The organism is Proteus sp. fly-1013, from assembly GCF_040140245.1.
Lineage (GTDB): Bacteria > Pseudomonadota > Gammaproteobacteria > Enterobacterales > Enterobacteriaceae > Proteus > Proteus mirabilis_B.
In genome coordinates, this window is record NZ_JBEEWD010000008.1 from 143941 (window position 1) to 198960 (window position 55020).

At 36.3% G+C, this 55020-nt stretch carries 50 protein-coding genes, 1 tRNA gene and 1 other RNA gene; 20 read left to right on the forward strand and 32 right to left on the reverse strand.

All coding sequences use genetic code 11. From position 1 onward, the window contains the following. The first annotated feature begins 230 nt into the window (after positions 1-230). The gene (gene ghrB, locus ABN236_RS15675; RefSeq protein WP_349474374.1) at positions 231-1190 is read left to right on the forward strand and encodes a glyoxylate/hydroxypyruvate reductase GhrB; all 960 of its coding nucleotides are present in this window, start codon (positions 231-233) and stop codon (positions 1188-1190) included. A gap of 82 nt (positions 1191-1272) precedes the next feature. On the opposite strand, the gene ABN236_RS15680 is transcribed toward ghrB, so the two are convergent. Continuing rightward, complete coding sequence (locus ABN236_RS15680; RefSeq protein ID WP_349474375.1) at positions 1273-2187, reverse strand: cation diffusion facilitator family transporter; 915 nt, start codon at positions 2185-2187, stop codon at positions 1273-1275. Positions 2188-2723: 536 nt separating this feature from the next. Here ABN236_RS15680 and ABN236_RS15685 point away from each other — a divergent pair. Then, positions 2724-3161 carry a universal stress protein gene (locus tag ABN236_RS15685; protein ID WP_023581562.1) on the forward strand — a complete coding sequence of 146 codons (438 nt, stop codon included), beginning with the start codon at positions 2724-2726 and terminating at the stop codon, positions 3159-3161. Positions 3162-3249: 88 nt separating this feature from the next. On the opposite strand, the gene eco is transcribed toward ABN236_RS15685, so the two are convergent. Then, positions 3250-3729, reverse strand: coding sequence for a serine protease inhibitor ecotin (gene eco / locus ABN236_RS15690; protein ID WP_193775149.1), 480 nt, complete (start codon positions 3727-3729; stop codon positions 3250-3252). Positions 3730-3993: 264 nt separating this feature from the next. On the opposite strand from eco, the gene ABN236_RS15695 reads away from it, so the two are divergent. Continuing rightward, complete coding sequence (locus ABN236_RS15695; protein ID WP_349474376.1) at positions 3994-4209, forward strand: DUF465 domain-containing protein; 216 nt, start codon at positions 3994-3996, stop codon at positions 4207-4209. Between the two features lie 111 nt (positions 4210-4320). Continuing rightward, positions 4321-4560 (forward strand): YecH family metal-binding protein, encoded by a 240-nt coding sequence (locus ABN236_RS15700; protein ID WP_349474377.1) that lies wholly within the window; start codon positions 4321-4323, stop codon positions 4558-4560. Between the two features lie 132 nt (positions 4561-4692). On the opposite strand, the gene ABN236_RS15705 is transcribed toward ABN236_RS15700, so the two are convergent. Beyond that, positions 4693-4938 carry a DinI-like family protein gene (locus ABN236_RS15705; protein ID WP_036934877.1) on the reverse strand — a complete coding sequence of 82 codons (246 nt, stop codon included), beginning with the start codon at positions 4936-4938 and terminating at the stop codon, positions 4693-4695. Between the two features lie 179 nt (positions 4939-5117). Here ABN236_RS15705 and ABN236_RS15710 point away from each other — a divergent pair, with 179 nt between their 5' ends. Further along, positions 5118-5468 (forward strand): nitrous oxide-stimulated promoter family protein, encoded by a 351-nt coding sequence (locus tag ABN236_RS15710; protein WP_194950913.1) that lies wholly within the window; start codon positions 5118-5120, stop codon positions 5466-5468. Here the strand turns inward: ABN236_RS15710 and ABN236_RS15715 are convergent. Beyond that, positions 5446-6003, reverse strand: coding sequence for a GNAT family N-acetyltransferase (locus ABN236_RS15715; protein ID WP_088494976.1), 558 nt, complete (start codon positions 6001-6003; stop codon positions 5446-5448). The two genes, ABN236_RS15710 and ABN236_RS15715, sit on opposite strands and share 23 nt — an antisense overlap. A gap of 81 nt (positions 6004-6084) precedes the next feature. Next, complete coding sequence (locus tag ABN236_RS15720; RefSeq protein WP_226892275.1) at positions 6085-6600, reverse strand: bactofilin family protein; 516 nt, start codon at positions 6598-6600, stop codon at positions 6085-6087. Positions 6601-7800: 1200 nt separating this feature from the next. Between ABN236_RS15720 and ABN236_RS15725 the strand changes: the two genes are divergently transcribed. Both ABN236_RS15725 and ABN236_RS15730 read left to right on the forward strand, forming a co-directional pair. After that, positions 7801-8637 carry a helix-turn-helix transcriptional regulator gene (locus ABN236_RS15725; protein WP_311755614.1) on the forward strand — a complete coding sequence of 279 codons (837 nt, stop codon included), beginning with the start codon at positions 7801-7803 and terminating at the stop codon, positions 8635-8637. Between the two features lie 84 nt (positions 8638-8721). Further along, entirely contained in the window at positions 8722-9597 is an 876-nt protein-coding gene (locus tag ABN236_RS15730) for a T3SS regulon anti-activator ExsD domain-containing protein (protein WP_349474378.1), read from the forward strand. Between the two features lie 59 nt (positions 9598-9656). Here ABN236_RS15730 and ABN236_RS15735 read toward each other — a convergent pair whose 3' ends face one another. Next, positions 9657-12356 carry a sugar transporter gene (locus ABN236_RS15735; protein WP_349474379.1) on the reverse strand — a complete coding sequence of 900 codons (2700 nt, stop codon included), beginning with the start codon at positions 12354-12356 and terminating at the stop codon, positions 9657-9659. A gap of 5 nt (positions 12357-12361) precedes the next feature. After that, complete coding sequence (locus ABN236_RS15740) at positions 12362-12859, reverse strand: YuaE family lipoprotein (RefSeq protein ID WP_349474380.1); 498 nt, start codon at positions 12857-12859, stop codon at positions 12362-12364. Between the two features lie 438 nt (positions 12860-13297). Here ABN236_RS15740 and ABN236_RS15745 point away from each other — a divergent pair, with 438 nt between their 5' ends. The 3 genes from ABN236_RS15745 (at position 13298) to ABN236_RS15755 (ending at position 15077) form a co-directional block, all read left to right on the forward strand. Further along, a complete protein-coding gene (locus ABN236_RS15745) occupies positions 13298-13846 on the forward strand; it encodes an NADPH-dependent FMN reductase (RefSeq protein WP_311755617.1) in 549 nt (182 codons plus the stop codon). 507 nt (positions 13847-14353) lie between these two features. After that, positions 14354-14563, forward strand: a complete 210-nt coding sequence (locus ABN236_RS15750; protein WP_098942235.1) for a sigma-S stabilization anti-adapter protein IraP — start codon at positions 14354-14356, stop codon at positions 14561-14563. 310 nt (positions 14564-14873) lie between these two features. After that, a complete protein-coding gene (locus ABN236_RS15755; protein ID WP_194950919.1) occupies positions 14874-15077 on the forward strand; it encodes a hypothetical protein in 204 nt (67 codons plus the stop codon). A 404-nt stretch (positions 15078-15481) separates the two neighbouring features. Here the strand turns inward: ABN236_RS15755 and ABN236_RS15760 are convergent, their stop codons facing one another. The 8 genes from ABN236_RS15760 to xerD form a co-directional block, all read right to left on the reverse strand. Beyond that, positions 15482-17032, reverse strand: coding sequence for a methyl-accepting chemotaxis protein (locus tag ABN236_RS15760; RefSeq protein WP_349474381.1), 1551 nt, complete (start codon positions 17030-17032; stop codon positions 15482-15484). A gap of 516 nt (positions 17033-17548) precedes the next feature. After that, positions 17549-18031: a GNAT family N-acetyltransferase gene (locus ABN236_RS15765; RefSeq protein ID WP_349474382.1), complete on the reverse strand. Its 483-nt coding sequence runs from the start codon at positions 18029-18031 to the stop codon at positions 17549-17551. A gap of 280 nt (positions 18032-18311) precedes the next feature. Continuing rightward, positions 18312-18385 (reverse strand) — tRNA-Gly (locus tag ABN236_RS15770). 193 nt (positions 18386-18578) lie between these two features. Beyond that, positions 18579-20093 (reverse strand): lysine--tRNA ligase, encoded by a 1515-nt coding sequence (lysS, locus tag ABN236_RS15775; protein WP_088494967.1) that lies wholly within the window; start codon positions 20091-20093, stop codon positions 18579-18581. A gap of 8 nt (positions 20094-20101) precedes the next feature. Beyond that, positions 20102-21200 (reverse strand): peptide chain release factor 2 gene (gene prfB / locus ABN236_RS15780; protein WP_099074846.1). Its coding sequence is split into 2 segments (ribosomal slippage): positions 20102-21124 and positions 21126-21200, totalling 1098 coding nucleotides; the frame shifts between segments, so codons are not numbered across the junction. Positions 21201-21370: 170 nt separating this feature from the next. Beyond that, positions 21371-23104: a single-stranded-DNA-specific exonuclease RecJ gene (gene recJ / locus ABN236_RS15785; RefSeq protein ID WP_088494966.1), complete on the reverse strand. Its 1734-nt coding sequence runs from the start codon at positions 23102-23104 to the stop codon at positions 21371-21373. A 9-nt stretch (positions 23105-23113) separates the two neighbouring features. Continuing rightward, complete coding sequence (gene dsbC, locus ABN236_RS15790) at positions 23114-23821, reverse strand: bifunctional protein-disulfide isomerase/oxidoreductase DsbC (protein WP_349474383.1); 708 nt, start codon at positions 23819-23821, stop codon at positions 23114-23116. A 33-nt stretch (positions 23822-23854) separates the two neighbouring features. Further along, complete coding sequence (xerD, locus tag ABN236_RS15795) at positions 23855-24793, reverse strand: site-specific tyrosine recombinase XerD (RefSeq protein WP_349474384.1); 939 nt, start codon at positions 24791-24793, stop codon at positions 23855-23857. Positions 24794-24901: 108 nt separating this feature from the next. On the opposite strand from xerD, the gene fldB reads away from it, so the two are divergent. After that, the gene (fldB, locus tag ABN236_RS15800) at positions 24902-25420 is read left to right on the forward strand and encodes a flavodoxin FldB (RefSeq protein ID WP_088495999.1); all 519 of its coding nucleotides are present in this window, start codon (positions 24902-24904) and stop codon (positions 25418-25420) included. Between the two features lie 16 nt (positions 25421-25436). Here the strand turns inward: fldB and ABN236_RS15805 are convergent, their stop codons facing one another. Together ABN236_RS15805 and sdhE are read right to left on the reverse strand one after the other, a co-directional pair. Then, positions 25437-25844 (reverse strand): protein YgfX, encoded by a 408-nt coding sequence (locus ABN236_RS15805; protein WP_194950925.1) that lies wholly within the window; start codon positions 25842-25844, stop codon positions 25437-25439. Positions 25845-26315: 471 nt separating this feature from the next. Beyond that, a complete protein-coding gene (gene sdhE / locus ABN236_RS15810; protein WP_075670946.1) occupies positions 26316-26591 on the reverse strand; it encodes an FAD assembly factor SdhE in 276 nt (91 codons plus the stop codon). A 264-nt stretch (positions 26592-26855) separates the two neighbouring features. On the opposite strand from sdhE, the gene ygfZ reads away from it, so the two are divergent. Together ygfZ and ABN236_RS15820 are read left to right on the forward strand one after the other, a co-directional pair. Beyond that, a complete protein-coding gene (gene ygfZ, locus ABN236_RS15815; RefSeq protein ID WP_349474385.1) occupies positions 26856-27842 on the forward strand; it encodes a tRNA-modifying protein YgfZ in 987 nt (328 codons plus the stop codon). Positions 27843-27872: 30 nt separating this feature from the next. Further along, positions 27873-28475 (forward strand): HD domain-containing protein, encoded by a 603-nt coding sequence (locus ABN236_RS15820; protein WP_349474386.1) that lies wholly within the window; start codon positions 27873-27875, stop codon positions 28473-28475. Positions 28476-28564: 89 nt separating this feature from the next. Here ABN236_RS15820 and gcvP read toward each other — a convergent pair whose 3' ends face one another. The 7 genes from gcvP to ABN236_RS15855 all read right to left on the reverse strand — a co-directional run bounded on the left by gcvP (position 28565) and on the right by ABN236_RS15855 (position 37940). Next, on the reverse strand, positions 28565-31441 hold the full coding sequence (gene gcvP / locus ABN236_RS15825) for an aminomethyl-transferring glycine dehydrogenase (protein ID WP_349474387.1): 2877 nt from the start codon (positions 31439-31441) through the stop codon (positions 28565-28567). Between the two features lie 133 nt (positions 31442-31574). Then, positions 31575-31967, reverse strand: coding sequence for a glycine cleavage system protein GcvH (gene gcvH, locus ABN236_RS15830; RefSeq protein ID WP_100159082.1), 393 nt, complete (start codon positions 31965-31967; stop codon positions 31575-31577). A gap of 34 nt (positions 31968-32001) precedes the next feature. Next, positions 32002-33096: a glycine cleavage system aminomethyltransferase GcvT gene (gcvT, locus tag ABN236_RS15835; protein WP_349474388.1), complete on the reverse strand. Its 1095-nt coding sequence runs from the start codon at positions 33094-33096 to the stop codon at positions 32002-32004. A 413-nt stretch (positions 33097-33509) separates the two neighbouring features. Beyond that, positions 33510-34745, reverse strand: a complete 1236-nt coding sequence (gene ubiI / locus ABN236_RS15840; protein WP_318619338.1) for an FAD-dependent 2-octaprenylphenol hydroxylase — start codon at positions 34743-34745, stop codon at positions 33510-33512. A 56-nt stretch (positions 34746-34801) separates the two neighbouring features. After that, positions 34802-35974: a 2-octaprenyl-6-methoxyphenyl hydroxylase gene (gene ubiH / locus ABN236_RS15845; RefSeq protein ID WP_349474389.1), complete on the reverse strand. Its 1173-nt coding sequence runs from the start codon at positions 35972-35974 to the stop codon at positions 34802-34804. 13 nt (positions 35975-35987) lie between these two features. Then, positions 35988-37298: a Xaa-Pro aminopeptidase gene (gene pepP, locus ABN236_RS15850; protein ID WP_349474390.1), complete on the reverse strand. Its 1311-nt coding sequence runs from the start codon at positions 37296-37298 to the stop codon at positions 35988-35990. A 63-nt stretch (positions 37299-37361) separates the two neighbouring features. Further along, positions 37362-37940: a YecA/YgfB family protein gene (locus ABN236_RS15855; protein ID WP_194950930.1), complete on the reverse strand. Its 579-nt coding sequence runs from the start codon at positions 37938-37940 to the stop codon at positions 37362-37364. 176 nt (positions 37941-38116) lie between these two features. Here ABN236_RS15855 and zapA point away from each other — a divergent pair, with 176 nt between their 5' ends. The 6 genes from zapA (at position 38117) to ABN236_RS15885 (ending at position 45164) form a co-directional block, all read left to right on the forward strand. Further along, positions 38117-38446: a cell division protein ZapA gene (gene zapA / locus ABN236_RS15860; RefSeq protein WP_023581530.1), complete on the forward strand. Its 330-nt coding sequence runs from the start codon at positions 38117-38119 to the stop codon at positions 38444-38446. Between the two features lie 109 nt (positions 38447-38555). After that, positions 38556-38739, forward strand: a non-coding RNA gene (gene ssrS, locus ABN236_RS15865) — 6S RNA. A gap of 171 nt (positions 38740-38910) precedes the next feature. After that, positions 38911-39504, forward strand: coding sequence for a 5-formyltetrahydrofolate cyclo-ligase (locus ABN236_RS15870; protein WP_349474391.1), 594 nt, complete (start codon positions 38911-38913; stop codon positions 39502-39504). Positions 39505-39614: 110 nt separating this feature from the next. Beyond that, entirely contained in the window at positions 39615-41666 is a 2052-nt protein-coding gene (locus ABN236_RS15875; RefSeq protein ID WP_349474392.1) for a peptidase domain-containing ABC transporter, read from the forward strand. A gap of 2 nt (positions 41667-41668) precedes the next feature. Further along, the gene (locus ABN236_RS15880) at positions 41669-43027 is read left to right on the forward strand and encodes an HlyD family type I secretion periplasmic adaptor subunit (RefSeq protein WP_349474393.1); all 1359 of its coding nucleotides are present in this window, start codon (positions 41669-41671) and stop codon (positions 43025-43027) included. A 19-nt stretch (positions 43028-43046) separates the two neighbouring features. Then, positions 43047-45164 carry a type I secretion system permease/ATPase gene (locus ABN236_RS15885; protein ID WP_349474394.1) on the forward strand — a complete coding sequence of 706 codons (2118 nt, stop codon included), beginning with the start codon at positions 43047-43049 and terminating at the stop codon, positions 45162-45164. An 83-nt stretch (positions 45165-45247) separates the two neighbouring features. On the opposite strand, the gene serA is transcribed toward ABN236_RS15885, so the two are convergent. Further along, positions 45248-46498, reverse strand: coding sequence for a phosphoglycerate dehydrogenase (gene serA / locus ABN236_RS15890; RefSeq protein WP_088494954.1), 1251 nt, complete (start codon positions 46496-46498; stop codon positions 45248-45250). Positions 46499-46770: 272 nt separating this feature from the next. Further along, the gene (rpiA, locus tag ABN236_RS15895; protein WP_088494953.1) at positions 46771-47427 is read right to left on the reverse strand and encodes a ribose-5-phosphate isomerase RpiA; all 657 of its coding nucleotides are present in this window, start codon (positions 47425-47427) and stop codon (positions 46771-46773) included. 161 nt (positions 47428-47588) lie between these two features. Between rpiA and ABN236_RS15900 the strand changes: the two genes are divergently transcribed. Continuing rightward, the gene (locus ABN236_RS15900; RefSeq protein WP_088494952.1) at positions 47589-48488 is read left to right on the forward strand and encodes a LysR family transcriptional regulator ArgP; all 900 of its coding nucleotides are present in this window, start codon (positions 47589-47591) and stop codon (positions 48486-48488) included. 75 nt (positions 48489-48563) lie between these two features. On the opposite strand, the gene ABN236_RS15905 is transcribed toward ABN236_RS15900, so the two are convergent. From ABN236_RS15905 to acnB, 6 genes are all read right to left on the reverse strand, one after another. Beyond that, positions 48564-49298, reverse strand: a complete 735-nt coding sequence (locus ABN236_RS15905) for an oxidative stress defense protein (protein WP_088494951.1) — start codon at positions 49296-49298, stop codon at positions 48564-48566. Between the two features lie 85 nt (positions 49299-49383). Beyond that, positions 49384-50007 carry an arginine exporter ArgO gene (gene argO / locus ABN236_RS15910; protein WP_194950934.1) on the reverse strand — a complete coding sequence of 208 codons (624 nt, stop codon included), beginning with the start codon at positions 50005-50007 and terminating at the stop codon, positions 49384-49386. Between the two features lie 138 nt (positions 50008-50145). Beyond that, entirely contained in the window at positions 50146-50292 is a 147-nt protein-coding gene (locus ABN236_RS15915; RefSeq protein ID WP_349474395.1) for a hypothetical protein, read from the reverse strand. 189 nt (positions 50293-50481) lie between these two features. Continuing rightward, positions 50482-51342, reverse strand: a complete 861-nt coding sequence (gene mscS / locus ABN236_RS15920; protein ID WP_088494948.1) for a small-conductance mechanosensitive channel MscS — start codon at positions 51340-51342, stop codon at positions 50482-50484. A gap of 92 nt (positions 51343-51434) precedes the next feature. Further along, positions 51435-51806: a YacL family protein gene (locus tag ABN236_RS15925; RefSeq protein ID WP_088494947.1), complete on the reverse strand. Its 372-nt coding sequence runs from the start codon at positions 51804-51806 to the stop codon at positions 51435-51437. A 137-nt stretch (positions 51807-51943) separates the two neighbouring features. Beyond that, positions 51944-54541: a bifunctional aconitate hydratase 2/2-methylisocitrate dehydratase gene (acnB, locus tag ABN236_RS15930; RefSeq protein ID WP_088494946.1), complete on the reverse strand. Its 2598-nt coding sequence runs from the start codon at positions 54539-54541 to the stop codon at positions 51944-51946. Positions 54542-55020: the final 479 nt, after the last annotated feature.

Sequence of the window (55020 nt, forward strand, 5' to 3'; positions counted from 1 at the left end):
TAATAAGTGTTTTATTGTATAGATACTTACAACTTAATAAGTGTTTTATTGTATAGATACTTACAACTTAATAAGTGTTTTATTGTATAGATACTCTAAATAGTTCAAGTTACAGCTAGGCGGCAAGTGAATGAGTCGCTAGGAGCATACAATAGTATGTGACTAGTGCGAATGAACGTAGCCAACAACGCTGTGGCTTGAAGTATGACGAGTATCGAATGGAGAACATAATGAAACCGACTGTCTTGCTCTACCAAGATCTTCCTGAAAAACTGTACAAAAAACTATCTGATTTTGCTGATATCAAACAATTTAAAACGCTCTCTTTAGAATCTGATGATTTTCGTTCCGCGCTCGCCAATGCTTCTGGACTACTAGGTGCTGGTGGTAATATCGATGAAAACTTTATTAACCTAGCACCTCATTTAAAAGCCGTTTCAACGGTTTCTGTTGGCTATGACAATGTTGATGTTAATGCACTCACTAAACGTAATATCAGACTAATGCATACTCCAACCGTATTAACAGACACCGTTGCAGATACCATGATGGCATTAGTCCTTGCCGTTGCAAGACGTATTCCTGAACTTGCTGATAATGTTAAACAAGGTTTATGGGTTAAAGGTATCACACCTGATTGGTACGGTACTGATGTTCATCATAAAACCATGGGTATTATTGGTATGGGTCGAATAGGAAAGGCTTTGGCACAACGAGCACACTTTGGTTTTAATATGAATATTCTTTATCACTCACGGACAGAATATACAGAAGTGAACGATAAATTTTCTGCAAAGCATTGCTCTTTAGAAGCCTTATTACAGCAATCTGATTTCGTATGTATCACGTTACCATTAACACCAGAAACGCATCATCTAATGGGGCAAAAACAATTTTCGATGATGAAACCTGATGCTTATTTAATTAACGCAGGGCGTGGAGCTGTGGTGGACGAATTGGCGCTTATCAATGCATTAGAACAAAAAGAGATCGCGGGCGCTGGACTGGATGTTTTTGAAAAAGAGCCTCTATCTTCATCTTCACCTTTATTAACGATGAAAAACGTCGTCGCTGTTCCACATATTGGCTCTGCAACAAAAGAGACTCGCTATGCGATGGCTGAATGTGCAGTAGATAATCTAATTGCAGCACTGAGTAATAATGTAAAAGAAAACTGCGTCAATTTCTAAAGTGGTAAATGGCGCTTTTTGAGGTACAAAAAAAGGTAATGAAAATCCATCATTACCTTTTTTATTAAGTATTCAAATAAGTTTAAGCGGGATCAACGTGCGCCATCACACTCAAGATCTGTTTATTTTGCAAAACCTTATTACGTGCATTTACAACAATCTCGTGGCTTTCACTGACCGTGAGATCACCTTTGATTTCAAGGTGTACATCTACGAGTAAATAATCACCTGAACGACGTGTCTTTAAATCATGAACGCCTTGCACGCCCGGTGTTGAAACCAGCATTTGTTTAATCTCTTCTAGCGTTTCTTCATCTGCCCCTCTGTCCATTAAATCTTGCAGAGCTTGATAAGTAAAACGCCATCCCATACGACCGACAAATAGTCCGACAATTAATGCTGCTAATGGGTCAAAAAATTTAAATCCAGCCAAACTTCCGATAATACCAATTGCAACAACTAATGAAGAAGCTGCGTCAGAACGCGCATGCCAAGCATTCGCGACTAACATATTTGAGTCCACTTTTTTTGCAACCGCAAGCATATAGCGAAATAATCCTTCTTTAGCCGCTAATGCAAGTAAAGCCACATATAAAGCAACACTATGAACTTCAGGAATAGTAGATGGATCTAAAATTTTATGAATGGCAGAAAATACCATTCCCAAACCAACAATTAATAAAATAGTTCCAAGAATAAGTGATGCCGCATTTTCATAGCGAAAATGCCCATAAGGGTGATCCGCATCAGGTTGTTTCTGACTACCTTTATTGGCAATTAAAACAACAAAGTCAGCAATAAGATCAGAAAGCGAGTGAATACCATCAGCAATTAAACCTTGAGAGTGTGAGAAAAAGCCCACTGTAATTTGCCAAATGGATAAAACGATATTGACAAAAACACTCACTAACGTACTTTTTTTGGCTGCCTTAAATTTTTCAGACTGATTATTATCAGCCCGAACCAACTCAATATCATCAATGTGATTATGTGTCATAATAATAATCTTATTTGGTTTTAAATAGCCTACTCTATTGCCATAGATAAATAGAGTTCCATAGGTTATTTCAGGTTCCATAACTCATTGGTGAGGATAAAGGACGACTCTGAATAACAATCCAGTTTAGGGACTAAGATTGCTGTCCAGACATCATATTGAGATGTCATTGCCTATTAATATGCCATATTTAAATCTTTCTGTCTCTTATTTTTATCAATAAAATCTTATAGATACAGAACAATAATATAATTGATAATCATTCTTTTATGCATTTTCTATTTTTAATGAGAAAAAAAGAAATTTATTTTTAATACAACATTATTAATGTGCTTTTCTGTCAACAAGTTAAGGTATATAACTTATTTTTCATTATATTGTTAATATTATTTCAGACTGTTTTTAATTTTTAATGCTTAATAATGTAAAGCAGTAAATAATCATTCTCACTCTTATTTAAAACACAGATCACAGCTATTTTTTACTATTAGGCGATAATGGTAAATATTTTAAACTAACGCTAAGTGAGGTTTGTAATGTATAAGAAAATCCTAGTTCCCATTGATATTTTAGAAGATGAACTTTCTCAGGAACTGATCGCTCACATTGAACAAATAGCAAAGGTGGGTAAACCTGAGATCCACTTCCTCACCGTTATTCCTAATGCTGAACTTTTCTTTGGTATCGAATTCGCTGCTATTCCTGAAAAATTCAAAGATTCGTCAGAACGTACTCGTCTTGCTTTTGTTGCGCTACAAGAAATGATTAAAGATGCAAAAATTCCTGATGAGCAGATTATATGTAATGTTGGCGTTGGTAACGCAAAAGATGAAATTTTAGAATATGCTCGCCATATTGATGCTGATTTGATTGCGATTGCGTCACATAGACCTAATGTTTCCTCTTATTTATTAGGCTCAACAGCGTCATCAATTGTACGCCATGCCAAAATGTCAGTTCTAGTTATTCGCTAATATTTAGTTTTAATAACGACAAAGCCCTTTGTCTCAATAACAAAGGGCTTTTTAGTACACTATGGCCTGTCCTAAATAAGGCTAGTCGTTATTTTTTAACTGAATCTTGAGTCGTCTCAGCAGCAGACCAAATACGATATTTCACATCAACATCTTTTGGTGTGTAAACAACAATTGGTAATTTGCTGTTATAACGGATGAAGGCATCTGATCCCATATTTGCCTGTACAAAGGCATCTTTTTTCGTATTGTCAGCACATCCCATCATTGTTGACATTGGGCCATTCAAATCGCCAACAACATAATAGCTATAACCCCAACCTTCTAAATTCTTTTCATCTAGATCCGCACCAAACCACTGATGGTTACAATCTACTTTAAGTTCTTTACCAATAATTAATTCAACTTGGTAATTGCTTTCATTATCTTTTTTCTCTAACTCGATAACATGACGAACTTGATTTTCTTGAGCCTTAGGATAAGGTGCAACTTTATCTAAACTGTCGGTAGCTTGTGCACACGCAGATAAAGACATTGCCGCTACTAAAGATAATATTACTTTGTTCATCACTCTCTCCATATTTACAGCGAACACTTCGCCGTTAACAAAATTAGTCAGATGTTTTTATTGCTCATTATCTGAATACTAATATTTTTAGTGCTTGAATGCTAACATCTTAGTAAATAGTACTATGAGTGGATAATTCTGAATGTTTTAAAAAGAAAAATCACGTTTTTTCATGAAATGTAAATTTGTGATGCTCTACCATGCAGATAGCCAATCTATGATTATACTGAAATAGAGACCCGATTTCTTTTCATAGGAGGTTATATGTTCTCAGATCAACAAGCCCTTGTTTCTCAATTAAGAAATAGTGATCCCCGCTTTGAAGCTCTCTACGATAAACATCATCGACTCGATCAAGAAATTGCAAAACTAGAAGGTCCTAACGGGGCTGGTTATAACGACGAAGTTGCCAAACTAAAAAAAGAAAAACTTTATCTTAAAGATGAAATGCAAAAAATACTTCAACGAAGTGAAAAATAAGGCTCTTTTTAAGCGATGATATAATGTCATCGCTTTTTATGATTAAAAACAAAGATACCTTCTCATAAAGATGCATAATTAATGTATCTTTTATTTTTTAGGGTACTCAATATGTCATCAATACATGGTCATGAAGTTTTGCAAATGATCCTTTCTTCAGAGACTGCATTTACTAAAACATCGCTAATTGATGCTATCCATAAACAATTCGGTAATGACTCACGTTTTCATACGTGCTCAGCTGAAAATATGACAGCGACTGAATTAGTTGATTTCTTAGAAAGGAAAGGTAAATTTATTCCAGCAGAGGGTGGATTTACAACGAGTGAAAAAAAGATTTGTCATCATTGATAGATATACAGTTTTAAAACCCGATTGCCAGCGATTTCCTTTTCTATGTCATTGGCTTTTTATATAAACAAGTAAAAAGCCAATTCATTCTGACAATCGTAATTACTTTATTTGCTAAATTTTTACTGCACTTTATTCATCGTCTGTTTGCAACCAACCATCATCTTCCCAAACACTTTGAATAAGTTCCATTATGTGTTCATGCTTAGTTTCATCTTTTATGCCTGTGACTTGAATCGAGTTCATGCTACTAAAGGCGATACGAAACTGCATATCTGGATATTCTGGAATGATCTTTTTTCTCAGTTCGTGTTCTAAGAGCGGAAATAATGAGTCGGTTATCTTAGATTGTTTATTAAATAAAATTTCCACACGCATTGGTTTCACCATTTAAAGGCAAATAAACTGTATATAAATACAGTATTATATTCTAAGAAAAAAGAAAAGTCTTTTTGACAAAATTTTTTATCATTACGCATTAAATAATATTTTAGCGTCTGTATCGGCTTGATGATAAGATGCATAATAAATGCAACATATTACTAAGAGAGAAAGGTATGTCAGGAAAAAGAATAAATCGTGAGAAAAAAACCATTCAAAAAATGGTTCGCCTTTATGCTCATTCACATCCTGAAGCTGACTCAGATTATTATCAACAATTAATCAATTATTCCTATAACCGATTAGATAAATGTCGTTATGGTGAAGATAAACCGGCGTGTAAACAATGTCCAATTCACTGTTATCAACCCGCCAAACGAGAAACGATGAAACAGATCATGCGCTGGGCAGGGCCTCGAATGTTAATTTATCATCCGATCTTAGCAATACGTCATCTTATTGATGATAAAAAGCCCGTTCCTCCTCTTCCCGAGAAAAAGCGAGCTATTCGTTCGACGGAAAAATAAAATCAGATTTATTCAATCGATATAAAACATGCTCCGCTAAAGGATGTGCTTTATCTAATGCGGGATGAAAGAAATTATCAGACTGGCGCATACCCAATTTTTGCATCACACCTTGAGATGGAAGATTTGAAACTGCGGTAAAAGCAACAACCTCTTCTAATCCCAGCGTTTCAAACGCACATTTAAATACAGCTAAAGCTGCTTCATAGGTATAGCCTTTTCGCCAAAATTTTTGTGCAATCCGCCAACCAATTTCTACGCAGGGATTAAATGGCAAAGACGCGGCTGGAATATTTAATCCAACAAAACCAATAAACTCTTGAGTCTCTTTTAATTCAACTGCCCACATTCCCCATCCGTTTTGTTTAATAAATTTTTCACGGATAGTCTCAACCATATTATCACTTTCTAATTGGGATAAAGTGCAAGGAAAATAGCGCATCACTTCAGGTGAAGAGTTGATTTCAGAAAAAAATGGCGCTTTATCACTCTCACGCCATTCTCTTAGGTGTAGTCTGGGAGTATCTAAATTCATCGTTATTCTCTATTTATATAAAATTAAGACAATAGCGATAAAATAGGATAAGCAACGAACAATGAAAAGAAAAATGGTACTTTATTTTTTATTTTCTTTTAGTTGATTTTCTACTGGAGCAACAACTTTATCTTTATTTGCATTAGAGCTTTCTTTTATTGAAACAACACGTTGTTGAGCAACTGATTTTGCTTGATGTTCAACTTGCTCTGATTGCCCAGTAAAAATACCACCACGCTTAATAGACATACTGCCACAACGGCTAGTACCACGTAACTCACCGTGTTCTAAAATATCTAAATTATTTGCAGCACAGATGCCTTTTACAAAACCATCAATAATAATATCAGGTGCTGTTAATTCACCTTCAACTTGCCCCGCATGCATAACACGAATAACGCCATCTTTGACATTAATATTGCCGGCTACTTTACCCCAAATTTGGATATCGCCTTCAACATTAATATCGCCTTGGAATACCGTTCCTTTTGCAATAATCGTGTATAGTTTTTGCTCTGGCATCGGTTTTTTCTCTTCTGTTATTACTGGTGCAACAGGCTCTGCTGCTTTTGGTGTTTCAGTTTTACGACTAAACATAGCGGCTTTTTTTAACCTCAACGTCATAGAATAAATAATAATGCTAAAAATTAGGATTAAAATAATCAAAAACTCGCCTGCCATTTGATAACGCCAAAAGGCAATTAAGGCGAGAGTCCAAATTATCCATATCCCGCTGAATATCATATTTCGCAGTGTTCGCTTATTCTCCATAATTAGCTATATCCTTACCTCCCTGACAATAAATACACTTATGCATTCATCATTCTAATAAATAGATGGCAAGCATAATGCCAGTAATAAGCCTATTATTACCTTTTAGTTTTTTGATTTGTTCCTTGAGCGAAATACGATTTAATTAAATTAAGAGGTAGAATCACTATTTTAATAATTTACGCTTAATGTGAATAAATAGTGATGATTATCAGTCTTTTTAGATAAATATTTTTCATTGAAAATTAACATCTTATACCTAAATCCACATCTTTATAAAATTTCATTCAAAAAAATTCAGCATCTGGAATTTAATCCATCCGAGTTTTAATAAAAAAATACGAGGCCTTCATCACGGTAATAATAAAAATGAAAGGTAAAAAAATAAAACAAACAGATAGATGATATATCTTTTGTGTACTATTTTTTTGATTTTATGATTTATAACATTATTTCATAATATAGAAAAATAATGTTATCATAACTAAGGTTAATGTAACCCAAGTTACTAACTTTCTTTTTCAATTTTAATCTTCTTTATATTTATATTTTACACTTAATTCTTTTAATATTTACATAACAATTAATTTTCATATTTATCACGAATTGGTATTTATAATAAATTTTGCATTTTAAATACATTTATTGTTTTTTTACACTGTAAAGAAAGAAGTAAAAGCAACCAATTGTAATATATGGGTTTTACTCACCTCATCATAAAGCGTAAATTATTAATTACATTAATACTCATACTATTACTGAACATATCACAGAAAAAACTTATTCGTATTCAATTTCTTTTTGCAATTTATAAGGAATGTCTTTAAATTAACAAATAGACTTATCTTAAATTTGCAAAACAAAGTGTAATGCCTAATATCTAAAAAAAAACCACATCAAATTAAAGAAAATAGTCTCTTTTTTATTTTTAATAACACTCAATAATAAAGAAGTGTTTTTATAAATATTCTGATATTTACTTTTATAAAAATACAGTGATACTTATATAATAATTTTGGGCGAAACATGAATACAATACAGTGTGACAAAACCGAGCGATCTAATTGTGCAATTCAAAAAAGATCTTATTTTTATCCACAATATCAAATACTAGAAAATGAACAAAAAGCGATCTTTCTTATCCGAAAGAATGCACTTACATTACAAAATTGTACTGACACAGTGATAACTAATGAAAACCAAGTTCTTTTTCTACAACAAGGTAGCTATACCATAAAAACACAAGGTGCAGAGCCTACCGATGTTATTTATATTCCCCTTTCTGATGACTTCTTAAGAGATTTCATGTCTAAGTACAATGATATCTTGTGTCAAATAGAAAGGGATGAAGAATTTTCCAGTGCCTTTATTTGTTTTCAAAACTCGCCTCTTATTCAATTTTGTAGTAATGGCTTTGAGTATCTTACTGTTCAATCTTGCCCTGAAACCTTTACACAATTACGTATTGAAGAGCTTTTAATTCTATTACTTTCAACTGAACAAGGTTCTGACTTAATGGCGTTATTACGCCAACTTAGCCATCGTCAAGTTGATCGCTTAAAGATTTTTATGGAAAAAAATCATTTAAAAAATTGGAAGCTCAAACAATTTGCTCGTGAATTTGGAATGGGATTAACTACGTTTAAAGAGCTTTTCAATCATGTTTATGGCACTTCACCAAGAACATGGATCTGTGAAAGACGAATTATTTACGCGCATCAACTGCTACTCACTACTGAAATGAGTATCGTTGACATTTCAATGGAGTCTGGCTTTTCAAGTCAATCTTACTTTACACAAAGCTACCACCGTCGTTTTAATATGACACCAAGTAAAGCGAGAAATATCAGATCAAAATTATAAAAAATCCGACCGAATATCATAATATCTAAAAGCCATTCATAGTTAGAATACTTGAAATTTGTTCTTATGAGTGAGTTGTATATCGTGATAAAAGAAAATATATATAGCACCAAAGCCCATTATTATGACCATTTAACCTTACTAAAAAAAATAATGGCACCCAACAATGAAAAAACTGTAGATGACTTGTTTGATCTACAGTTTTCTTTCCGTTCTAATGAAAGTATTACTACTGCATGTGATGTTAATGAACAACAAATAAAAATACTGTCTCGGGTTTTATGCCGTGAAAGCTTAGACAGTTTATTACAATCCACCTGGTTTTTACGAAAAAAATACTGCTTTGTTGTGATATCTAAAGAAGAAATACGTGATGTTATTGGTTTCGCACATTCGTTTCATACAGAACAGTCACATTCCACAATAACACCCGCAGATTGGGATAAATCATTAAAAGCAACGGTCAATATCAATGAGCATATGCGCTTAATTCAAGCCGTAATAAAGCCACTTTTTATTTGGTGGGCTCAACATATTACTCCTCAGCTTTTCACGCTTTATGACACAAAAAGAGAGCTTGAGCTTCAAATTAAGCAGTGTGAAAATATTAAGTCATTTGAAGGAAAACAACTATCAAATAAAAGTGATTCTTTTTTATCTTTAGATGATATCAATATTAAACTTAATGCGGATAAAGTCAGACTAATTGTTATTGATGATTTATTACAGAAAGATATCCAATTACTTCTCGATAATTGGAAAAATGAACCTATCTTTAATGTTGAAATTAGTAATACTTTAGATTACATCCAAAAAATAACACCAAATTCTGAATTAATAAAACCATTATGGAAGATTTTAAATAGCATTCCAGAACATCCTGAAAACTGTCAAAAATTAAAAGATTGGCTGCTAGAAAGAGAGCTTTGCTTGAAGAACGATGAATTTTTATGGCGATAATAAAATTTCAGCTCTTCTCTAAATAAAAAGAGAAGAGCTGATGTTAACTTTTAATTATTCTATTTAATATCTAAGATCTCAATTGTCACAATAGACATAGATTCTGGTGGTACTTGTCCTGGCACACCATTTTTTCCATAACCGCCACCGGGTTTTATATAAATTTTGGCTTTACCATTGATACCAGCTTTTGCAATAAAGGTATTCAGTGGTAACGGCAATTGTCGGTAAGGTAAAATAAGTGGCTTAGCTTTATCATAATTAAGAGTTACAGTACCATCAGTCAACTCTTCATGCATTGTAAATACAACCGTTTTACCTGCAATTGAAGGCTCAGGTTTACCCTGCTTTAATATTTTAAAGTAGGTATTATCGTCATATTGTACGTAATTCTGTTTTTGGATCTCAGCTAAAATAGATTTATTGCGCTGGGCATTATCTTTTCCAATAATCGAATAAGCATAAGCAAGTTGCCCTGCGATCATTTGCCCTTCACCAGCCATTTTCTCCAGCTGCTCTTTTAGCGTTTTATTTTCTTTTAAGATATTACTAGTGTCTGTATTAACTTTCGCTAATTCAGCATCTTTTGCTTTAATTTGCTCATTTAATTTAGCAATAGATTCTGTTTGTTGTTGCTTTAACGTGCTAACTTGCTGTGCATTTTCTGTATTTTGTTTTTCTAATTGTACTTTTGCTTCAGCTAATTGAGCACTCAATTTATCCGTTGTATTTTGCTTTTCAGTGAGTTGTTTTTCTAACAATGCTAACGTTTTCTCACTTTCTTTTTTGCTCGTGGTGACTTGAGCTAATGCGATATTATTTTCTTTAAATTGTGTATCTAATGTTTGATATTTATTCGATAGCTCACTTTGCGCTTTCTCTAACTTAGCTATCAGATTATTTTTATCAGCAATTAAATTATCAACGGCTTTTTCACCAGCTGATAAACTCTTCTTCAAGTCAGCTAGTTCCGTGACCTTGTTATCTAACTGTGCTTTTAATTCTGGGATCGCTTTTAATTTTTCATCTACTTGCTCTTTTTGCTGTTGAACAGCTAAAAGCGATTTATTAAGTTGAGATTGTTCCTGATTACTTTTTTCAACTTGTGTTTTCAGTTGTGCTATTTCTTTGCGCTGATCCTCAACAAGTTTGCTATTAGCATCTTGCTGCTTTTCTGCTTCCGCAACTTTTAATGCAAGCTCTTTAGATAAATCTTCACGTTCTGATGTGATCTTCAATAATGTGCTTTGTAATTTATCTATCTCTTTTTTCGCAGAGTCATCTTTTAGCAATAGTTGAGCCTGTGCAAATTGAGCCTGCACATCTTCTTTATCTTTCTTTATTGCTGCTAATTGAGTTTGTACATCTGAAAGTTGTTTAGTTAATTTTTCTTGCTCAGTCGTTATTGTTGATAACGAATTTTCTAATGTTGCTATCTCTTTATTTTTAGCAGTTTCTAATTTAGCTAACTCTTGCTCTTTTTGCTTACTGTTACCACTTAGTAATTGCTGAGATTCGATATACTGAGCCTGTATAACTTCTTTTTCTTGTTCAATTTTCGCAAGTAGTGTCTGTTTTTCATTCAATTGACTAATTAACTTCTCTTGCTCTACTTTTATGCTCTCAAGTGAACTTTGTAATTTATCAATCTCTTTTTTAGCACTATCATCTTTTAATAGAGCCTGAGCCTGTTGATACTGAGACTGTAATTGCTCTTTTTCTTGCTCAAGCTGAGTATATTTCGCCTCTAAGGTTTTAAGTATTCCCGCTTGTTTCTCAAAATCTTGTTGCTGTTTTGCTAACTCTGTATTTTTTACTGTTGTTGCCTGTAATACATTCTCTTTTTCGGCTAGTTGCTTAACTAACAAGTCACGTTCTTTTTTTATTGTTTCTAAATCATTTTGTAGCTTAGCAACAGCCTGTTTTAACGTGTCATCAGTAAGTAAGGTATTCGCCGTAGCTAATTTTTCTTCTGTTTCAGCCAGCGTTAATTCGAGTTGTTTAATTTGGCTATTTGCATTTTGAAGTTTTTCTAAATGCTCTTTTGTTATAGCTGCCTGCTCTGTGTATTTTTGATACAGAGTTTGGTATTTACTTCTCGTATCTGCTAAACGATTTAATAGCTCTTTATTAAAAAGAGGTTGTTTATGATCAAGTACAGAGCGATTGAACTGATATGCAAAGTGGAAAGGGATCGCCGTAACAGAATAAAACGTTCCTGGGATAATATCTAACAAGAAATTGTCATTACGTTGAGGCTTTGCATAACTCTCTTTTGAATACAGAGCTAATGGGTTATAAACCGTTGCATTATTTCTGTAGCTATAACGATTAAGATCCTCTGGTGTAAATTGCGGTTTAATCGGAATAAATGAAAGCAATGGGGTTAAATAGCGGGTGTAGTCGCTCTTTAATTTCGAATAATCAGCAGGTAACACAGGGCAATTTTCTGCCAGCGTGATATCAGGAGTCTTAACAGGTTCGACTGCCTGATTATCTGTTTTAGCTGGCGTAGAAGGTTTAACCCGTTGCTCTGGTTTTGTTTGTTGAGTCGCTGTGGTGCGGTTTACTCCACGAGTAGCCTGACCGGTTCTCGTTGACGATGAAATTGTAGCAGATGTTTTAGGCTCAATTTTAATTGGCTCTTGCGTTTCAAAATAACGGTCAAAATCTTCAATAACAGAATTAAACTCATTATTGGCAAACGATAGTGTTGGAAACAGCATAAAAGCGAGACAAACACTCTGCTTTAATTTCATAGTAATTATTCACCTAATTTTTTTAATGTCGAATTAACTGACATAATCGACAAATAGCGAACTTTTGCACATAAAACTTCTGTTTTTGATTCAATACTCATTTTTAATAAATCTAAACTATCTTTACTTGCTGTACCTTGAACACTACGGTACATCGCATTGATTTCGCTAATTTCTTTAAATGAGCTCATCATAGATTGATAATCAGATGGAGAAAAAGTTTTCAAAGAATCAAGTTGTTTGATACAAGCACTTTGCGGTGCTAGTCCCAATTTTCTTGCATCTACACCACTATCAGCAGGCTCTGCAGCTGGTGTCATAGAAAGCGGTTGTGCAACAGCTACTGGTTGAGTAGTTGCTACAGGCTGTGTGATTTGTGCTGGCGCTGGCGCTGGCGTTTCAATTGGACGAGTGTGATCAGTCCACGCACACCCTGATAGGGCGAGGACGCTGGTTGCCATAAATACAGCAAGGACATTCTTTTTATTTTGTAATAAGGACATCATTTTTCCTTAATTCCGATCAGACTTAAATAAGAGCATATGAGTTGTCGCATTTTAAGCCATTTTATTATAATTTTCTATTACCTACTGCATACTAAATAAATAGGCTAACACCCTTGGTTGCAATGAGTGTTCCTATCATTTCATTTATTTTTTCTTAAAATACTACTTACATCACACTAAATACATCAAATCTTGAATATCGGATTTATTTAGTAAAAATGTTGTCATATAAACTGATCGTTTTTTATATTGATGAAATAATACCAGATAATAATAAAAATAATAATACTAATTTTATCATTTATTTACGTAATTTACGTGTAAAAAATACTCTTATATTTTGTTGCTGTTTTTTAATACCGAGATAAAATCAAAAAATGAATATCTAATATAGGCTTTGATATTCATTTTATCCTTCAAAATAGGAGAACTAAGATGAGTCATTTTAAAATTGGTATCGTTGTCGGTAGTTTAAGAAAAGATTCGTTTAATAAACAAACAGCACATGCCTTAATTAAGCTATTTCCTCAAGAATTTACCTGTCAGTTTATCGATATTAGTACTCTTCCTCTCTATAACCAAGACGATGACAGTCATACCCCCTCTTCTGTTGTAGATTTCAAACAACAAATAAAAGCGTGTCAAGGCATCATCTTTATCACCCCAGAATATAATCGTTCAATACCTGGGGCACTTAAAAATGCTATTGACCAAGCTTCTCGCCCTTATGGAACGAATGCTTGGGATAAAATTCCAGCAGGTATTATTGGGGTTTCAACGGGTAATATTAGTACAGCAATAGCTCAACAACATTTACGTAATTCGTTAGCCTTCTTGAATATGCCGACCCTAAATCAACCAGAATGTTATCTAAAATGGTATGACGGAATGGTTGAGAATGGACAGTTTTCAGAGAAAACAGCAACTTTTATGCAAAACTGGGTTGATGCCTACGTTGCTTTTGTTAAGCAAAATAACCAATAATCAAACAAACTAAAAAGAGCTTCATGTAAAAAACATAAGCTCTTTTTCTTTTTTATCATCAAGGTTAATGTAATTTATTTGGTTATAATATCTCTACTAAAAAATAAAAGTTTTGGTATTTCATAGGTAAAAAGTAACACTATTCTTGTTCACTTCCTATTAAACAACAAAAGACAAAAATAGATTATCTTTAAAAGATATGTTTTTTATTATCACTATTAAGAATTGTTTATTATATAATCAAAAATAAAGGAATTTAAATAGAACTAGACCCGAGATCAATTTTAATCATTTATCTTATTCGCCCTAAAGTCAGAGAATATCAATAAGGCTTCAACTTACTGCCACATATAAAATTTATAATTTGATAATTATTTTTAATAATTTATATTAGGCTAGAACATTAGCCATAATGTGCGATACATCTCTAAATAATATGCTTCTATAATTGTGATAAACAAAAAAATTACCTATATTACTCATCCATTAAATACTGGCAGGTAAATCATGGATAAAAATTTAAAAGAAATTGAATGCGAAATTGCTGCTCTAAAAATTGTTATCAAATCTTTACTTTCCACGCTAAGTGATAAACAACGAAGGGATATGTTAGGCAATATATCTATAGTGCTTGAGGATACATCAAACAAATACCCTCAGCTCAATGAAGTTATTAACTTAACTGAGCAATATGTAAAGAAACTTACTCAAGCCTAATGAAAACGATATTTGCTATTGCTATTAAATTTATACCCTAATTTTATAGGGTGCTAATAGCATCCTATTGATTATTTTATATAGGATATACCGTGATTACCCCTTCATTAATACAACACTAAGTTAAATTTACTGAGTGTCTATTTCACACATCTAAAATATCCTCATATTTACTGTTCTAATGAAAAAATACGATAAAATCGTATATTTTTTTATCAATTTAATTTTTTCTTGGATTTATTTAAACAATTAATTAATATGAAAAATAATTTATCACACAGCAATAAATTGTCGTTTCTTTGAGGATCTTATGGAAAAAAAAGTTGTCAATATAGAGTATGAAATTGCAGCAGTAAAAGTAGTTTTGAAAGCCTTATTATTGACTTTGACAGATAAACAAAAAGAAATAGTGATCCAAGATATAAATAAGACCGTCAATGATGCTTATATCGATCATCCTCAATACCAAGATGTTATAAGCAAGACAGAACAATATATAAAAAAAATAATCTAAGCATAAGGCAATATTCTTCATCACCCTCTCTTTATTATTATTTATATTAGAGAGGATTTATATCTACATCTTTAAAAAATCAAATCGCCTCAAGCTTTAACATAATCACTGATTGATTGATTATGAAACTTAAAATAGAACGTATTTTTTGATTGATTGAGTATAAACCAAATAATATTATTATTTATAGATCGTTTAATTTGGATAATAATTTTCTGTTTCACATGATAAAAATAATAAAACATGGCGACTTAAATACTCAATCAATGAGCAAGTTAAGCCCATTGATACTGTTAAATAAAAGCAAGAATAATAAGAATGTAACCTTTATATTTATAATATTTTTGCGCCTAACGAGTAAAAACTTACCACATTAGACACATATTTTATAAATTTTTTCTATATCAACGATGAGCTAGATTGAATTTTTGTACCGATTGCTGTAATTCTTCGGTTTGTCTTTCTAATGAAATGGCTGCTGCTGAAACTTGTTCAACTAAAGAGGCATTCTGTTGTGTTACGCCATCCATTTGAGTAATAGCCACACTCACTTGACCAATACCTTTACTTTGCTCTTCAGATGCAATAGTGATTTCTTTCATTATTGACGTTACCTGTTTAACTCCCGTCAAAATGTCTTCCATTGTTTTTTCCATATCGCTGACTAAGCTAGCCCCTTTTCTTACTCGCGTAGTGGAGTCAGCAATAAGTACTTCAATCTCTTTAGCCGCTTTGGCACTATCTCCTGCTAAATTACGCACTTCATTGGCGACGACCATAAATCCTCGTCCATGAGATCCAGCTCTTGCTGCTTCTACTGATGCATTTAAAGCAAGTATATTCGTTTGAAACGCAATGTTATTAATAACATTGATGATATCTGCAATTTTACTTGAGCTATCAGAGATCCCATCCATTGTTGTTACAACAGATTCAGCTAATTCATTGCCTTTTTCAACGGTCACTGATGCAACTTCAGCCAATTCTCTCGCCTGATAAGCGTGCTCCATGTTTTGATTAACGGCAGCTGTTATCTCTTCCATACTTGCGGCAGTTTGCTCTAATGCCGTTGCTTGCTCTTCTGTACGAGAAGCCAAATCGTTATTCCCTTTGGCAATTTCAGATGCACCACGATAAATACTTTCACTTCCCATTCGGATTGTACTTACCGCTTCATGTAAACTATTTTGCATATCATTTAATAACGGTATTAATCGCCCAGCACAGTTATTACCAAAAGGCTCAAGGGACTGACTCAGATCGCCTTCTGTAATTTTCACAAAATGTTGGCGAATACTTTCAAGTGGTTTTTGTAACATTGTCACTAAATAACGGTCAGTGAGGATCAGAATAACTCCCCCTAAAATGGCACTAATAATAATAACAATTTGTGTCACTTCAATAAGCTCATCCACTTCTTCAATAGTGCTATCAATTTTTATATTTGCAGCATTATTAAAGTTTTCACTCACATTACCTAATTCACGACTCAATGCAGGTGTCACATTTTTTGCATGATGTTCATATTGCTCAATGGTGCCATTGAGCGCTAATTCCATTTGTTTTTTTACTCCTTGCTCAAAAAGCGCTTGCCATACATCCATTAGCTCTTTTGATACTTTTGCATCCATCGCCCCTGGAGAAACAGATTTCATATACGTAATCTGCTTTTCCATATTTTCCATCGCCAGTCGTGCTTGTGTAAAATCGACTTCTTTGCCTTTTGCTTTCTCCTCAACGAGACGATTTAATCGAGAAGTGAATCGAAAGTACTGATCATTTCCCTGACTGAGTGCAGCCATTTGTTTTATTATTTGATTATCAGATTGATTGCCTTCAGATATTTGTGATAGTGACCATGCGCTATAAAGACTGACACCGCCAAATAACACACATAATGTCCCCAGAATGATTATCATCATCAGACGAATAGTAATGTTACGAAGTTTCTGCATCGAATTTCTCAACTAACAAGATAAAGTAAGCCCAATAGGGCGTAATGTACTCTTATCGACACTTTTTCAATTTATTTTAATTTTTTACTAAAGTTTTTTATAAATTGGTTTTTAATTTTCTATACATAAAAAGAGTTAGGTGAAAGAAGCAAAAATGTTACTTATGTATCATTTTTTACAATCTTAAATAAAAAATAAAAAAATCATTTAAAATCATAATGTTGATATAATGATTGCGATAAAAATAAATAAGGATAGTTAAAGAAAGAATATTTGAAGAGAAAATAAATTTTAAGGTGTTCTTAATCTTTTAAACCAAGTTATTTATACACATAAGAGGTGACTTAATGGCACTCAACCCCTTTGATTTATTAAAAAATTCTTATTAAAAAATATGCAAGAAATGCGAAATAACAGCTAAATAGAACTATTTTGTGATTAATGAATCACATTTATAGGATGGGATGGATATACATAAGGCGATACGAACTAACTCGCCTATTGATATAAACCAAATTAAATGGTTCTATTTTTATCTGCAAATAATCTGAAGCGCTGAAAACTAATATCGTCAAAACAAACTTCCCCATCAGGTTTAAATCCATAACGAGAAACTGTTTTTGTTACTTTTCTTGAGTGAGGAAGCAAAATTGTGATGCTTTCAATATTCATTTCATCAAATGCTCTACGAATAATTTCAGCATAAATTATTTTACCTACTCCCCAATAATTGGGATGAAGAACTAATGCAAGATCAGCATCATCTCCTTCTTTTTGAAGTCCCCCCCATCCCGCAAACACACCGTCAATAACAAATGCCCAAGGACCATACCCATTATCATCCCATTGAGAGTCTTTATCTTTTGCCCATAAAATACTTTTTTCGATATCAAAATTAGGGCTGCCCAAAGGCATTTGTCGTAAAACCGCAGGATGATTATTGAGTTCTACAATATGTGAGGGTTCTATCTGTGAGAGTTTTTTGAACTCTAAATGCATATAATTTCCTAAATACATAATATGTTAAATGTGAATGCCAATATACTAAGGTTATGCTTATTAAAACTCACTAAATCATATCATCTTATTATATTTTTAATCCTACCTCTAAAAATAAACCCATGTAAATCAATTTACTGTATAGACTAAATGGCATAAAAAATGCTAAGTAGTGAATTATATAAACTTCCAAAGCAGTCACAAATTTTGAAGATGATGAGTTAATAAACTAGTTGATTTACAATAAGTTGAGAGATTAGAGATGAGTTTGCGGTTTGTTTGGAGCGGGCGAAGGGAATCGAACCCTCGTATAGAGCTTGGGAAGCTCTCGTTCTACCATTGAACTACGCCCGCAATTGATTTTTCTGATTATACGCTTCCCTAATTGAACGACAATCCCCCTTCTTATTCAAATGATTATTTAATCATCGCAAAAAAGATAACCAATTGTTTTTAAAAACAAAAAAAGCCACCTTTCGGTGGCCTTATAACTATATTGTTCTTCATTAATGCTATTGTTAAATTAAGGATTTATTTAAAATAACAATTATTTATTAGGGCGCATTGCTGGGAATAAAATAACATCACGAATGGTATGGCTGTCAGTAAATAACATCACCATACGGTCAATACCAATACCTAAACCCGCTGTTGGTGGTAAGCCGTGTTCTAATGCCGTGATGTAGTCATGGTCAAAGAACATCGCTTCTGCATCACCCGCTTCTTTTTGGCGAACTTGATCTTCAAAACGCTCTGCTTGGTCTTGTGCATCATTAAGTTCTGAGAAGCCATTACCAATTTCACGACCACCAATAAAGAATTCAAAGCGGTCAGTGATAAATGGATTATCATCGTTACGACGAGCCAGTGGAGAAACTTCTGCTGGGTATTCAATGATGAAAGTTGGTTGAATTAAGTGGCTTTCTGCAACTTCTTCAAAAATTTCACATTGAACACGACCTAAGCCCCAGCTTTTCTCAATCTTAATACCAATAGACTGAGCAATAGCGACTGCTTTATCCATATCATCAAGATCAGCCATTACGGTTTCTGGACGATATTTGCAGATAGCTTCTTTCATGGTTAATTTGGCAAATGGCTTACCAAAATCAAACTCTTGATCACCATATTTTACTAATGAAGAGCCCAGTACATTTTCAGTTAATGTACGGAATAATTCTTCAGTTAATTCAATCAGGTCACGATAATCTGCATACGCCATATAGAGTTCCATCATAGTGAACTCTGGGTTATGACGTGGTGATACACCTTCGTTACGGAAGTTACGGTTAATTTCGAATACGCGATCGAAACCACCAACAACTAAACGTTTTAAATATAACTCAGGTGCAATACGCAGATACATATCGATATCTAACGCATTATGGTGAGTAATAAACGGACGCGCACTTGCTCCACCAGGGATAGTTTGCATCATCGGCGTTTCAACTTCCATAAAACCTTTGTTCACCATAAATTGACGGATACCCGCCATAACTTGTGAACGAATTTGGAAAGTTTTGCGCGACTCTTCGTTAGAAATCAGATCTAAATAACGCTGACGATAACGCATTTCTTGGTCAGCTAAACCGTGGAATTTATCTGGTAACGGGCGCAGTGCTTTAGTTAATAAACGCACTTCTGTACAGTGAACACTTAATTCACCTGTTTTCGTTTTGAAAACACGGCCGCGAGCACCTAAGATATCGCCCAGATCCCATTTTTTAAATTGCTCGTTATAGATACCTTCTGGTAAATCATCACGAGAAACATAAAGTTGAATACGGCCACCCATGTCTTGCAATGTAGCGAAAGATGCCTTGCCCATAATACGGCGAGTCATCATACGACCTGCAATAGAAACTTCCACATTCGCTGCTTCTAACTCTTCTGCACTCATTGCATCATACTTTTGATGTAATTCGTCAGACAGAGCGTCTCTGCGGAAATCATTTGGGAATGCGTTACCATTATCGCGTAAAGCGGATAATTTTTCGCGGCGTGTTTGCAGTTCGTTATTTAAATCAGGTGCCTGCTCCGCACCTTGTTGCTGTTGCGACATGTTTTTCCTCACAGGCCCGCTTTTAAGCTAGCTTCAATAAATTTATCAAGATCACCGTCTAATACTGCTTGTGTATTACGCGTTTCCACACCAGTACGTAAATCTTTAATACGTGAATCATCAAGAACATAAGAACGAATTTGACTACCCCAGCCAATATCGGACTTGTTATCTTCCATTACTTGCTTGTCTGCATTTTTCTTCTGCATTTCCAGCTCGTATAATTTCGCTTTCATCTGCTTCATTGCCTGATCTTTGTTCTTATGCTGAGAGCGATCGTTTTGGCATTGAGTGACAAGACCTGTTGGAACGTGGGTAATACGCACCGCAGATTCTGTTTTGTTAACGTGCTGTCCACCCGCACCTGAAGCACGATAAACGTCAATACGTAAATCCGCTGGGTTGATTTCAATATCAATATTGTCATCAACTTCAGGATAAATAAAGGCAGAGCTAAATGAGGTATGGCGACGGCCACCTGAGTCAAATGGGCTTTTACGAACTAAGCGATGAACACCTGTTTCTGTACGTAACCAACCATAAGCGTACTCACCAATAATTTTGATTGTCGCTGATTTTAATCCTGCAACATCACCGTCAGATTCTTCAATAATTTCTGTTTTAAAGCCTCTTGATTCAGCCCAACGTAAATACATGCGCATCAGCATACTTGCCCAATCTTGCGCTTCTGTACCACCAGAGCCTGCTTGTAAATCAAGGTAGCAATCCGCACTGTCATATTCACCAGAGAACATGCGACGGAATTCTAATTGCTCAAGCTTTTTATTTAATACATCTAATTCAGCAATAGCTTCGTTAAATGTTTCTTCGTCATCAGCTTCAACTGCTAATTCAAGTAAACCAGAAACATCTTCTAGTCCTTGATCTAACTGGTCGATTGTTTCTACGATAGCCTCAAGAGATGAACGCTCTTTCCCTAATGCTTGTGCCCTTTCTGGCTCATTCCATACATCAGGTTGTTCTAATTCAGCGTTAACTTCTTCTAAACGCTCTTTCTTGGCATCATAGTCAAAGATACCCCCTGAGAACATTTGTTCTTTCAGAGACTTCTTCTATTTGGTGTTTTACGGGGTTGATTTCAAACATACTTTTTCGTCTTTATGTTGTTTTCAAAAACAATTGGAATAAATTTTGAACCGCATATTGTAACGGATATATCAGCGGGTTTATAGCATTTATATACAATTGTCTATCAGATAGTTATTGCCATAACAACGTTACCCTTTATATCACGATAAATGATTTAATTATTCGTGTTAACAAGGCCAAATGTGCTCAACAAGCAGTTGCGCATTACGCTGCCCTCTAAACTCATTTACATCCAATCGATAGGCTAATTCAACCGTTTTAATACTATTATCAGGCCACATATTGATATCAACATTGAATGCAATCGCATCAATCATTAGATGGCTATTTACAGGCTGAAGCATCATTTTTAAATGTTTACTGCCCACAATACGTTGTTGTAACAGCGTAAATTTACCGTCAAATAGAGGTTCAGGAAACGCCTGTCCCCAAGGCCCGGCTTCTCTGAGCATTTCGGCGATAGGTAGAGATAATTGATTTTCGCTCAACTCACCATCCGATAAAATTACGCCTTGCAACTGTTCATCAGAAACCAACTCCGCCATTAAAGACGAAAAATGACGCTGAAACAGCGGGAATTTATCTTCTTCAAGTGAAAGCCCTGCCGCCATTGCATGCCCGCCAAATTTCACCATCAACCCCGGATTTAACGTATTTAATCGTTCTAAAGCATCTCGAAGATGTACACCGCTAATTGAGCGACCAGAGCCTTTTAACAGACCATCACCGCTAGGTGCAAAAGCAATAACAGGACGATGCAATTTTTCTTTAATACGAGAAGCTAAAATACCCACAACACCTTGATGCCATTCAGGATGATAGATCGCTAAACCATTCGGTAAATCATGTTGTGTTCCCATAAATTGACGGAAAATGGTTGAAGCTTCTTCTTGCATACCTGCTTCAATTTCACGTCGGGTTTGATTTAATCCATCAAGTTCATTAGCAATCTCACGCGCAGAGCCAATATTGTCGGTTAAAAGTAAAGCAACGCCCACAGACATATCATCAAGACGTCCGGCTGCGTTTAAGCGAGGGCCTAAAGAGAAACCTAAGTCACTACTGACCAATTGAGCGAGTTCTTTTCGAGAGACTTCTGTTAGTGCTTTTATTCCGACACAACAACGACCCGCTCTAATTCGGCGTAATCCTTCATAAACAAAAATACGGTTATTTTCATCAAGAGGAACAACGTCTGCCACTGTGCCTAGTGCAACTAAATCAAGAAAATCAGCCATATTAGGACGAGCTAAGTTTTGTTGCTCGAACCAACCTTGTTTTTCTAATTCAGCTCTTAATGCCGTCATTAAATAAAAAGTAACACCAACACCCGCTAATGATTTAGATAAAAAAGAGCAATCTGTCAGGTTAGGATTAATAATCGCATCAGCAGCAGGTAAGGTTTGTCCGGGTAAATGGTGATCCGTAACAAGGACACGAATACCATATTCATGAGCTGTATCCACACCTTCAAAAGAGGAAATTCCATTATCAACGGTGATAATGAGATCAACCCCTTTTTTAGCAACGTCATGAACAACTTGAGGGCTTAAACCATAACCATCATCAAAGCGATTAGGAATATGATAGCTAACTTGCTTAAATCCCATTTGGCGTAATGCTTTAATCGCAAGTGCGGTACTTGTTGCGCCATCAGCATCAAAATCACCAACAATAACAATGCGAGATTGTTGCTGTAACGCCTCAATCAGTAATGAAATTGCCGTTTCTATTCCTGTTAATGCTTGATAATGAAGTAAGCCTTTTAACGATCGTTCTAGTTGAACTTCAGATGTTATTCCACGATTAGCATAAATTTGTCGTAATAAGGGATCTAAGTTATCCGGTAATTGAGTTGCCTGTGCAATTCGACGACGCAGTGTCGGTTCAATAGTGACCATAAAACGTAATTACTTCTCTTTTTTATCTAATAATTCAACAAGGTTTTGAGCAGAAATATATCCACCGTAAATACTGGCATTAGGTAATACAATAGCAGGAGTGCCCTGAATACCCATCATGGTGCCTAATTTAAAGTGCTCATTGATATTGATTTTTGCACATTCATCAATGGGGATAATTTTGTCACCTTTAAATGCACTGTCTAATGATTTATTAGGAAAACCACTACACCACACAGCATTCATTTCTTTACTCACAATATTATTGCCAACACCGTTACGAGGAAATGCCAAATAACGCACTGTTACACCCTGTTTATTCAGTTCAGGCACTTCTTGGTGAAGTTTTTGACAATAAGGGCAGCTGATATCGGTAAAAATGGTGATCATATGGCGCTCATTACGCGCTTTATAAACAATCATTTCATTTTTAAGTGAGTCTACTTTTTTCATAATAACTTGATTAGCGATACTAACTGGCTCACCACTACTAATGTTATAAATAGGCCCTGCAGTCAGATATTTACTATCATCTGTAATATAAAAAATGCCTTTATCTGATAACACTGCATTTAATCCAACAATCGGCGTTGGTTGAATACTCTCTGCTTTAATCTGCATTTTAGCCAATTGCGCTTCAATAGAAGCATTGTCAGCAAGCACTGGCATTGACACCATACTTAATAATATTGGCAACCAGAATAATTTCTTTTTCATTTGAATTCCTATTTAACGCCGGCTATTTAGCGGCTATCCCCTTGGGTGATGTTGCTGATGAAGCGCTTTCAAGCGCTCTGTTGCAACATGGGTATAAATCTGTGTTGTAGAGAGGTCACTGTGCCCCAATAACATCTGTACAACACGCAAGTCTGCTCCATGATTTAAGAGATGTGTTGCAAATGCATGACGCAACACATGGGGTGATAGTTTTTCAGTGTCTATTCCTGCTATCACGGCATAATGTTTTATCCGATGCCAAAACGTTTGTCGTGTCATTTTTTGCCCTCTTAAGCTAGGAAAAACAACATCGTCCGTTTTGCCTTGCATTAAAGTGGGTCTTCCATATTGCAGATATTGCTCTAGCCAGTAAATAGCTTCTTCACCTAAAGGAACTAATCGTTCTTTATCGCCCTTACCAATAACGCGTAGCACGCCTTGTCGTAAACTAATATCAGAGAGAGATAATCCCACTAATTCAGAAACACGAAGCCCACACGCATAAAGGACTTCAAGCATCGCTTTATCACGTAATTCAAGTGGTTCATCAATACAAGGAGCATTGAGTAGATCATCAACTTGTCGTTCACTTAAATCTTTTGGTAAACGTTTGGGAAGCTTAGGGGTTGAAAGCAATGCACTAGGATCGTCTAAACGTAATTTTTCACGATATAAATATTGGAATAACCGACGCATTGTACTGAGTAACCGGGCTGCACTGCTGGCTTTATAACCTTCATCTAAACGCGTTGCGAGAAAAGATTGTAAATCCAAGGTAGTAACCGATAACCAATCTAATTGGTGATGTGCAAGCCATTGCCCTAATGCTTGTAAATCTAAACGATAAGAGCTGAGTGTATTAGCAGATAAGCCTTGCTCTAACCAAATATTGTCGAGAAATTGTTCAATGATAATATCAGTATCTTCATTGGTATGAGTTGCCTTTTTTGTCGATAATTTGGTTTGTGACACAGTCTTGCTCTCCCTCTCTTTAGCTTATCGCCTTTACATTATGCCTTATAAAAAAAATTTTCTGGTACAATAGTGACCTTTATTGGCAAAAATATCCTAAAAACCTTTATGAAAATTGGTCTATTTTACGGTTCTAGCACCTGTTACACCGAAATGGCAGCAGAAAAAATTCGTGATATTCTCGGTGAAGAGTTTGTTGATCTTCATAATGTTCAAGAGTGTGATATCACGCTTATGGAACAATATGACATCCTTATTTTAGGTATTCCAACTTGGGATTTTGGTGAGATCCAAGAAGATTGGCTCAATATTTGGGATACATTGCCAACATTAAATTTAAAAAATAAGCTTATTGCAATGTATGGAATGGGCGATCAAGTTGATTACAGCGAATGGTTTCTTGATGCACTTGGTATGCTTTATCATCATTTATTACCAAGTGGTGTTAAGTTTATTGGATTCTGGCCTGTTGATGGGTATGAATTTGTCAGCCCAAAACCTTTATCAGATGATGGTAAGCATTTTGTTGGTCTTGCATTAGATGACGTTAACCAGTTTGAAGAAACTGATGAACGTTTATCACAATGGTGTATGCAAATTCTACGTGAAGTAGAAGAAAACCTATAAATATAATATCCAGGTATTAAATATCTGGATATTGCATTAATAACTGAGAGAAGTTACGCCACTCATTTTCTGTCATACTATCAAAAGCAACCCATAACGTGATTTGTTTTTTATTTAAAATAGAAGTCAACGTTATTCGAGTACCAAAACGGCTGATCCAAGGGTGTTTTGTTATTTGCCATTCATGCAGTTTCCATTGAATTCGATTTCCATTCAGTAAAACAAAATCCCCCTTGATACGGCTAATATTCTTTTGTGTGAAATACCAACTGCCGATCAGGAACAGTAACAATGGCACCCAAACATAAATAAAATCAGGAGGCCACGGATACAACAGTAAACCTATCACAAAGGCAACATAAGCAACCGTTGAGAAGAGTTGAGTGAACCATGATACTGTGAGGTGCGATTTCCATAAAACCACGAGTTATATTAACTCCTGCTGTAATTCTATACGGATATAAATAAGTTAAAGATAATAAAGACCAACCTATTTATAATGTAACTTCTTTCTTAGCCTTGCAAATAGTTTATCTTACATTTTAGCTCAATTATTTATTGTTACTTTTTCTATTAAATATGTGTTTAAAAAATATAGCTTAATAATAATTACGTAATTTCTATTCTTTTTTTAATCGTTGTTTTAATAAAGCCAGCATACCTGATTTATTAAGTATAAAGAGAAAAACATCGAAAAAAGGCGATTTAAGCGATCATTTTTAGAGATAGTACGCAAATTTAACGCAACTGCATTTTTTATTTCAGTAAATTTTAGAGTACTATTAATTTTTTATATAAAAATAAAAACGCCTTTATTTGATAAGAAAATAAAAGCGTCATTTTTAATCAATCTTAATTACTATTTAATCTATCGCTGATTTGATAATCTATTTTATTAATATTTATCAACGATCTCCGCCATTCTCGCTTTATTGCGCTCTTGGATTAACTTCACCATATAATAGAGAGCATCATCATCAGGGCGTCCATGATTCATTAACCAGTTAAATAAATCAGGATCTGCACACTCTAGTAAACGAACAAAAAGCGCTTTATCGTTATCAGATAGCGTATCGTACTCATTCTCGAAAAAAGGCATGATAGAAATATCCAGTTCACGCATTCCGCGACGACATGCCCAGTTAATTCGTGCTTTATTCTCTATATCGATAGTCATACTCTGCTCTTTACATTGTTCAAATCAAGAAATACCACTATTTCTTCCTAGCCCTGATGATAGTCTTATCGCAAAATTTTTAACATCAAAATGATCACAGTTTGCAGGTTTAGTCTCATAGACAACCTATTGAACACGCTTTCATTTGTTATTTATCAGGTTCATTTTCTGTGCGTTAAAAATAATAATGACTTGCATTGTCTTGTCACTCTTTTACCATAACTGGTGTATCTGATTAATTTAATAGCTGGTGACATCATGACTCAAAATTCTACTCAGGCTAAACGCCCTCATGCAGCAATCAATTTGCCATTAACACTGGTTTCTTTAGATGAATGGTCACTGATAACAGCAACAGGTGCTGACAGTGAAAAATATCTACAAGGTCAACTAACTACGGATATTGCAGCCCTTCCAACAACGACACATACATTGTCTGCACACTGTGAAGCAAAAGGTAAAATGTGGAGTACGCTTCGCTTATTCCACCAGCAAGAAGGTTTTGCTTATATTCTGCGTAAAAATGTCGCGCAAAAACAACTTGCTGAATTAAAAAAATATGCCGTATTTTCAAAAGTAACTTTAGCTGAAAATACAGATAGCGTTTTATTAGGATTAGCCGGACAAGGTGCTGCTCTTGCATTAGCCGATTACTTCCCAGATATCCCTCGTAAAGCAAATGAAGTTGTTAATCACGATAATACTTATATTCTTCAGCTACCTTTACCTACCGAACGTTTTTTAATCGTTACAGATGAAGAAACAGCCAAAAATCTTGCAACAACATTAAAAGCAGAAACCAGTAATAGCGAGCAATGGTTAGCCTTAGATATCGAGGCTGGATATCCTATTATTGATACTCCAAATATTGAGCAATTCTTACCTCAAGCAACAAATCTGCAAGCATTACCGCTGAGCATCTGCTTTAAAAAAGGCTGTTATACCGGACAAGAGATGGTATCTCGCGCAAAATTCAGAGGTGCCAACAAACGTGCAATGTACCTATTATCAGGTGGTGGTACTGAATTACCTGAAATTGGCGGTAGCGTTGAATGGCAATTAGGCGAAGATAAATGGCGTAAAACAGGAACGGTATTAAGTGCTGTACGTATGGCTGATAATACTATTTTGGCTGAAGTTGTTATGAATAACGATATGGAGCTCGATAGTGTATTTAGAGTTCAAGGCGATAACATCAGCCGTCTATCCATTAAACCACTGCCTTATTCTTTAGAAGAAGAGTAATTTTTATTTATCATACCAATACGGATTTTTATGACACAATTACCTAAAGAGGCATTTGGCCCCTTCTCTGATACGATTAACTTTATTATGGAGTTAGATAAACTAAAACGTGTTTATCGTAAAAATAATGTATTAGACAATAGTCGTTCTGAAAATACTGCAGAACATAGCTGGCACTTTGCTGTTGCAGCAATGAGTTTTCAGCCATATGCAGGTGATATTGATATGGGACGTGCTATTCAGTTAGCGCTTGTTCACGATATCGTTGAAATAGATGCTGGCGATGTGATGGTGTATGAGGTTGCTGCTCGTGAAGCAATTAAAGAGCACGAGCAAAAAGCTGCAAAACGTATTTTTGCTTTATTACCTTCGCCACAAAGTGAATATTTTCTCAATTTATGGTTGGAATATGATGCGGCAGAAACACCAGAATCTCAGTTTGCCAATATTCTTGATCGCACCATGCCAATGCTGATGAATTTGCATAACGAAGGTCAAAGCTGGGTTGAAAATAATATCCGCTTAGAGCAAGTATTAGCGCGTAATCTGTTTATTGAAAAACAGTGGCCAGAATTTTGGCAATATCTCTACCCTCAATTATTAGAGGCGCAGAAAAAAGGCTGGCTGAAGTAATATATTCAATGCTGAATTTGTTAATAAAAAAATACCGATGGCTAACTTAACCATCGGTATTTTATTTAGGAATATTGTTAGATTAAAGCTTATTCATAATCACTGATTGGTGCGCATGAACAATGTAAATGGCGGTCGCCATACACATCATCAAGACGTTTAACCGCTGGCCAATATTTACTTTGTTTCGTTGCTTCACTTGGGAACACCGCACATTCACGGCTATAACTATGTGGCCACTCTTGCACTAATTCATATTGTGTATGAGGCGCATTAACTAATGGGTTATCGTCAATTGGCCATACACCTTTATCTACCTGTGCAATTTCAGCACGAATAGAAAGCAGAGCCTCTATAAAGCGATCAATTTCAACTTTACTTTCGGATTCTGTTGGCTCAATCATTAATGTCCCCGCAACAGGGAATGACATAGTTGGAGCGTGGAATCCATAATCAATTAGACGCTTAGCCACATCCATTTCACTGATACCGTAATTCGCTTTTAATGGACGAATATCGATAATACATTCATGTGCAACATAACCATCAGCGCCAGCATAAAGAATGTCATAGTCATTTTTCAGGCGTTGCGCGATATAGTTCGCATTTAAGATAGCCACTTGGCTTGCTTGTTTAAGCCCTTGTGCGCCCATCATACGAATATACATCCAACTAATTGGTAGTATTGAAGCGCTACCAAATTGAGCCGCAGAAACCGCGCCTTGTGTAGTAACATTCTCCATTTCAACAACAGAGTGCCCTGGCACAAACGGTGCTAAGTGTGATTTCACACCAATAGGTCCCATACCTGGGCCACCACCGCCATGAGGGATACAGAAGGTTTTATGTAAGTTTAAGTGAGAAACATCAGAGCCAATAAAGCCCGGTGTGGTGATCCCCACTTGCGCATTCATATTTGCGCCATCAAGATAAACCTGTCCGCCATATTGATGAATGATCTCGCAAACTTCACGAATACCTTCTTCATAAACACCATGCGTTGATGGATATGTCACCATCACACAAGAGAGTTCAGCTTGATGTTTTTCTGCTTTAGCTTTTAAGTCCGCAATATCGATATTACCGTTATCATCACAACCGACAACAACCACTGTCATTCCTGCCATATGAGCAGAAGCAGGGTTAGTACCGTGTGCTGAACTTGGGATCAAGCAGATATGTCGCGCACCTTCTCCACGACTTTGGTGATAACGACGAATAGCTAATAAACCGGCATATTCACCTTGGGCACCTGAGTTTGGTTGCATACACATCGCATCATAACCCGTTAATGCAGCAAGCCAACTAGAGAGTTGTCCAATCATCACTTGGTAGCCTTTCGCTTGATAAGCTGGGCAGAATGGATGTAACTCTGTAAATTCAGGCCATGTGATTGGGATCATTTCAGCGGCTGCATTTAGTTTCATTGTGCATGAACCTAATGGGATCATCGCTTGATTCAATGCTAAGTCTTTATTTTCTAAACGATGCATATAGCGCATCATTTCTGTTTCACTGTGATAATGATGAAAGTTTTCATGTGTCAGCACAGTGTCTTTACGTTGCATAGAAGCAGGGATTGATGCTGACGCAGAAGCCACTTGTCTATCAAGTGCATCAATATCACCAGCTAATGCTTTACCACTGATAATTTCAACAAGCTTTAATACATCTTCACGTGTTGTAATTTCGCTTAGTGTTACACCCACGGCACCCACAATATCGGTACGTAAGTTAATTTCAGCATCTTTAGCACGTTGTAATACAGCCGCTTTATCTGCAGTATCAATCGTTAAGGTATCAAACCAAGTTTTATGGCGTAATACCATACCGTTTTGTTGTAAACCCGCTGCTAAAATATCCGTTAAACGATGAATACGTTGAGCGATGGTTTTTAATCCTTCAGGTCCATGATAAACCGCATACATAGCCGCTATATTGGCAAGTAAGACTTGGGATGTACAAATATTGGAGTTCGCTTTTTCACGACGAATATGTTGCTCACGTGTTTGCATCGCCATACGTAATGCACGATTACCCGCAGCATCACGAGAAACACCAATAATACGTCCCGGCATCGCACGTTTATATTCATCACGACAAGCAAAGAATGCCGCATGTGGACCACCGTAGCCCATTGGAACACCAAAACGTTGCGCTGAGCCTAATACGATATCAGCACCTTGATGACCCGGTGCTGTGAGTACCACCAGCGCCATTAAATCAGCAGCTACACTGGTAATAATTTTGCGTTCTTTTAATGCTGCTAATAATTTGCTGTGATCATGGACTTCGCCTGTTGTGCCGACTTGTTGTAATAGCACGCCAAAGACACCTTCGAGCTCTAATACTTTTTCAGCCTTATCAACAACCACTTCAAAACCAAAGGTATCAGCGCGGGTTCTGACAACATCTAAGGTTTGAGGGTGAATATCATCAGCAACAAAGAAACGATCCGCATTTTTTAATTTGCTTACACGTTTTGCCATTGCCATTGCTTCAGCTGCTGCCGTTGCTTCATCTAGCAGTGATGCAGAAGCGAGATCCATTCCTGTGTAATCAATTGTAACTTGTTGGAAATTCAGTAGTGATTCTAGACGACCTTGAGAAACTTCTGGCTGATACGGTGTATAAGCGGTATACCAGCCCGGATTTTCTAATAAATTACGCAAAATCACAGGAGGTAATACAGAAGGCGCGTAACCCATTCCAATGTAAGAAGTAAAACGTTTATTTTGGCTGGCGATCGCTTTCAGTTCAGCCAAGGCTTCTTGCTCTGTTGCTCCGGCACCCACATTTGGTGGTGTCTCTAATTGAATATTATCTGGAACAATTTTTTGAGTTAATTCATTTAATGAGGAGACGCCAACAGCACTGAGCATCTCTTTAATCTGTTCTGGTGATGAACCAATATGGCGACGAATAAATTCATCGCGATACTCTAACTGATTTAAAGTCTGTGTCATTGCAAGTAATTTCCTGAATTCACTATGAATGGATAGGTAAATAGCACACGGCTTAAAGCGTGTTGAGATAGCATTACGATAACAAGCTAACAAATAAAAACGCCCCGGCATTAATTTGACGGGGCGCTTCGTTTTACTCTTCGCTATCTACCAGCTCTTGATAACCTGCTGCATCAAGTAAGTCATCTAATTCGCTTTCATTATTTGCTTTAATGCGAAATAGCCAACCTTCTCCGTAAGGTGCGCTGTTTACCAGCTCTGGAGAACCATCTAACTCTTCATTTACTGCGATAATTTCACCTGATAATGGTGCATAGATATCTGATGCCGCTTTTACTGATTCCGCAACGGCACAATCATCACCAGCAGCCACTTCTCTACCCACTTCTGGTAGATCAACAAACACCATGTCACCTAATAATTCCTGTGCATGTTCAGTAATACCGATAGTGTATTCACCATTGCCTTCTGAACGGATCCACTCATGAGATTGTGCGTATTTTAATTCACTAGGTATTTGACTCATTGACCTTACTCTCCATTTAAAATTATTGTGCGTGTTATACCAATGCTTTACCTGAACGAACAAAACCAGGTTTTACCACTTCTACTGGCATCTCACGATTACGCATTAATACAATTGCGCTATCTTTTATACCTGCTGGAACTCTTGCTAATGCAATACTAAAGCCTAATGTAGGCGAAAAAGTACCACTTGTAATAATACCTTCTCTTAATTCACCTAAATCATCAGTAAAGTGTACGGCAGTACCTGCACGCAACACACCTTTCTCTCGCATCACAAGACCAACAAGTTTATCTGTGCCTGTTGCGCGTAATTTTTCTAATGCTTCTCGACCAATAAATTGACGATCTTCCGGTGCCCATGCAATCGTCCATCCCATATTCGCTTCAAGTGGATTAATAGTTTCATCCATCTCTTGGCTATAGAGGTTCATTCCCGCTTCTAAACGTAATGTATCTCTCGCACCTAATCCTGCGGGTTTAACCCCCACAGCTAATAATTTTTTCCAAAAATCGACTGCTTGCTCTTTTGGCATTGCGATTTCATAACCAGCTTCACCGGTATAGCCTGTTGTTGCAACAAACAGGTCTCCAAGCTCTACGCCATAAAAAGGCTTCATAGCAGAAATAACTTGGCGTTGCGCTTCGGTTAATAAGCTTTGTACTTTCTCTTGTGCATGAGGACCTTGAACAGCGATTAATGCCAAATCGTCGCGTACAGTGATATCCACAACATAATCTGAAGCATGTTGTTCAATCCATGCCAGATCTTTTTCGCGGGTAGCAGAGTTCACAACGAGACGATAGAAAGAGTCATCAAAGTAATAAACGATAAGATCATCAATTACACCACCTGACGCATTTAGCATACCGGTATAAAGCGCCTTACCTTTTTCGGTGAGTTTAGCGATATCATTCGCTAATAAATAACGTAGAAAATCTTTAACTTGTGAGCCATGTAAGTCAACAATGGTCATATGAGAAACATCAAACATACCTGCATCACGACGTACAATATGATGTTCATCTATTTGGGAGCCATAGTGCAAGGGCATCATCCAACCATGAAAATCGACCATACGAGCACCGCAGGCTACATGCTCATCATACAACGGAGTCTGTTTTGCCATTCTTCCCTCTTTCTACTTTTACTTTAGATTATTCAGAGAACGTATTTGTTAAATATAAAATTAAACTTGATTTGAAATCATAGTGTTAATCTTAAGCTTAAGTTTATTTTTAAACATAGATTTAACAAATACGAGCAATTAACGTACAACGCAAACGATACCATCCCCTTGAACTTAGCATTGTGAGAAAAAATAAACCATAAGTTAAAATAGGGTATAGTGTCTCTTAATCATAATGTAGACATATGGGTATGCAGAACTAATGATTGCAATTATGCGTATCAGCGCTCATTTTTAGCGAGGAATTACTGAAAAAAAGGAATTAGTGCAAAGAATAGACTGAAAAAATAGATTTTTTTAGTTCTATTTCTTCAGTCAGATATAAATAAAAGTAATGTGAAATAAGCGAGGAATTAGATTTTTTCAACTGAAGTGAAATTTTTATCACTTAACCATTCAGGTAAATCAGAAAGTCCCATTGCTTGCTCAAGTAACTTAGGTTTTACCCCCGGTAAACTATCTGCTAACGAAAGGCCGATATCCCGAACCAGTTTTTTAACTGGGTTGTTGCCAGCAAAAAGTTCGCGGAATCCTTGCATACTTGCCAGCATGACGGCTGCGGCATGTTTGCGACGACGCTCGAATCGTCTCAAATAGAGATATTCACCAAAATCTTTACCTTCTGCTTTTAAGCGGCGGATCTCACCGATTAACTCTGCAACATCCATAAAACCGAGGTTAACGCCTTGTCCAGCTAAAGGGTGGATAGTATGTGCAGCATCACCTAATAGTGCTAAACGAGGAGCGGCAAATTGACGGGCATAACGACCTGTTAATGGTATGGTCATGCGATCACTTATCAACTCACATTGACCTAAACGCATATCAAAGGTCACACCTAATGTGCGTTCAAATAAGGTTTTTTCTGCGTTTTTATAACTTTCAGCAAGGTTGCTTGGTAAAGACCAAACAATAGAACAAGTATGAGGATCAGAAAGCGGTAAAAACGCCAAAATGCCTTCACCATGAAAGACTTGGCGTGCGACATTATCATGAGGCTGTTCGGTACGAATAGTGGCAACTAAGGCATGATGTTCATAATCCCAAAAAGTCAGGGGAATATCTGCGTGTTTGCGTAACCATGAATTAGCACCATCGGCTCCGACAACTAATCTTGCCGTCAACATCTCACCATCATTCAGGGTAATAAATGCATCATTTTCCCCCCACACCACACGCTCAATCTGCGTTGATGAATAGAAGGTAATATCACTGTGGCTTTCACATTTTTGCCAAAGCACTTCACGAATAAGGTTATTTTCGATGATAGAGCCTAAATGGCTGAACCCTTCTTTTTGTGCTGAAAATTCAATACGACCAAAACTATCTTGATCCCAAACCTCCATACCTTGATAAGGTGCGGTTCGTAGTGCTTGTAAGTTTTCCCAAACACCTAATTTTTTCAGCAACATTTCACTGGCTGTATTAATAGCGGATACCCGTAATGAAAAATCATCCTGTGGGTGAAAAAGCTTCGTTACAGGGTGATTCTCTATTATCGCTATACGTAATCCACACCCGTGTAATCCGCTGGCTAATGCAAGCCCAACCATTCCACCACCAGCAATAACAACATCAAATGATTTCATAATAAAAGTATCCTAAAAAGCGATTATTTTAGAGCGCGCTGTTCTTTTCTGCTTGTCTAGTCTGTCCAGCCCAATGTTTGATGCGCCAATTTATCTCTCATCATTGGAAGCAATTCCATCGTCATTAACCCTAAGTTGCGAGAAATAATCAGTGGCACACAACGATTTGCAAACACTTTCACCAACCCATCGGTAATAGAGATTGTTTTTTCTCTATCTTGTTGGCGAAGTTGTTGATATTGAGAGAGCACTCGATAACTACCAATATCAATATTGGCATTAATCGCTTGGGTGATCGTATTGGCGAGCGCCATAACATCACGTAAACCAAGGTTAAAACCTTGTCCTGCAATAGGATGAAGTGTTTGTGAGGCATTTCCAACTAACGCTAAACGATGACCAATAATTTGATTGGCTTTTTGTAGTGCTAAAGGGTAACAATTTCGCTTGCCAATATGCTCTATCTTTCCTAAACGCCAGCCAAAATCACGCTGTAAATGTGCGATAGTTGTTTCATCATCCCACTGTGAAACTTCATCCAGCTTTTCAATCGGATGGCACCACACTAATGAGCTGCGCCCTTCACTCATTGGTAACATGGCTAATGGACCAAATTCCGTAAAGCGCTCGAAAGCTTTACCTTGAGGATCGATTTGCGTTTTGACATTAGCGATCACAGCCACTTGGTTATAAGGCTCTCGTTGCCATTGAATATGGCACTGGTGACCAATAGGTGAGTTCGTACCATCAGCGGCAATCAGTAAGTCACTCGATAATTGCGTACCATCATCAAGTGTTACCTCAACAGAATCGATATTACGTTGAACTTGTTCAACTTTAGCAGGGCAATAAAGTGTGATATTAGATTGTTTTTTCAACTTGGCAAAAAGCTGACGCCCTGCATCATGTAATTCAACAACATAACCCAGTGCTGATATATCATAGTCTTGTGCATGAATATTAACAAAACCACAATGCCCTCTATCAGAGACATGAACGTGATTAATGGGGGTAACAAAAGGTTTTAATGTTGACCAAAGCCCGATTTGCTCTAACCGTTTTGCTGTTCCATGTGCTAATGCAATCGCTCTTGCATCAAACCCAGGATGCCCATTGTCAGGCTCTCTTGCTTCAATTAACGAAATTGAAATCTTACCTTTATTTAATGCAGAGAGTGCAAGTGCTAATGTCGCACCTGCCATTCCACCACCCACAATAATCACATTCATGCTGATTTTAGCCTTAAATTTTTCCTGCCATCAGAGCTTCAATTTCATCAGGATCTTTAACGACAGATGCCGTTAAATTCTCATTGCCTGTTTCCGTGATAACAATGTCATCTTCAATACGAATACCGATACCGCGATACTCTTGTGGCACGTCTGCATCTGGTGCAATGTAAAGCCCCGGTTCAATGGTCAGTACCATACCTGGTTCTAAAATACGGTCACGCTCAGTGCCATAATGTCCAACATCATGAACATCAAGACCTAACCAGTGGCTTAAGCTATGCATAAAGAAACGCTGATAGGCTTTTGTCTCAATAAGATGATCGATTTCACCGTGCATAATGCCCAGTTTAACCAGTCCTTCAACCATGATATACACGACATGCTCTGTGACTTCTTTGATACTTGTACCAGGTTTGTACAATTCCAAAGAAACATTGATGGATTTTAAAACGATGTCATAAATTTCGCGTTGTTGACGGCTAAATTTACCATTAACAGGAAAAGTACGGGTGATATCACTAGCATAACCTTCATATTCACAGCCTGCATCAATGAGAACTAAATCTCCATCGCGCATTTTGGTTTCATTTTCGGTGTAATGAAGAATACAACCATTTTCACCACTACCGACAATACTGTTATAAGAAGGGAAACGCGCACCATGAGAAACAAACTCATGTTCAATCTCACCTTGAAGTTGATATTCGTACATACCCGGCTGACATTTTTGCATCGCACGCGTATGTGCTAATGCAGTGATTTTTCCGGCTTTACGCAGTAATTCAAGTTCAAAATCAGATTTAAACAGACGTTGTTCATGAACCATTGGACGCCAATCAATAATGGTTTGCGGCGCTTTTAAGTTACGGCGAGAGCCTTTTCTTAACATTTCTAATGCACTAAAGACTATCTCATCAGCAAACGCGTATTCACCTTGAGCATGATAAACAACATCTAACCCGTTTAATAATTGGTAAAGTTGTTCACCCACATCTTCATAAGGTAGCGCCTTATCAACACCCAATTTTTCAGGTGCTGCTTCTTGTCCAAGGCGACGACCAAACCAAATTTCAGCGGTTAAATCTCTAACACGATTAAAAAGCACACTATGGTTATGTGTTTCATCACTTTTAATCAGCACAAGAATAGCTTCAGGCTCGCTGAAACCAGTTAGATAAAGGAAATCACTATGTTGACGATAAGGATACTCACTATCAGCATTACGTTGCGCTGGTGGTGCGGCAAAAAAGATAGCTGCACTCGCAGGCTTCATTTGTGCTAATAATGCCTGACGACGGGATAAAAATTCTTGCTTATTCATACCCACTCCTGTCTTTCATTTATCTTTATGGTTATCTAATTAATGATGAAATTAATGATGCAATTAATGTAAGACACGTTGCTCATTTTGTTCGTCATTTCCTTTGTCTTTTGGTGCGACAAAAGTGATATAACAAAGTTGAACGGATACTTTTACATATTCACTGACTTCTTCAAGTGCATCTTCAAGCTCTTCTTGGTTTTCGTCTTCTTCGTAACCTAGCGCACCAATATTACGTAAATCAGTAATCACTTCGGTCAATTCTTTATGATCAGACAACTTAGGTTGAGCAACCCCCAGACCTAAAAGAAAATGATTAACCCAACCTGCAAGGGCATCGGCTCTTGGAAAAACAGATTCAGATTCGTCAGGTACTAACATCGAGAAATTGAACACACTGTCATCGAGCTGTTCGTAGGTGATGTGATAAAGCTCTTCAAGTGGCTCTGATAGCGTTTTAGGAAAAGCTAAACCTTCATTGGTCAGATCGTGTAATAAGGTTTTCCAACTGCTATCGCGCACTGCACCGCAAATAAATCCTGTAATCAAACCATGCATTTCAGCCGCGGTTAAAGGTACTGTATGTTGCTGTAATAATGCATCAATAGTTTGATAATTCGGTAATGTGTTCTGTTTTGACATAAGAATAAACGTCGCATTTAGGGGAATAGTTCAAGATATGCTACCATCAATAGAAGTCGCTGTACCAGTTAAGCCATGTTAATCATTGGAATTTTTGCAGTAATAGCGTTTAATACAGCGTTATAACCGTATACACTACTAAACACGTAGCACAGATTTTATGTCAGGAAGGAATCATGTCCGCACAACCCGTTGATCTTCAAATTTTTGGGCGTTCATTACGTGTCAATTGCCCACCAGAACAAAGAGATGCTTTACTGGCTTCTGCTGCTGAACTGGAACAACGATTACAAGATCTCAAAGAACGCAGTGGTGTTTCCAATACAGAGCACTTAATTTTTATCGTGGCATTAAATATGAGTCATGAGTTGGCAGAAGAAAAGTTAAAAACCAGAGACTATGCCTACAACATGGAAGAGAAAATAAAAATGCTACAACAATCCATTGAACAAGCTTTACACGATCAAGGCAAGCACCATGATCGCACTTTTTCAACTGCGAAGTAGATTTGTTCAGAAAGCATGCGTACACCACGAAATTCATAGATAATAGGTTGCTTTCTACAATTAAAATAATACAATAGTTCATAGATAAGGTGCTTAGCGCACCCACCAAATTTCTCTGAGATGTTTGCCAGCGGGCCAGTCCCCTGAGCCGATATTCGAAACACATAGAACGTGGTGATCTGTTGCTTGTGAGCATACCCGATTCGTTCAGGCAGCCTAATGGCAGCAACACTATGTTCACCTTGGACCATGGGTTCAAGGGTTACAGCTTGCGGCGGCATCTTGGAGACCTCCTACTAAAGTTCTAAACACTAAGTATTTTATAACTACTTAATGTTTAGAACTTTTTTTATGCTTTCATTCTCATATCTTCAACTTCTTCGCTTTCTTACCTCTAAAGTGTGATAAATTGATTAAAATGATGGTTTCTACTTAATACCAACCGCTTATTGATGGATTGATGAATGACGCACACTTCACTTTTTCAACAAAGAGATGAGATCCGCAAAGCTATTCGCCAAAAACGTCGTTTACTCACATTAGAAGAGCAACAACAAGCAGCTGATAAATTATGCGAGCAAGTTCTTGCTCATCCTAAAATTAAACAAGCACAGACTATTGCACTGTTTCTTTCTTTTGACGGTGAAATTGATACATCACCTTTGATCTCCCAGTTATGGACATTAAATAAACAAGTTTGCTTACCCGTATTACACCCATTTCATCGCCATCATCTCCTTTTCTTACGTTACACACCCTCTACTCCGTTAGTAAAAAATCGCTTTAATATTTCTGAACCTCCTTTAAATGTGAACATGGTTATTCCCATCTCTAATATTGATATTATCTTTACACCATTAGTCGCTTTTGATGCACAAGGTCAACGATTAGGTATGGGAGGCGGTTTTTACGATAGAACATTAGAAAACTGGCAACAAAAATCATTTTACCCAATGGGGCTTGCTCATACTTGCCAACAAGTTGATTATCTCCCTACCGCTGATTGGGATATTCCATTACCTGAAATTATTACTCCTGAAAAAAGATGGCATTTTTAGGCTATTCTATTTTTTAGTATCAATAGTTATCTGTGTTTTTTTATATTTTTTATAAAAAAAACACTCTTAAATACCTTTTATATTCCCTCTATAAAAAGGTATTTACTCTAATGAATAATAAAGACATTCATTTAATTAAATGCATTAACATTATTATCAGCCTAATTAAAAATAAAGAAATAAAAACAGAACACAATCACACAGTAAATTCATTAGAAAAAGAGCACGACTTTAAATTAAAGAAAATAAAAAAATCAACTTTATTAAAAAAACAAATAAACCATAAGTTAATTATTATAGATAACAATGATAATTCATTTATTTTACTAAAAAACAATAACAACAACATTCTTATTTATAATACTCAAACAGATAAAACAGAAACTATTAGTAGAGATAGTTTATTTGAAATAAAAACCATCTATTACCTTGATTTCAAATCAAATAATGAATTCAGCATTGCTTGGTTTTTCCCTGTATTTAAAAAACATAAAACCATTTTTTATAGCATCTTGTTTTATTCATTAATTTTGCAATTATTACTATTGGCTACTCCTTTAGTTACACAAATTATTATGGATAAGATAATTGTTCATCAAGCCCTATTAACACTTAATTTATTAGTTATTACTTTGGTTTTTATTGCTATTTATGAAGGTGTACTAAAAGGAATTAGAGAGTACATCTATCACCACACAGCAAATAAAATTGATATCACTCTAAGCTTAAAACTGACCGAACACTTATTTAGATTACCGATTAGTTATTTTAAATCTCGGCAAACTGGTGCCATTGTCACTCGAGTAAAAGAATTAGATATTATTAGAGAATTTATTACTAATACGTTATTGATGCTAATTGTCGATTTTTCTTTTATCTTTATATTTATCGTTGCAATGGCAATGTTTTCGTTAAAACTCACTTTATTTTTTATTACCACGATCCCTTTTTACTTTATTTTAGCTAAATTTCTCGCACCTAAAATAGAGCTTGCTGTTCAACAGCTTTATCAAAAAGCGGCAATTAATACTGGATTTCTTACCGAAAGTTTAGGGGGGATTGAAACAATTAAAAGCCTTTCGCTTGAGCCTCGATTTACACAACAGTGGTATACACAAATTCATCAGGTCACCTCTAAAAGCTTATCACTTCAAAATATTGATAATTTCTCGCGCTTTATTGTGTTATTTCTTAATAAAACAACAATGGCATTACTGTTATGGCTAGGTGCCTATGAAGTCATTTCTCTTTCGATAACAATAGGTCAACTTATTGCGTTCATGATGCTCCTTAGATTCTGTTTAAAACCCTTTGCGACGGCAATTGATGTTTGGGGTAAATATATCAGAACAAAAAACGCTATCTATAACTTACAAGATATTCTTAATCTTCCTAAAGAGCAGGATACTGCAACACGACAATCCAATATCAAAGGTGAAATTACCTTTAATAAGGTGAGTTTTTATTATCAAAGCAATACTCCTGTTATTTTAAATAATATTTCATTACATATTAAAAAACATGAAGTTATTGGTATTGTTGGTACTTCAGGCTCGGGGAAAAGCACCTTAGTGCGAATGATCTCAGGTCTTTATATTCCACAATCAGGCTGTATAAAAATTGACGGTATTCCACTTACACAATTTCATTTAACTAACCTACGCCAACAAATCGGTTTTGTATTACAAGAGAACTTTTTATTTAATTTAAGTGTCTTTGATAATATTCGATTAACTCATCAACATGCTTCTTTAGAAGAAGTTATTCATGTTGCTAAAATAGCAGGTGCTCACGAATTTATTTTAAAGCTTCCCTTAGGATATGACACGCTTATTACAGAAGGAGGAACATCATTATCAGGAGGTCAACGCCAACGTATTGCGATTGCCAGAGCCTTATTATCCTCACCTAAAATTCTAATTTTCGATGAAGCCACCAGTGCTTTAGATGATAACTCCCAAGCCATAATTCAAAATAACCTCCCCCTTATTGCTAAAGATAAAACCGTTATTATCATTGCTCATCGCCTTTCAACTATTCGAAATTGTTCTCGTATTATTGTGTTAAATAAAGGGCAAATTATTGAAGATGGAAACCATGAAGAATTAATTGCAAACAGTGGTTATTACAAAAAACTTTGGCAACTTCAACAAGGATGTTGAAAATGAAACTAAATATATCCTCTATTTTTCAGCGTAAAGATAAAGCAAAAAATTACGATTTTTACCCTAACCATATCGCTCTTATCGAAAAACCCATCACACCTTATAGTCGTTATATTGCGATACTTATTTCATTAAATGTTATTGTCTTTCTTCTATGGGCTTATTTCGGTAAATTGAATATACAATCCCCTGCAACAGGTAAACTTATTGTTATTGGACATTCTCAACTTATTCAAATATATGAACATAGTCGATTAGCAACACTTCATGTAAAGGAAGGACAAAAAGTCAATCAAGGCGATATATTACTCACACTTGATATATTAGGTATTGATGAAGAAATAATAGGAGTAAGAAAAAAAATTGATAATATTTTGCAGTTTAAAATACGCTATCAAGCATTAAGCCAAGAAACATCGCCTCAAAATCTTTATCATTTTAATACGTTAGATAAAAAAGCAAAAAGAAATGTTTTAATTAGTTATCAAAAAGAAAAGGAGGAATTTGATAGTAATATAAAAGTAATCGAGACAGAGATTGAAGTAAATAATAAAAATCAATTAATGACTCACAATGATTTATTATCATTAAAAGCATTAAAAGCATTAAAAGAAAACATTGAACAACGATTCACATTGAAACAAACACTGTATATAAAAAAATTTATTAGTAAGATAGAGTATCTAGAAAATCAAAAAGAGTTACTAGAAATAAACAGACTGATAAAAACGAAAGATTCAGAATATAACCTATTAAAAAGCCAAGAAGAACAGAAAAAACAAAATCTAAATCAATTAGAGAAACAAAAATATCTAGAATGGCATGATAAATATAAACAGTATGAAAGTGAATTGATTATTTACAATCAAAATCTTAGCCATCTTCAAAAGAAACAACAACTAAAAAAAGTACGCTCTCCCATAACAGGTACAGTTCAACAAATTTCAACTCATACACTAGGTAGTGTATTACAACCATCACAAGGTGTGATGATAATAGTACCTGATAACCAAGATAATATTGCAGAAGTTAATTTGCTCAATAAAGATATTGGTTTTGTTCATCTAGGACAAAAAGCAATGATAAAAATAGATGCTTTTCCTTATACACGCTATGGCACCATTGAAGGCGAAGTTATTAATATTGCTAAAGATGCTGTTCAGCACGATCAATTAGGCTTAGTTTATCCAGCAACTATTAGATTAAACAGACAGACAATTAAAAATAGCCAAAGGGAATATCGACTCATTCCGGGTATGTCTTTAACTGCCGAAATAATCACTGAACAACGTCGTGTCATTGATTATATTTTAAGCCCAATAGAAGCTTATCGTCATAATGCACTCACTGAAAAATAAAAATAAGATCCCTTATATTATGGAAAATATAATTAATATGGAAGAAAACCAATATCACCACTCTATTATTGATGGATTACTTTATTTTTCTAAAAAAGGCAAAGGAAATATAAAAAAAGAACAGATCATTCATTTTCTTGGTTGTGACAACCATCTTAATAAGTGGAATGTTTTTGAATCAGCTAAATTACTCAATTTAAAATGTCAATTTGATATCTTGGATTATGACAAAAAAAACAGCGCTATGATTAGCACAATTATCGAAATAGATAAGCATTGGTATATCTTAAAGGAGATAAAAAAGGAAAAACTTATTGTTTTTGATCCTAAGAATAGTATTGAAATTGAGTTTATTATTGATAAAAAAAAGAAGATTAATACACTATTACTTATTACTAAAGAGCCTTCACCATTATCAGCTAAGTTTGATTTTCGCTGGTTTATTCCTTCTCTATTAAAACAAAAAAACGCATTGTTTTTTATCTTTATTTTAGTTTGTTGCTGTCAACTATTTGCATTAATCAGTCCTTTAATTTTTGAAATTATGATTGATAAAGTGCTAACAGGAAGGGATCTATCTAACCTACATCTTTTGGGTTATTTATTGATTCTGATTGCTATTACCGAACCCCTCTATCTTTATTTGCGCGATAAGCTATATGTTTTTATTTCTTGTCAGTTAAGCGCTGAGTTATCAGGAAAAGTATTTCAACATCTTATCCGCTTGCCTAGCCATTTTTTTAATCAACGCCAATCAGGGCAAATCATTACTCGTATTCAAGAGCTTTCACATATTCGACAATTTATTACTAGCTCTGCATTTATGCTATTACTTGACTTGATTTTTATTATCATATTTATCTCTGTCATGTTTACGTATTCGTCACTTTTAACATGGATAACCTTAGGTTCATTAACACTCTACTTCCTACTTTGGCTTATTTGTGGCCCTTTTATTCGCTATTGGGTTGAGCAGGAATATCAAGCTAATGCGGATAATACCAGTCTACTAACAGAAGCAATAAACGGTATTGAAACCATAAAAATAACAGCAACAGAAAATAAATTTATAGAAAGATGGCAATACAAACTTACAGATCATATTAATAAGCGTTTCTCTGGTGCTAAAAAAGCGTTATTTGCACAACAGCTTATCTCTATCATCCATAAAATCGCGATAGCCACTATTTTATGGCAAGGCGCTAATTTAATTATCAAAGCACAAATGAGTGTAGGTGAGCTTATTGCTTTTAATCTTTTTGCTGCACATATTACACAACCTATTTTACGCTTAGCGCAATGCTGGCAAGATTTTCAGCAAGCAACCATTTCTTTACGTCGTGTTGGCGATATTTTAAACACACCTACCGAACATCAATCTTATGGAACAGCAACCGTTCCTAAAATCAAAGGAAGCATTGTTTTTTCAAATGTTTATTTCCGTTACGCCAATAACACACCAGATATCATAGAAGCACTCTCTTTATCTATTCCTGCCGGTAAGTTTATTGGTATTACAGGTCGTTCTGGTTCAGGAAAGAGCACTCTTACACGTTTGATCCAACGCCTTTATACTCCTCAACAAGGACAAATTTATATTGATGGAATGGATCTCGCTATCGCCGATCCGCTCTCTTTACGCCAAAGTATTAGTCTCGTTTTACAAGAGAGTTATTTATTTAGTGGCTCGATTATTGAGAATATTCGTTTATCAAAACCCAGTGCGAGTGAAAGAGAGATAATAGAAGCTTCTCAACTTGCAGGCGCTTTAGACTTTATTGAGCAACTCCCTTTAGGTTTTAACACTCAAGTTGGAGAAAGAGGTCACAACTTATCAGGAGGACAGCGTCAACGTATTGCGCTTGCTAGAGCCTTGTTAACCGATCCGCGTATTCTTATTTTAGATGAAGCAACATCAGCATTAGATTACAGATCAGAAGCACAAATTTTAGCGAACTTACCTCAGATTTGTAAAAACAGAACCGTAATTAGTATTGCACATCGTCTAAATACATTAGTGCATTCAGATTATATCTATGTAATAGATAAAGGTAGGGTATTAGAAGAGGGAACACATACTCATTTAATAGAAAATCAAGCGCTCTATTACCAATTATGGCAGCAACAAATTCAATAATTAAAATTTAATAAAGATTTAATAAAAACAAAAAAGGCTCGATATTTCGAGCCTTCAATATATTACCGATAATGTATCAATAATTAGTAAAGCATACGAGCACGGATTGTTCCCGGTAATGCTTTGATTTTTTGTAACACTAATTCAGCTTGAGCTTTCGTTTGTGTTGTAATATCAATCACAACATAACCTACGTTACCTGATGTACGTAAATACTGTGCAGCTACGTTGATGTTTTCTTCAGTAAACACTTTGTTGATACTGTTCATCATACCCGGGCGGTTTTCATGAATATGCAGTAAGCGGTTTACATCATCACCGTGGCTTGGCAGTGATACTTCAGGGAAGTTAACAGCAGATAATGTAGAGCCGTTATCTGAATATTTCGCTAATTTACCCGCAACTTCATAACCGATGTTTTCTTGTGCTTCTTGAGTTGAACCACCGATGTGCGGTGTTAATATCACATTGTCAAACTTGATAAGTTCAGAAACAAATGGATCGTTAGGATCGTTATTTGCACCCGGCTCTGTTGGGAATACGTCAACTGCTGCGCCTGATAAATGTTTAGATTCTAGCGCTTGTGATAACGCAGGAATATCAACCACAGTACCACGAGAAGCATTGATAAGAATTGAGCCTGGTTTCATGCGCTGAATTTCTTCATGCCCAATCATATTTTTGGTTGATGGTGTTTCTGGCACATGTAAACTGACAATGTCACACATATTCAACAGTTCAGAGAGATGACGAATTTGTGTTGCATTACCTAATGGCAGTTTGTTTTCAATATCGTAAAAATAGACATCTAAACCCACGCTTTCTGCCAAAATACCTAACTGTGTACCAATGTGACCATAACCAATAATACCCAGTTTTTTACCACGCGCTTCAAAACAGCCTTTGGCTTGTTTATCCCAAACTCCACGATGCGCTTTCGCATTTGCTTCAGGAATACGACGCAGTAATAACAGTAATTCACCAAGCACCATCTCAGCCACGGAACGGGTGTTTGAGAAAGGAGCGTTAAATACAGGAATACCGCGACGAGCAGCGGCGTCTAAATCAACCTGATTAGTACCGATACAGAAGCATCCCACAGCAACTAATTTTTCAGCGGCTGCAAAAATTTCTTCTGTTAAGTGAGTGCGGGAACGAAGACCAACAAAACGTGCATCACGGATAGCTTCTTTTAATTCTTCGTCCGATAATGCGCCTTTGTGATATTCAATATTGGTATAACCCGCAGCTCTTAAATTTTCTACTGCACTTTGGTGCACACCTTCAAGGAGTAGAAACTTTATCTTTTCTTTTTCCAAAGATACTTTGACCATTTACCCTGCCCTATCGTTATTACATTTAATGAAAAACAAAATCCTGTCTCATCAACATAACAAAAATAGATTTTGTGGCAATACAACCGATTGCAGTGATGACAGAATAAGCGGTAAATAAAGTGATTTTCTACCGAGTAAAATGATTTTGACTTTGAAAATGGCAGGATTTTAAAGAGAGATATAACTATCGTGTGATATATATCACTGAATTTGCAGTTTCTAAAATAATTTAAAAAATAGGTAGCCATAGCTACCTATCTTAAAAAGAATTACTTAATGGTTTTCACACCTTCAGAGGTCCCCATTAAAACAACATTCGCGCCACGGTTAGCAAATAATCCTACAGTTACAACACCCGGAATACTGTTAATTTTGTTTTCCAGTTCAATAGGGTTAAGAATTGTTAAATTATGAACGTCTAAAATAACGTTACCGTTATCAGTTACCACGTTTTCACGATATTCTGGTAAACCACCCAGTTTAACGAGTTCACGCGCAACATAAGAGCGCGCCATTGGAATAACTTCTACGGGTAGTGGAAATTTACCTAACACATCGACTTGTTTAGATTCATCAACGATACAGATAAAAGTTTTCGCTACACCTGCAATGATTTTTTCACGCGTTAATGCAGCACCACCACCTTTGATCATCTGCATTTGATGGTTAATTTCATCAGCACCATCAACATAGATATCTAAAGAATCGACTTCGTTACAGTCGAAAACTGGAATGCCGTAACTCTTTAATTTTGCAGTTGATGCTTCTGAACTTGAAACTGTGCCTTCGATTTGACCTTTCATTGTTGCTAATGCATCAATAAAATGAGAAGCCGTAGAGCCAGTACCGACACCAACAATCATGCCTGGTTTTACATATTCAAGCGCTGCCCAACCTACTGCTTTTTTCAATTCATCCTGAGTCATTTAAAAAAACCTTATTTATCACGTTAATGGACTAAGAATAGCATATTGCATTCAAAACTAGCACGAGACACATCAAAAACTGAGAAGCAACATTTTAACTCATTGCAACGAAAAATATGGCATAGTAAGCAATAGAATATAAAATCGAAGAGAGTCTGTTAATGAAACGCCCTGATTATCGAGCATTACAAGCCCTTGATGCCGTCATTCGAGAACGTGGCTTTGAACGAGCTGCGCAAAAGTTATGTATTACACAATCTGCCGTTTCTCAGCGTATCAAACAGTTAGAAAATTTATTTGGACAACCGCTATTAGTCAGGACTGTTCCACCTCAACCGACAGAGCAAGGGCAAAAATTATTAGCACTATTGCATCAAGTAGAATTACTTGAAGAGCAATGGTTAGGTGATGAAAATAGCGGTTCCACACCTCTTTTACTCTCTTTAGCGGTGAATGCGGACAGTTTAGCAACATGGTTATTACCCGCGTTACATCCAGTTTTAACGCAATTGCCTATTCGTCTCAATATTCAAGTTGAAGATGAAACTCGCACTCAAGAACGATTAAGACGAGGCGAAGTCGTTGGCGCAATTAGTATTCAGCCACAAGCACTACCAAGTTGCCTTGTCGATCAATTAGGTGCTCTCGATTACCTATTTGTTGCTTCTCCTGATTTTGCTCAACGCTACTTTTCCAACGGTGTAACTAAATCTTCATTATTAAAAGCACCGGCAGTGGCATTCGACCATCTTGATGATATGCATCAGGCATTTTTACAACAGAACTTCGGTTTATCTCCGGGCAGTGTACCGTGCCATATCGTGAACTCCTCTGAAGCCTTTGTGCAATTAGCTAAACAAGGTTCAACTTGTTGTATGATCCCTCATCTGCAAATTGCTAATGAACTAAAAAGCGGAGAATTGGTTGATTTGACACCGGGACTTTGCCAGCGACGTATGCTCTATTGGCACCGATTTGCACCAGAAAGTAGAACTATGAGAAAAGTGACAGACGCACTCATTGATTTTGGTCGTAAAGTTTTAAAACAAGATGAAGAATAATACGTGGTTTCATCTTAATTAACTCAAAAAAATAGGCTTCATATTGAAGCCTATTTTAATTTCACCACAGCATGATTATTTAGTGCGTTTTAATTCAAAAACCACATCAACATAATCTTTAAATTCGATACTTTGCTGTTCATAGGTTTCTTGCACAGCAGCAGGTGCTTGCGCTTTTAATGCCATTGAATCCATACGAACTTGTCCAAGAGTATAAGGTGTGGCTTCTGGAGCACGATAGCTCACACTATAAACCGCACCTAAATCAGCACCAAAACCTTTTGCGACAGATGTTGCTTGATCAATAGCATTTTTAATCGCAACTTCACGTGCTTTTGATTTGTATTGTTCTGGATTATTTACGCCAAACTCAACGTTATTAATTTCATTTAAACCAGCTGCTAATGCACCATCAAGTAATGTATTAAGCTGCTCTAGTTTCTTAATTTTGACATTCACAGTACGTGTTGCGGTATAGCCATTAATGACTGAACGCTCTGCTTTTTTATCATACTCATAGTTTGGTTGAGTACGGATATTAGCAGCATCAATATCTTCTTTCACAACACCATTTTCTTTTAAGAAAGCAAAATATTTTGCGACTCGTTCATCTGCTTGCTTCTTAGCAAGGGCTGCATCTTTCGCTCTTTCACTAACCTGAATATATAGTGTCGCCATATCAGGAGCGGCTTTAATTGTCGCATTACCCGATGTTGTAATATGTGGTCCTTCTGGCTCAGACGCCGCTAATGCAAATGAAGGTAATCCCAGCGTAAACACGGATGCTAATACAATTGCTTTTAATTTCACAAAAACCCCCGACATAATAAATTTTAAGACCATCTTTTTATGGCTAAGAAGAACCTTAGCATATCTGATGTAAAGTTCTTTAAGATTAAAAGAGAGTTTTCCATCCTTGCGCTGCTAATTGAACAGCAATAAACCACATTACACATCCAACAAACAGATTAATAATACGTTGAGAGCGTGCTTTACTTAATATTGGAGAAAACCAAGCTGCTAATAGTGATAACGCAAAAAACCAGCTTATAGAGGCAAATACTGCACCAAATGTAAACCAAGGACGCAGTTCTGATGTTAATTGTCCGCCAATGCTACCTATCACAACAAAGGTGTCTAAATAAACATGAGGGTTAAGCCAAGTCACGGCAACTAATGTCACAATCACTCGCCAACGACTTTTTACCTGATTTTCACTTTGTGATAATTCAATATCTTTTGAAAATGCAGTTTTAAATGCACTCCAGCCATACCATAGTAAGAACGCCACGCCTCCCCAAGTGATCAATAATAAAAGTATTTCTGATTGGCTGAGCAAAGCACTTCCACCAAAGACACCTGCCGTAATTAAAATAACATCACTTAAAGCGCATAAAAACGCACTCATCAAGTGAAATTGTTTTTTACTTCCTTGCTGTAAAACAAAGGCGTTTTGGGCACCAATTGGCAAAATCATTGCTGCACTTAACAAGAACCCCTGAAAAAAAGTTGTAAACATGCAAAATACCTTAATAATTATTCACTTAATATCAGATGAATAATAGAGGGATTTTGATATTAGAGGAAATGAATCATTCTTATTGATAATAAGAAAAACTAATGGCAATAAAATAGGAAAAATAAAGTGTCAGTAGGATTAATAGGATGAAATAGCCATATTCATTAATAACATAAAAACAAAATTAGAACAGATAGTAACATGAGGTGTTACCACAATTAATGCAGTAATAAATAAGATAATACGTGTACGCTTTTTCTCTGCTTTGTGGGAATACCATAACAATAAGAGCGCCAAAGCAAATATAATATAACTATCAAAATAATGAAAAACGAAAAAGAAACTCCTTAAGATTATCTCCATCTTTAGTATCCAATCCCTTTTACCATCTGTGTTATCTTATTATTTCTCCTGTCTTATCATACAAAAAAGCCACGTTATTAACGTGGCTCTATATCATTTATTTTTATGAGACTATTCTGCTTTCGCTGTCGCACTTGATGTTTGATGCATATAAACATCCATTTGAGGGAATGGAATACCGATATTATTCGCATCTAATGCGCGTTTAAAATCTTCCATTAAATCCCAATAAACAGGCCATGCATCACCATTCGTTGTCCAAACACGTACTACAAAGTTTAATGAAGACGGTGCCATTTCATGTAAACGGATAGTCACGCCTTTATCATGTTGAATACGTTTGTCTTTAGCAACAACATCACCCAGCACTTGTTTCACTTTATCAATATCAGCATCATAAGCCACGCCAACCATAATTTGTGTACGGCGATTAGGCTCACGCGTTAAGTTGATAACTTCGCTACTGATAATTTTGCTATTTGGAATAACGATAATTCTGTCATCAGCTGAACGTAATGTGGTTGAGAAAATCTGCACATCTCTCACTGTACCTTCAACAGAGCCAATCATCACATATTCATCTGTGCGGATCGGACGGAAAATAACAATCAGCACACCAGCAGCAAAGTTAGACAGCGAGCCTTGTAATGCTAAACCAACGGCTAAACCAGCAGCACCGAGTACGGCGATAACAGAAGCAGTTTGAACCCCTAATCGTCCTAATACCGCAATTAAGGTAAAAGCAACAACGGTATAACGAACAAGAACTGACAGAAATGTGACAACAGTGGCATCAATGTGGCGCAACGTTAAAACTCTTGCGACACCTTTACCAATCATTTTTGCCACAAAAAGACCAACAAACAGGATCAAAAATGCCGCAATAATATTCACAGCATATTGAATAAAGAGATCCTGATTTGCCACAAACCAACCTGTTGCTTCATCTAAACTAGCGGGTAATTCATTCATTAGACCACCTTTTAAACTTAAAAACGTAATGAAAAGAATAGTAATTCAATAGTATATTGTGGCAGATTTATTCCAAAAATATATAGGAATTGTTAATTTCCTCTATTTTCCAGAATAAATAACCGATATTTTTGTAGCATGGTAGCAAAATCATCTAAACCACAGAAAGAGATGCTTTCGTTATCGTAATAGCTCATCCCCTCTTCCATTTCATCTGTTTCAAAATGCAAGGTATTGGCTCTTATCATTACTTCTTCGTCATCAATAGAAAGACTGTATTCTTTACCGATAAGTTCCCACTGTCTTTCACTACCTTTAATACCTTCCATTTCTTCAAGAATTTGATCGATAAGACTAATGTCGCCCTGAATTTCATCATTCAGCCAATAGCCTATTGCTTCATGATCCATCGAAAAACGGGCTAGTATACCGCCAGTGAGATCTCGCTGAAATTCATAATCCATGGTGTACGCCCCTTATAAAGCTCTCGCTTTTTTAATAAAAAAATATCTTATTCTTATTATGACAAAAATAACAAAAAACGGGAGGCATTTGCCTCCCGTTTGTTCATATTAAATACTTTAAAGCAATAAATTAACCGTTATACCGTTGTTTGGAAAATAACTTGGTCTGCTTTATCGGTATACTGCTCTAGTTGGTCAAAGTTTAGATAGCGATAAGTATCTTCTGCGGTTTCATCCACTTTATTCATGAAATCCAGATACTCTTGTGGCTCTGGTAAACGACCTAGTAATGAAGCAACCGCTGCAAGCTCCGCAGAGGCAAGATATACATTAGCACCTGTACCTAAGCGGTTAGGGAAGTTACGTGTTGAGGTTGAAACAACAGTTGCACCATCAGCAACACGCGCTTGGTTACCCATACATAGTGAACAACCCGGTACTTCGATACGTGCTCCACTCTTACCAAAGACGCTATAATAGCCCTCTTCCGTTAATTGAGCAGCATCCATTTTTGTTGGTGGAGCAACCCATAAACGTGTTGGTAATTGACCTTTGTGTTGATCAAGCAGTTTACCAGCAGCACGGAAGTGACCAATATTGGTCATGCAAGAGCCAATAAATACTTCATCAATTTTGCTGTTTGCCACTTCAGATAACAGGCGAGCATCATCTGGATCATTAGGCGCACATAGAATAGGCTCTTTGATCTCATTTAAATCAATTTCGATCACTGCTGCATATTCTGCATCTGCATCAGCTTCAAGTAATTGCGGATCTTTCAACCAGTTTTCCATTGAAGTGATACGACGTTCAATAGTACGACGATCACCATAACCTTCAGCAATCATCCATTTCAGTAAGATAATGTTAGATTGCAGGTACTCAATAATTGGCGCTTTATCCAGTTTAATAGTACAACCCGCCGCTGAACGTTCTGCTGATGCATCAGCAAGCTCAAATGCTTGTTCTACTTTCAGTTCTGGTAAGCCTTCAATCTCAAGAATACGACCAGAGAAAATGTTCTTCTTACCTTTTTTCTCAACTGTCAGTAAACCGTCTTGAATTGCGTAATAAGGAATAGCATGAACTAAATCACGCAGTGTCACACCCGGTTGCATTTTGCCTTTAAAACGCACCAGAACAGATTCTGGCATATCTAATGGCATAACCCCAGTTGCCGCAGCAAAAGCCACTAGGCCAGAACCTGCTGGGAATGAGATACCAATAGGGAAACGAGTATGCGAGTCACCGCCTGTACCGACAGTATCAGGTAGTAACATACGGTTTAACCATGAGTGGATAATACCATCGCCCGGACGCAGTGAAACACCACCACGATTCATAATAAAGTCAGGCAAAGTGTGATGCGTTGTAACGTCTACCGGTTTTGGATAAGCCGCGGTATGACAGAATGATTGCATCACTAAATCAGCAGAGAAACCAAGGCACGCCAAGTCTTTTAGCTCATCACGAGTCATTGGGCCTGTTGTATCTTGTGAACCTACTGAGGTCATTTTTGGCTCGCAATATTCGCCTGGGCGAATACCTGTACGGCCACAAGCACGACCTACCATTTTCTGAGCTAGTGAGAAACCACGATTGCTTTCTGCAACAGGTTTAGCATGACGGAACAGTGTGCTAGCTGGTAAACCCAGTGATTCACGCGCTTTTGATGTTAACCCACGACCGATGATCAATGGAATACGACCACCAGCACGAACTTCATCAATTAATACTTCGGTTTTCAGCTCAAAGGTTTCCAGTAACTCATTCGTTTCATGGTTACGAATTTCACCTTTGTATGGGTAAATATCAATGACATCACCCATATTTAATTTAGAAACATCAACTTCGATAGGGAGTGCGCCTGCATCTTCCATAGTATTAAAGAAGATAGGTGCGATTTTACCGCCAAGAACAACACCGCCACCGCGTTTATTAGGAACGAAAGGAATGTCGTCTCCCATAAACCAAAGAACAGAGTTAGTTGCTGATTTACGTGATGAGCCAGTACCTACAACATCACCAACATAAGCCAGAGGGAAGCCTTTTTTATTTAATGCTTCGATTTGTTTGATAGGACCTACACTACCCGGTTGATCTGGTTCAATGCCTTCGCGCGCATTTTTCAGCATTGCTAAAGCATGTAATGGGATATCAGGACGAGACCAAGCATCAGGTGCTGGAGATAAGTCATCGGTATTGGTTTCACCAGTGACTTTAAATACGGTAACAGTAATTTTTTCTGCTAATGCTGGACGTTCAGTAAACCACTGTGCATCAGCCCAAGATTGCATGATTTGCTTAGCATAGACGTTACCTGCTTTCGCCTTTTCTTCAACATCATAGAAGTTATCAAACATCAGTAATGTGTGAGAAAGCGCTTTAGCTGCTATTGGAGCTAATTTATCGTTGTCCAGAGCGTCAATTAAAGCGTGGATATTATAGCCACCTTGCATGGTGCCTAATAATTCAACTGCTTTTTCTGGAGTGATAAGAGGTGATGTGGTTTCGCCTTTCGCGAGGGCAGTTAAAAAACCCGCCTTAACATAGGCAGCTTCATCAACTCCGGGTGGAACGCGGTTAACAATTAAATCAAGAAGAAATTCTTCTTCACCTTTAGGGGGATTTTTTAATAGCTCAACAAGTGCGGCTGTTTGTGTGGCATCGAGAGGTTTTGGAACGACACCTTCAGCTGCACGCTCTGCTACGTGCTTACGGTATTCTTCTAGCACGACTGTCTCCTCGCTTCTTTGTCATTTTGTATAACCCGGCTGTCTGCACCCTGTCTGTTGAAGGATGCCAGGTCAGAGGATCTTTTGCTCGCATAAAACATAAGAGGTTGTAAAATTATGCCCAGCTAAGGGCTATCAGCATAGCAAATCTTCAACACGATGTTAATTCGTTCACATAAAAGTAACATTAATCAGATTCAAATATCCACTTATTCAGATTAAAACACTTAAACAAAATATATAACAGGGACTTTTAACCAAGATTTTGGTTAATAACCACACTTTTTATAGTTTTTTTCATTCCCAAATTAGCACTAAAGCGAAATTTGCGATTAAATAAACGACAAAAATAGCTAATCACTAATATTTCCCTTCATTAAGCAATGCTAGTCCCAACAAAAAGTGACTAGTCCTGATATAGGTTGACAACTTTTCAGGCATAAAACGCTCGATGTACTTCATCGGGCGTTTTATAGTTT

Coding starts and splice junctions, on each gene's coding strand:
- gcvT (WP_349474388.1), bottom strand. CDS start 33,096: ATGGCAAAACAGACTCCGTTGTATGATGAGCATGTAGCCTGCGGTGCT.
- ABN236_RS15875 (WP_349474392.1), top strand. CDS start 39,615: ATGAATAATAAAGACATTCATTTAATTAAATGCATTAACATTATTATC.
- rpiA (WP_088494953.1), bottom strand. CDS start 47,427: ATGACTCAGGATGAATTGAAAAAAGCAGTAGGTTGGGCAGCGCTTGAA.
- ABN236_RS15885 (WP_349474394.1), top strand. CDS start 43,047: ATGGAAAATATAATTAATATGGAAGAAAACCAATATCACCACTCTATT.
- ABN236_RS15900 (WP_088494952.1), top strand. CDS start 47,589: ATGAAACGCCCTGATTATCGAGCATTACAAGCCCTTGATGCCGTCATT.
- ABN236_RS15820 (WP_349474386.1), top strand. CDS start 27,873: ATGACACAATTACCTAAAGAGGCATTTGGCCCCTTCTCTGATACGATT.
- zapA (WP_023581530.1), top strand. CDS start 38,117: ATGTCCGCACAACCCGTTGATCTTCAAATTTTTGGGCGTTCATTACGT.
- ABN236_RS15735 (WP_349474379.1), bottom strand. CDS start 12,356: ATGAAATTAAAGCAGAGTGTTTGTCTCGCTTTTATGCTGTTTCCAACA.
- pepP (WP_349474390.1), bottom strand. CDS start 37,298: ATGAATAAGCAAGAATTTTTATCCCGTCGTCAGGCATTATTAGCACAA.
- ABN236_RS15760 (WP_349474381.1), bottom strand. CDS start 17,032: ATGCAGAAACTTCGTAACATTACTATTCGTCTGATGATGATAATCATT.
- ABN236_RS15855 (WP_194950930.1), bottom strand. CDS start 37,940: ATGTCAAAACAGAACACATTACCGAATTATCAAACTATTGATGCATTA.
- ABN236_RS15880 (WP_349474393.1), top strand. CDS start 41,669: ATGAAACTAAATATATCCTCTATTTTTCAGCGTAAAGATAAAGCAAAA.
- serA (WP_088494954.1), bottom strand. CDS start 46,498: ATGGTCAAAGTATCTTTGGAAAAAGAAAAGATAAAGTTTCTACTCCTT.
- ABN236_RS15695 (WP_349474376.1), top strand. CDS start 3,994: ATGTTCTCAGATCAACAAGCCCTTGTTTCTCAATTAAGAAATAGTGAT.
- ABN236_RS15680 (WP_349474375.1), bottom strand. CDS start 2,187: ATGACACATAATCACATTGATGATATTGAGTTGGTTCGGGCTGATAAT.
- ygfZ (WP_349474385.1), top strand. CDS start 26,856: ATGACTCAAAATTCTACTCAGGCTAAACGCCCTCATGCAGCAATCAAT.
- eco (WP_193775149.1), bottom strand. CDS start 3,729: ATGAACAAAGTAATATTATCTTTAGTAGCGGCAATGTCTTTATCTGCG.
- ABN236_RS15765 (WP_349474382.1), bottom strand. CDS start 18,031: ATGCATTTAGAGTTCAAAAAACTCTCACAGATAGAACCCTCACATATT.
- ABN236_RS15715 (WP_088494976.1), bottom strand. CDS start 6,003: ATGAATTTAGATACTCCCAGACTACACCTAAGAGAATGGCGTGAGAGT.
- fldB (WP_088495999.1), top strand. CDS start 24,902: ATGAAAATTGGTCTATTTTACGGTTCTAGCACCTGTTACACCGAAATG.
- gcvP (WP_349474387.1), bottom strand. CDS start 31,441: ATGACACAGACTTTAAATCAGTTAGAGTATCGCGATGAATTTATTCGT.
- ABN236_RS15685 (WP_023581562.1), top strand. CDS start 2,724: ATGTATAAGAAAATCCTAGTTCCCATTGATATTTTAGAAGATGAACTT.
- gcvH (WP_100159082.1), bottom strand. CDS start 31,967: ATGAGTCAAATACCTAGTGAATTAAAATACGCACAATCTCATGAGTGG.
- ABN236_RS15700 (WP_349474377.1), top strand. CDS start 4,321: ATGTCATCAATACATGGTCATGAAGTTTTGCAAATGATCCTTTCTTCA.
- dsbC (WP_349474383.1), bottom strand. CDS start 23,821: ATGAAAAAGAAATTATTCTGGTTGCCAATATTATTAAGTATGGTGTCA.
- ABN236_RS15750 (WP_098942235.1), top strand. CDS start 14,354: ATGGATAAAAATTTAAAAGAAATTGAATGCGAAATTGCTGCTCTAAAA.
- argO (WP_194950934.1), bottom strand. CDS start 50,007: ATGTTTACAACTTTTTTTCAGGGGTTCTTGTTAAGTGCAGCAATGATT.
- recJ (WP_088494966.1), bottom strand. CDS start 23,104: ATGGTCACTATTGAACCGACACTGCGTCGTCGAATTGCACAGGCAACT.
- ABN236_RS15720 (WP_226892275.1), bottom strand. CDS start 6,600: ATGTTTAGTCGTAAAACTGAAACACCAAAAGCAGCAGAGCCTGTTGCA.
- ghrB (WP_349474374.1), top strand. CDS start 231: ATGAAACCGACTGTCTTGCTCTACCAAGATCTTCCTGAAAAACTGTAC.
- lysS (WP_088494967.1), bottom strand. CDS start 20,093: ATGTCGCAACAGCAACAAGGTGCGGAGCAGGCACCTGATTTAAATAAC.
- ABN236_RS15870 (WP_349474391.1), top strand. CDS start 38,911: ATGACGCACACTTCACTTTTTCAACAAAGAGATGAGATCCGCAAAGCT.
- mscS (WP_088494948.1), bottom strand. CDS start 51,342: ATGAATGAATTACCCGCTAGTTTAGATGAAGCAACAGGTTGGTTTGTG.
- ABN236_RS15925 (WP_088494947.1), bottom strand. CDS start 51,806: ATGGATTATGAATTTCAGCGAGATCTCACTGGCGGTATACTAGCCCGT.
- ABN236_RS15710 (WP_194950913.1), top strand. CDS start 5,118: ATGTCAGGAAAAAGAATAAATCGTGAGAAAAAAACCATTCAAAAAATG.
- ABN236_RS15725 (WP_311755614.1), top strand. CDS start 7,801: ATGAATACAATACAGTGTGACAAAACCGAGCGATCTAATTGTGCAATT.
- ubiH (WP_349474389.1), bottom strand. CDS start 35,974: ATGAATGTGATTATTGTGGGTGGTGGAATGGCAGGTGCGACATTAGCA.
- ABN236_RS15745 (WP_311755617.1), top strand. CDS start 13,298: ATGAGTCATTTTAAAATTGGTATCGTTGTCGGTAGTTTAAGAAAAGAT.
- ABN236_RS15740 (WP_349474380.1), bottom strand. CDS start 12,859: ATGTCCTTATTACAAAATAAAAAGAATGTCCTTGCTGTATTTATGGCA.
- ubiI (WP_318619338.1), bottom strand. CDS start 34,745: ATGAAATCATTTGATGTTGTTATTGCTGGTGGTGGAATGGTTGGGCTT.
- ABN236_RS15755 (WP_194950919.1), top strand. CDS start 14,874: ATGGAAAAAAAAGTTGTCAATATAGAGTATGAAATTGCAGCAGTAAAA.
- ABN236_RS15705 (WP_036934877.1), bottom strand. CDS start 4,938: ATGCGTGTGGAAATTTTATTTAATAAACAATCTAAGATAACCGACTCA.